The organism is Iningainema tapete BLCC-T55, assembly GCF_014698965.1.
In the GTDB taxonomy this organism is placed as follows: domain Bacteria; phylum Cyanobacteriota; class Cyanobacteriia; order Cyanobacteriales; family Nostocaceae; genus Iningainema; species Iningainema tapete.
On record NZ_JACXAE010000046.1, the window covers coordinates 1 to 57,671 of the forward strand.

55 protein-coding genes (1 of these 55 running past the window's edge) are annotated in these 57,671 nt (G+C 41.4%); 18 read left to right on the forward strand and 37 right to left on the reverse strand.

What is annotated here, in order from left to right:
- Positions 1-62 precede the first annotated feature (62 nt).
- The 3 genes from ICL16_RS12060 to ICL16_RS47675 form a co-directional block, all read right to left on the reverse strand.
- Positions 63-374: a DUF433 domain-containing protein gene (locus ICL16_RS12060; RefSeq protein WP_190827804.1), complete on the reverse strand. Its 312-nt coding sequence runs from the start codon at positions 372-374 to the stop codon at positions 63-65.
- A 64-nt stretch (positions 375-438) separates the two neighbouring features.
- Complete coding sequence (locus tag ICL16_RS12065; protein WP_190827806.1) at positions 439-612, reverse strand: DUF6887 family protein; 174 nt, start codon at positions 610-612, stop codon at positions 439-441.
- Positions 605-670, reverse strand: a complete 66-nt coding sequence (locus ICL16_RS47675) for a hypothetical protein (protein ID WP_475579342.1) — start codon at positions 668-670, stop codon at positions 605-607. The genes ICL16_RS12065 and ICL16_RS47675 overlap by 8 nt, the downstream gene beginning before the upstream one ends.
- 614 nt (positions 671-1,284) lie before the next feature.
- Here ICL16_RS47675 and ICL16_RS12070 point away from each other — a divergent pair.
- The 3 genes from ICL16_RS12070 to ICL16_RS12080 all read left to right on the forward strand — a co-directional run bounded on the left by ICL16_RS12070 (position 1,285) and on the right by ICL16_RS12080 (position 4,818).
- Positions 1,285-3,966: a two-partner secretion domain-containing protein gene (locus ICL16_RS12070; protein WP_190827807.1), complete on the forward strand. Its 2,682-nt coding sequence runs from the start codon at positions 1,285-1,287 to the stop codon at positions 3,964-3,966.
- Between the two features lie 61 nt (positions 3,967-4,027).
- On the forward strand, positions 4,028-4,384 hold the full coding sequence (locus ICL16_RS12075) for a hypothetical protein (protein WP_190827809.1): 357 nt from the start codon (positions 4,028-4,030) through the stop codon (positions 4,382-4,384).
- Between the two features lie 11 nt (positions 4,385-4,395).
- Entirely contained in the window at positions 4,396-4,818 is a 423-nt protein-coding gene (locus tag ICL16_RS12080; RefSeq protein WP_190827811.1) for a type II toxin-antitoxin system VapC family toxin, read from the forward strand.
- A 63-nt stretch (positions 4,819-4,881) separates the two neighbouring features.
- Here the strand turns inward: ICL16_RS12080 and ICL16_RS12085 are convergent, their stop codons facing one another.
- Positions 4,882-9,555 (reverse strand): two-partner secretion domain-containing protein, encoded by a 4,674-nt coding sequence (locus ICL16_RS12085; RefSeq protein ID WP_190827813.1) that lies wholly within the window; start codon positions 9,553-9,555, stop codon positions 4,882-4,884.
- Between the two features lie 265 nt (positions 9,556-9,820).
- Here ICL16_RS12085 and ICL16_RS12090 point away from each other — a divergent pair, with 265 nt between their 5' ends.
- The 3 genes from ICL16_RS12090 to ICL16_RS12100 all read left to right on the forward strand — a co-directional run bounded on the left by ICL16_RS12090 (position 9,821) and on the right by ICL16_RS12100 (position 12,505).
- Positions 9,821-10,582: a DUF928 domain-containing protein gene (locus ICL16_RS12090; protein ID WP_190827815.1), complete on the forward strand. Its 762-nt coding sequence runs from the start codon at positions 9,821-9,823 to the stop codon at positions 10,580-10,582.
- A 261-nt stretch (positions 10,583-10,843) separates the two neighbouring features.
- The gene (locus ICL16_RS12095; RefSeq protein WP_190827817.1) at positions 10,844-11,497 is read left to right on the forward strand and encodes a tetratricopeptide repeat protein; all 654 of its coding nucleotides are present in this window, start codon (positions 10,844-10,846) and stop codon (positions 11,495-11,497) included.
- Between the two features lie 96 nt (positions 11,498-11,593).
- Complete coding sequence (locus ICL16_RS12100) at positions 11,594-12,505, forward strand: Tll0287-like domain-containing protein (RefSeq protein ID WP_190827819.1); 912 nt, start codon at positions 11,594-11,596, stop codon at positions 12,503-12,505.
- Between the two features lie 68 nt (positions 12,506-12,573).
- On the opposite strand, the gene ICL16_RS12105 is transcribed toward ICL16_RS12100, so the two are convergent.
- Positions 12,574-13,818, reverse strand: a complete 1,245-nt coding sequence (locus ICL16_RS12105; protein ID WP_190827821.1) for a serine/threonine-protein kinase — start codon at positions 13,816-13,818, stop codon at positions 12,574-12,576.
- 166 nt (positions 13,819-13,984) lie between these two features.
- Positions 13,985-14,857: a phosphate/phosphite/phosphonate ABC transporter substrate-binding protein gene (locus tag ICL16_RS12110; protein ID WP_190827823.1), complete on the reverse strand. Its 873-nt coding sequence runs from the start codon at positions 14,855-14,857 to the stop codon at positions 13,985-13,987.
- Positions 14,858-14,954: 97 nt separating this feature from the next.
- Here ICL16_RS12110 and ICL16_RS12115 point away from each other — a divergent pair, with 97 nt between their 5' ends.
- Positions 14,955-17,366, forward strand: coding sequence for an ATP-binding cassette domain-containing protein (locus ICL16_RS12115; RefSeq protein WP_190827829.1), 2,412 nt, complete (start codon positions 14,955-14,957; stop codon positions 17,364-17,366).
- Positions 17,367-17,385: 19 nt separating this feature from the next.
- Here the strand turns inward: ICL16_RS12115 and ICL16_RS12120 are convergent, their stop codons facing one another.
- The 3 genes from ICL16_RS12120 to radA form a co-directional block, all read right to left on the reverse strand.
- On the reverse strand, positions 17,386-17,592 hold the full coding sequence (locus ICL16_RS12120) for a hypothetical protein (protein WP_190827832.1): 207 nt from the start codon (positions 17,590-17,592) through the stop codon (positions 17,386-17,388).
- Positions 17,593-17,769: 177 nt separating this feature from the next.
- A complete protein-coding gene (locus ICL16_RS12125) occupies positions 17,770-18,405 on the reverse strand; it encodes a Uma2 family endonuclease (RefSeq protein ID WP_190827834.1) in 636 nt (211 codons plus the stop codon).
- Positions 18,406-18,820: 415 nt separating this feature from the next.
- A complete protein-coding gene (radA, locus tag ICL16_RS12130) occupies positions 18,821-20,350 on the reverse strand; it encodes a DNA repair protein RadA (protein WP_190827836.1) in 1,530 nt (509 codons plus the stop codon).
- Between the two features lie 172 nt (positions 20,351-20,522).
- Here radA and rpaB point away from each other — a divergent pair, with 172 nt between their 5' ends.
- The 3 genes from rpaB (at position 20,523) to ICL16_RS12145 (ending at position 22,578) form a co-directional block, all read left to right on the forward strand.
- Complete coding sequence (gene rpaB, locus ICL16_RS12135; RefSeq protein WP_190827838.1) at positions 20,523-21,251, forward strand: response regulator transcription factor RpaB; 729 nt, start codon at positions 20,523-20,525, stop codon at positions 21,249-21,251.
- A 124-nt stretch (positions 21,252-21,375) separates the two neighbouring features.
- A complete protein-coding gene (locus ICL16_RS12140) occupies positions 21,376-22,035 on the forward strand; it encodes a cofactor assembly of complex C subunit B (RefSeq protein ID WP_190827840.1) in 660 nt (219 codons plus the stop codon).
- A 9-nt stretch (positions 22,036-22,044) separates the two neighbouring features.
- On the forward strand, positions 22,045-22,578 hold the full coding sequence (locus ICL16_RS12145) for a DUF456 domain-containing protein (RefSeq protein ID WP_190827842.1): 534 nt from the start codon (positions 22,045-22,047) through the stop codon (positions 22,576-22,578).
- A 71-nt stretch (positions 22,579-22,649) separates the two neighbouring features.
- Here ICL16_RS12145 and ICL16_RS12150 read toward each other — a convergent pair whose 3' ends face one another.
- From ICL16_RS12150 to ICL16_RS12190, 9 genes are all read right to left on the reverse strand, one after another.
- Positions 22,650-23,435, reverse strand: coding sequence for an LEVG family PEP-CTERM protein (locus tag ICL16_RS12150; protein WP_190827844.1), 786 nt, complete (start codon positions 23,433-23,435; stop codon positions 22,650-22,652).
- Positions 23,436-23,779: 344 nt separating this feature from the next.
- Positions 23,780-24,433 carry a phycobilisome degradation protein NblB gene (gene nblB / locus ICL16_RS12155; protein ID WP_190827846.1) on the reverse strand — a complete coding sequence of 218 codons (654 nt, stop codon included), beginning with the start codon at positions 24,431-24,433 and terminating at the stop codon, positions 23,780-23,782.
- Between the two features lie 62 nt (positions 24,434-24,495).
- Positions 24,496-24,960 carry a CBS domain-containing protein gene (locus ICL16_RS12160; protein ID WP_190827847.1) on the reverse strand — a complete coding sequence of 155 codons (465 nt, stop codon included), beginning with the start codon at positions 24,958-24,960 and terminating at the stop codon, positions 24,496-24,498.
- 143 nt (positions 24,961-25,103) lie between these two features.
- Positions 25,104-26,141 carry a M42 family metallopeptidase gene (locus ICL16_RS12165; RefSeq protein WP_190827850.1) on the reverse strand — a complete coding sequence of 346 codons (1,038 nt, stop codon included), beginning with the start codon at positions 26,139-26,141 and terminating at the stop codon, positions 25,104-25,106.
- 8 nt (positions 26,142-26,149) lie between these two features.
- Positions 26,150-26,482 carry an acyl carrier protein gene (locus ICL16_RS12170; RefSeq protein WP_190827852.1) on the reverse strand — a complete coding sequence of 111 codons (333 nt, stop codon included), beginning with the start codon at positions 26,480-26,482 and terminating at the stop codon, positions 26,150-26,152.
- Entirely contained in the window at positions 26,472-26,681 is a 210-nt protein-coding gene (locus ICL16_RS12175) for a hypothetical protein (RefSeq protein ID WP_190827853.1), read from the reverse strand. Before ICL16_RS12175 ends, ICL16_RS12170 begins: the two co-directional genes overlap by 11 nt.
- Positions 26,682-26,690: 9 nt before the next feature.
- Entirely contained in the window at positions 26,691-27,770 is a 1,080-nt protein-coding gene (locus ICL16_RS12180) for an SGNH/GDSL hydrolase family protein (RefSeq protein WP_190827855.1), read from the reverse strand.
- 482 nt (positions 27,771-28,252) lie between these two features.
- Positions 28,253-29,596, reverse strand: coding sequence for an S-layer homology domain-containing protein (locus ICL16_RS12185; RefSeq protein WP_190827857.1), 1,344 nt, complete (start codon positions 29,594-29,596; stop codon positions 28,253-28,255).
- A gap of 45 nt (positions 29,597-29,641) precedes the next feature.
- A complete protein-coding gene (locus ICL16_RS12190) occupies positions 29,642-30,505 on the reverse strand; it encodes an LPS biosynthesis glycosyltransferase (protein WP_190827859.1) in 864 nt (287 codons plus the stop codon).
- Between the two features lie 995 nt (positions 30,506-31,500).
- Here ICL16_RS12190 and ICL16_RS12195 point away from each other — a divergent pair.
- On the forward strand, positions 31,501-32,691 hold the full coding sequence (locus tag ICL16_RS12195; protein WP_190827861.1) for a histidine kinase: 1,191 nt from the start codon (positions 31,501-31,503) through the stop codon (positions 32,689-32,691).
- A gap of 45 nt (positions 32,692-32,736) precedes the next feature.
- Here the strand turns inward: ICL16_RS12195 and ICL16_RS12200 are convergent, their stop codons facing one another.
- The 7 genes from ICL16_RS12200 to dpsA form a co-directional block, all read right to left on the reverse strand.
- A complete protein-coding gene (locus tag ICL16_RS12200) occupies positions 32,737-33,063 on the reverse strand; it encodes a Txe/YoeB family addiction module toxin (RefSeq protein ID WP_190827863.1) in 327 nt (108 codons plus the stop codon).
- A 7-nt stretch (positions 33,064-33,070) separates the two neighbouring features.
- Positions 33,071-33,358 carry a type II toxin-antitoxin system Phd/YefM family antitoxin gene (locus ICL16_RS12205; protein ID WP_190827865.1) on the reverse strand — a complete coding sequence of 96 codons (288 nt, stop codon included), beginning with the start codon at positions 33,356-33,358 and terminating at the stop codon, positions 33,071-33,073.
- Between the two features lie 67 nt (positions 33,359-33,425).
- Positions 33,426-33,833, reverse strand: coding sequence for an 8-oxo-dGTP diphosphatase MutT (gene mutT / locus ICL16_RS12210; protein WP_190827867.1), 408 nt, complete (start codon positions 33,831-33,833; stop codon positions 33,426-33,428).
- A 93-nt stretch (positions 33,834-33,926) separates the two neighbouring features.
- A complete protein-coding gene (locus tag ICL16_RS12215; protein ID WP_190827869.1) occupies positions 33,927-34,274 on the reverse strand; it encodes a DUF760 domain-containing protein in 348 nt (115 codons plus the stop codon).
- Between the two features lie 127 nt (positions 34,275-34,401).
- Positions 34,402-35,358 carry an RNA polymerase sigma factor, RpoD/SigA family gene (locus ICL16_RS12220; RefSeq protein WP_190827872.1) on the reverse strand — a complete coding sequence of 319 codons (957 nt, stop codon included), beginning with the start codon at positions 35,356-35,358 and terminating at the stop codon, positions 34,402-34,404.
- 371 nt (positions 35,359-35,729) lie between these two features.
- Positions 35,730-39,014 (reverse strand): carbamoyl-phosphate synthase large subunit, encoded by a 3,285-nt coding sequence (gene carB / locus ICL16_RS12225; RefSeq protein ID WP_190827878.1) that lies wholly within the window; start codon positions 39,012-39,014, stop codon positions 35,730-35,732.
- Positions 39,015-39,526: 512 nt separating this feature from the next.
- A complete protein-coding gene (dpsA, locus tag ICL16_RS12230) occupies positions 39,527-40,081 on the reverse strand; it encodes a DNA starvation/stress protection protein DpsA (RefSeq protein WP_190827880.1) in 555 nt (184 codons plus the stop codon).
- Positions 40,082-40,467: 386 nt separating this feature from the next.
- Here dpsA and ICL16_RS12235 point away from each other — a divergent pair, with 386 nt between their 5' ends.
- The 3 genes from ICL16_RS12235 (at position 40,468) to ICL16_RS12245 (ending at position 41,875) form a co-directional block, all read left to right on the forward strand.
- Entirely contained in the window at positions 40,468-40,725 is a 258-nt protein-coding gene (locus ICL16_RS12235; RefSeq protein WP_190827881.1) for an Asr1405/Asl0597 family protein, read from the forward strand.
- Positions 40,726-40,771: 46 nt separating this feature from the next.
- Positions 40,772-41,383, forward strand: a complete 612-nt coding sequence (locus tag ICL16_RS12240; protein WP_190827883.1) for a (2Fe-2S) ferredoxin domain-containing protein — start codon at positions 40,772-40,774, stop codon at positions 41,381-41,383.
- Positions 41,384-41,647: 264 nt separating this feature from the next.
- Complete coding sequence (locus tag ICL16_RS12245) at positions 41,648-41,875, forward strand: PEP-CTERM sorting domain-containing protein (protein ID WP_190827884.1); 228 nt, start codon at positions 41,648-41,650, stop codon at positions 41,873-41,875.
- Positions 41,876-42,079: 204 nt separating this feature from the next.
- Here the strand turns inward: ICL16_RS12245 and phnE are convergent, their stop codons facing one another.
- The 5 genes from phnE to ICL16_RS12270 form a co-directional block, all read right to left on the reverse strand.
- Positions 42,080-42,868, reverse strand: a complete 789-nt coding sequence (gene phnE / locus ICL16_RS12250; protein WP_190828036.1) for a phosphonate ABC transporter, permease protein PhnE — start codon at positions 42,866-42,868, stop codon at positions 42,080-42,082.
- Positions 42,869-42,873: 5 nt separating this feature from the next.
- Entirely contained in the window at positions 42,874-43,608 is a 735-nt protein-coding gene (locus tag ICL16_RS12255; protein WP_190827886.1) for a phosphonate ABC transporter ATP-binding protein, read from the reverse strand.
- Entirely contained in the window at positions 43,608-44,570 is a 963-nt protein-coding gene (locus ICL16_RS12260) for a phosphate/phosphite/phosphonate ABC transporter substrate-binding protein (RefSeq protein WP_190827888.1), read from the reverse strand. Before ICL16_RS12260 ends, ICL16_RS12255 begins: the two co-directional genes overlap by 1 nt.
- Positions 44,571-44,765: 195 nt before the next feature.
- Positions 44,766-45,185, reverse strand: a complete 420-nt coding sequence (locus tag ICL16_RS12265; protein WP_420485272.1) for a RidA family protein — start codon at positions 45,183-45,185, stop codon at positions 44,766-44,768.
- A 3-nt stretch (positions 45,186-45,188) separates the two neighbouring features.
- A complete protein-coding gene (locus ICL16_RS12270) occupies positions 45,189-45,620 on the reverse strand; it encodes an NUDIX domain-containing protein (RefSeq protein WP_190827890.1) in 432 nt (143 codons plus the stop codon).
- A 60-nt stretch (positions 45,621-45,680) separates the two neighbouring features.
- Between ICL16_RS12270 and malQ the strand changes: the two genes are divergently transcribed.
- Positions 45,681-47,189: a 4-alpha-glucanotransferase gene (malQ, locus tag ICL16_RS12275; protein WP_190827892.1), complete on the forward strand. Its 1,509-nt coding sequence runs from the start codon at positions 45,681-45,683 to the stop codon at positions 47,187-47,189.
- Between the two features lie 37 nt (positions 47,190-47,226).
- On the opposite strand, the gene ICL16_RS12280 is transcribed toward malQ, so the two are convergent.
- Positions 47,227-48,021: a helix-turn-helix domain-containing protein gene (locus ICL16_RS12280; protein ID WP_190827894.1), complete on the reverse strand. Its 795-nt coding sequence runs from the start codon at positions 48,019-48,021 to the stop codon at positions 47,227-47,229.
- Between the two features lie 8 nt (positions 48,022-48,029).
- Positions 48,030-48,809, reverse strand: coding sequence for a pseudouridine synthase (locus tag ICL16_RS12285; RefSeq protein ID WP_190827896.1), 780 nt, complete (start codon positions 48,807-48,809; stop codon positions 48,030-48,032).
- Positions 48,810-48,955: 146 nt separating this feature from the next.
- Between ICL16_RS12285 and ICL16_RS12290 the strand changes: the two genes are divergently transcribed.
- Positions 48,956-49,654, forward strand: a complete 699-nt coding sequence (locus tag ICL16_RS12290) for an LmeA family phospholipid-binding protein (RefSeq protein ID WP_190827898.1) — start codon at positions 48,956-48,958, stop codon at positions 49,652-49,654.
- 110 nt (positions 49,655-49,764) lie between these two features.
- Here ICL16_RS12290 and dps read toward each other — a convergent pair whose 3' ends face one another.
- The 4 genes from dps to cbiT all read right to left on the reverse strand — a co-directional run bounded on the left by dps (position 49,765) and on the right by cbiT (position 53,513).
- A complete protein-coding gene (gene dps / locus ICL16_RS12295) occupies positions 49,765-50,313 on the reverse strand; it encodes a DNA starvation/stationary phase protection protein Dps (protein WP_190827900.1) in 549 nt (182 codons plus the stop codon).
- Positions 50,314-50,675: 362 nt separating this feature from the next.
- Positions 50,676-51,572: a helix-turn-helix transcriptional regulator gene (locus ICL16_RS12300; RefSeq protein ID WP_238360741.1), complete on the reverse strand. Its 897-nt coding sequence runs from the start codon at positions 51,570-51,572 to the stop codon at positions 50,676-50,678.
- Between the two features lie 352 nt (positions 51,573-51,924).
- A complete protein-coding gene (locus ICL16_RS12305; RefSeq protein ID WP_190827902.1) occupies positions 51,925-52,818 on the reverse strand; it encodes a phosphatidate cytidylyltransferase in 894 nt (297 codons plus the stop codon).
- 92 nt (positions 52,819-52,910) lie between these two features.
- Positions 52,911-53,513 carry a precorrin-6Y C5,15-methyltransferase subunit CbiT gene (gene cbiT, locus ICL16_RS12310; protein WP_190827904.1) on the reverse strand — a complete coding sequence of 201 codons (603 nt, stop codon included), beginning with the start codon at positions 53,511-53,513 and terminating at the stop codon, positions 52,911-52,913.
- A gap of 94 nt (positions 53,514-53,607) precedes the next feature.
- On the opposite strand from cbiT, the gene ICL16_RS12315 reads away from it, so the two are divergent.
- Entirely contained in the window at positions 53,608-55,002 is a 1,395-nt protein-coding gene (locus tag ICL16_RS12315) for a serine/threonine protein kinase (protein ID WP_190827906.1), read from the forward strand.
- Between the two features lie 71 nt (positions 55,003-55,073).
- The gene (gene tatA, locus ICL16_RS12320) at positions 55,074-55,241 is read left to right on the forward strand and encodes a twin-arginine translocase TatA/TatE family subunit (protein WP_190827909.1); all 168 of its coding nucleotides are present in this window, start codon (positions 55,074-55,076) and stop codon (positions 55,239-55,241) included.
- Positions 55,242-55,281: 40 nt separating this feature from the next.
- Here tatA and cphA read toward each other — a convergent pair whose 3' ends face one another.
- Positions 55,282-57,671: the 3' portion of a cyanophycin synthetase gene (gene cphA / locus ICL16_RS12325; RefSeq protein WP_190827911.1), read on the reverse strand. The gene runs 313 nt beyond the window's last position; 2,390 of the gene's 2,703 nt are visible here — the last part of the coding sequence; its start codon lies beyond the right edge, outside the window; its stop codon occupies positions 55,282-55,284.

Genomic DNA, 57,671 nt, shown 5'->3' on the forward strand with positions numbered 1-57,671 from the left:
AAGCAATCTGGCTTAAAGTCACGGAAAAATTTCTTTTATATATTAGATAAACTTATCACCAATTAATCTGAAGACCCGATCTCTCGATCAAAGATCTCGCGATTTTGCTCATAATAATCCCAAGCCGCACCAAGATCAGCCATAGTTAAGCCAGGATAGTTTGCCAATAATTCCTCGTCCGGCGCACCAAGTTTCCGATATGCCACCAAAGTCGATACCGGAATCCGCGTATTCCGAATCCGCGCCTGCCCTCCGCAAACTCCCGGTGTCATCTGAATTGGATTTTGTAACATCTGCACATAGGTTAAGGCTTGGTCAACTAGCTCCTCCGGCAGAGGCTCAATTACTTCGAGTAGTTGAGTCCTCTTACTCATGACAACAAAACTTTTTTCCTTTATTTTATCCTAGCAATTGAATGTTTACAAATAAGTGGGATTGCTATTGTTGAGATTTACGCCTAATCAAATCAGGCAAATCCTCAACATTTATGGGCTTGGCAGTTGCTCTAATCCTATCTGATAGTTCGTAAAATGCTTCCTTATCTTCTGGATTTTGCAACACGTAAGCCCGTAATTGCGCTCTACTCATCGCTTTGAAATCCTGTTCACTCATAACTTACCTTTCCTTCTTTGTCAACTACTATATCAATTTCAACACAAGCCAAAATCACCAAGAAGCCATTCCGATCATCTATTGTGACTAAACTAATTGGTCTATTGCATTTTGGTTAGCTGGTAGCTCAATCGATACAACTGTTTAAGCTGTTGTGGTGTCGGTTCGTCCACTTGATCGCTGCCAAAATTATTCACCAAATCTCTCTACCAGTTTTTTACGTAATTGTAGCAATTTTTTAGACAAATTGAGTCAGGGTATAATTTAAGTATAACAGCTTAATTTATGACCATATTAATAAATTTTTCTAAATAAATTTCAAATTTTGCGTAAATCTTCTGTAAGTAAGTAGGTAAAATTAAATATAAAATAAACTCTACGTTTGTAGCGCTTAAGCGCTCAGGGCGTAGCTGATAAGGGCTTCAGCCCTTACTACAAACTTTCATTTATTTACGCCTACCTACTTACTGTAAAAAAACTAAAAAGTAGGCTCAACTCAGAGCTTGCACCATATTTTCCACCGTTCAAGAAATAAATTCTGGGGGCTACGATCTCAAGTATGCGATATAGCTGACTACGTAACTCTTTCAGTCCGTTTTAACGGACTTGAGCTGTTAGCCTTAAACTTCAGTTTAAGGCATACTGTGAATAAATGAATACAGGAGGAGTAAAATGTCTATTTTGAGAAGAACTCGTTGGATATGGGTATTAGGTATTCTTATAAGTAGTTTCAGTGTGTATGCCAATTTTGCTCATGCGCAAATAAGGGAAGATGGCACTTTACCAAATAATTCGAGCGTCACATTAGAAGGTAATATCTTCAACATCACAGGTGGAACCACTGCGGGAAGTAATTTATTTCACTCTTTCTCTGAGTTTTCTGTCCCTAATAACAGCATAGCTTGGTTTCAAAATGCTACAAATATTCAAAATATTATTAGTCGAGTAACAGGTGGATCAATATCTAATATTGATGGCACAATTCTTACTAATGGTACAGCCAACCTGTTTCTAATTAATCCTAGAGGGATTGTTTTTGGACAGAATGCCAGTTTGAATGTAGATGGTTCGTTTATTGCCAGTACGGCGAGTAGTCTCCAATTTGCTGATGGCTCCCAATTCAGTACTAATACTGCTCAATCGACACCCCTACTCACTATTAGTGCGCCAATAGGTCTACAATTTGGAGAAAATCCGGGAAGCATACAAAATCAATCGCAAACAAAGGTGCGTATAGATAACCGAGATTTTACAATAGGTCTACTAGGAACGCCAGGTAAAACTTTGGCACTTGTAGGCGGTGATATTACACTTACAGGTGGAAACCTAACTGCACCGGGAGGAAGGATTGAACTAGGAAGCGTCGGTAGCAATAGTTTAGTCAACCTAAGTCCAATCACTCAAGGCTGGAGTTTAGGATATGAAGGAGTACAAAACTTTCAAGATATTACACTTTCCCAGGCTCAAGTAACAACAAGTAGTCCAGATGGTAGTGGCGATATCCAAGTGCAGGGTAGGAATCTAACGCTTACAGATGGTTCAAGGATTATAACTAGTGCCTTAGGCTCTAAGCCAGTAGGAAATTTGACTGTGAATGCTTCAGATTCGGTGAGTTTAACACAAAGAGAAAATTTCTCTCTCTCCGGCTTAATAACTGAAGCATTAGGTAGTGGTAATGGCGGTAATTTGACGATTAAAACAGGAAATTTAATTGTTCAAGATGGGGCATTTGTGAGAACGGGTAATGAACAAAACAGCACTGGTGCTGCGGGTAATTTAACTGTAGAAGCCCCCTTCATACAACTTACTGGAACGTCACCTCTACTAACTCTTCCTAACCAGATTACCCAATTGCCCAGCCAATTATCTACGGTTGCCTTCGGTTTAGGATCTGCAGGAGACTTAACGATTAAGACTAACCAATTAATTGTTCAAGATGGGGGAGCAATTTCAACAGCTGTTGTACCACCACTAAGAACGAGTGTAAATCGACCAAATCCAACGACGGGAGGGACTTTAACTGTAGAAGCCCCAAATGGTTCTGTAGAATTAAGTGGAACATCAAAAGATGGTGGTATTCCTAGTATTTTGATTTCTGGTAATTCAGCAGGGGGAAATGGAGGAGACTTGACAATTAACACGGGAAGGTTAAGTGTTACAGATGGAGCAGTAATCCTAACTAGTGCTTTCCCTCAAGGGCAGGCAGGAAATTTAACTGTAAATGCTTCTGAATCAGTAACTCTAAGTGGAGTTGCCTCTTTACCTTTAAATGTGGATATTTTAGAGGCATTGATAAGAGTACCTAGAAATTTTTTGCCAGAAATTTTCACAGTAATACAAGATCGATCTGTGAGCAGCTTAGTTTCTGGGACTCGCAGTACTCAACCATCTGCAAACATCAAGATTACAACTCCTAGTTTAATTGTCAAAGATCAAGCTCAAGTATTTGCGAACAATATAGGGCAAGGAGATGCAGGTAACATTGACGTTACTGCTGGTTTAATTCAGCTAGATAATCAAGCACTGTTTAGAGCTGAAACGAGATTTGGTGGTCAAGGTGGTAATATTACGCTGTCAAACTTGAATTTGTTAGCGTTGCTTAATGGTAGTCGGATATCTACTACCGCAGGGCTTGAAGGAGCAGGAGGAAATGGTGGTAACATCACAATTAATGCACCTAATGGCTCTGTCGTTGCCGTTCCCAATCAAAATAGCGACATCACCGCTAATGCTTTCTCCGGAGCTGGTGGTAGAATCGAAATCAACTCTCTAGGTGTTTTTGGCATAGAAGAACGTAGTCAAGAAGACTTGAGGGGTTTGTTGAGAACCACTGACCTAAACCTATTACCTGAACGATCACCAACTAATGATATTACAGCATTTTCTGCTACAAATCCGGTTTTAAATGGTCAAGTAACAATAAATACCCCAGATGTAGACCCTAGTCGGGGATTAGTGCAACTACCGGAAGTTGTGGTAAATACCCCAGAGCTAGTTGCCTCTGGCTGTGCCGCCTTTGCAGACGTTGGGGGTAGTAGCTTCACCGTGACTGGGCGCGGTGGTTTACCTCTGAGTCCGGATCAACCTCTCAGTAATGATGTAGTTTGGACTGATACTCGTTTGCCCATCGGCAATGGTGAGAATCAAAGAGTGTCAAATACTACTACACACCAAAAACCACAAAAGAACGATTCTCCTGCACAGAGGTTTCGCCAACACACAGCTACAGGCGATCGCATTACCATGACACCTGCTACAGGTTGGGTATTTAATGGTAAAGGAGAAGTAACGCTAATTTCTTCTGCATCTAACGCTACTATAGGAACTACTCCTACTAGTTGCGCCAAACAGTAAAAGCAACGGTTTCTAGGCAATAGTATAATCGGAACAGCACTCTTGGGGTCTTATTTCAAAAATGGTGACACTAAATGTACCGCAATCCCAGCCATCTGCAAATTTTCAAGTAACAATTTTACTGGAAAGTCTTGCCTCCGGAAATGTTGCTGCTTCTATATTCGAGTTGCCCGACTGTCGAGTAGAAGCCCAAACACGAGCAGAAGCTATTACCCAAATTAAAGCTGCATTTTTAGAACGACTTAAGCATATTGAAACAATCTCGTGGGATGTGCCAGTTCAGGCTTCAGAACCTGCCTGGATGAAATTTGCGGGTGTTTTCAAATCCGATTCAGATTTTCAGGAAATTATGCAGAAAATTCGCGCCGAGCGAAATAGTAATGATGAATCTGAAGTTGACCCTTCTTATTATTTGTAAAGGGATTTTTAGTGTCTCTATATATTTTGGATACTGACCATGTCTCATTGATTCTGTACAATCATCCCTTAGTTATTGCAAACGCTGCCCAACATCAAATTGCAGTTACAGTAATTACGGTTCAAGAACTTTTCAATGGGTGGGTCGGCAGAATCAATGATCCCTCACTAGTAAATAATTTGCCAGCCCTCTACACAAAACTTTGGACAACCGTGAAATATCTTCAAACGGTTGAGATGCTAGATTTCACTCCACAAGCTGACACTTGTCTCAAGCAATTGCTAAAAGATCACCCACCCCTGCGAAAAAATCGCCTGCAAAAAGATATGCGAATTGCAGCAATTGTGTTATCGCTCAATGCCACACTTGTCACACGTAACCAACGAGATTTTGAGCAAGTACCCAATCTTGCAATTATAGATTGGACACTTTAAATATTATTGAGCATCCGTATTGAGCAATCGCGCAAAGGGGTGCGTTGCGACTTCATCATCTCTCTATTTCTGAGAGCGATTAGGGCAGGTAGAAGAAGTGGAAGTAAAAGGAATAGTATTATTTGACACAGATGAAATCAGTGTTACTTCTCCTTTGCCGTTAAATACCCAACCTGTAGCGGGTACAATTGCCACAGTTTGAGATTGAGACGATGGTTTTACAGTGGGTGTCTTGGCTCCTTGCTGCTGCGTGGTAGCTGGAATACGAGTATCCGACCAAACTACATCATTACTGAGGGGTTGATCGGGGCTAAGAGGTAAACCTCCACGCCCTGTGACAGTGAAGCTACTACCTCCTTCGCTTGCAAAGGCAGCACAACCAGAGGCAATTAACCCTGGGGTATTTACCACAGCTTCCGGTAGTTGCACCAATCCCCGACTGGGGTCTACATCAGGGGTGTTTATTGTTACTTGACCATCTAAAATCGGACTTGTGGCAGAAATTGCTGTGATGTCGTTAGTTAGAGAATTTTCAGGTTTTAATAGATTTGGGTCACTGGTTCCAAGTAAACGAGCTAAGTCTTGTTGACTACGTTCTTCTATACCAAAAACACCGAGAGAGTTAATTTTGATTATGCCTCCAGAACCCGAAACAGCATTAGCAGTGATGTCGCTATTTTCTTGTGGAACCGCAATGATGAAGCCAGACGGGGTATTAATGGTGATATTCCCGCCATTGCCACCAGCGTTAGTTGAAATTCTACTTTGATTTCGCAGCAGCAGTAAGTCTTGGATCTGCAAATCAATATTGCCACCATCTGCGACTCCGGCTTCTCCTTTAATTGTACTTTGATTCAAAAAAACATCTCCTGCTCGCAGTTGAATATCACCTGCTTTACCTGGTTTCGTACTATTGTCGCTCCTGCCAGTTGAAGAAACGGAGATGCTGGAGCGATCGCGCAGTATCAACCCTCGTTCAAGTTGTAGAATTAAATTTCCCCCTTGACCAATGCTAAAAGAATCGCTAATAATGTTACTGTTGTCCAGTTCTAAAGAGTTAGCACTTAGGGTTAGTTGACCAGCATTACCGACACTTTCTGTACCGATGCCAATTCGCCCTCTGTTTCTTAACACAATGCCATCATCAGCTGTGAGAATTATTTCTCCTGCTTTGCCAGAGCCTCGTGTAACGCTGCTTAAACCACTAAACCGATCGCTATCGTAGTCTAGATCGTTACTAAAAACCACTGACTTAGCTTTGATTTCAGTACGTCCGGCATTACCTGTACTGTTACCCAATGTACTATTTACAATATTGCTGTTATTATTCAGTACGAGGGAATTGGTGACTGTGAGCTTGATATCTCCTGCATTTCCACTGCCACCCGTTTCGCTAGTGATGTTGCCGTTTTGGAAGTTAATTGCATCGGCAGTAATGTTCCAAGAGCCGGCATTGCCTGTATTGTTGATGATAGTGTTATTATTGATTCTGTCGATTCCGGTATCGTTACCCAATCCGCTATTTTGAATTGTTAATGAGCCAGTCTTAATGGTAATCGATCCCGCGTTGCCTGCTCCCAATGTGCTGCTATTTAAACCACTTCTGTCAATAAGAATATTGGGGGCATCAATGGTAACGTCTCCGGCATTACCCTTGATGTTTGTGTCTATTTGATTACTGGTGTCACGTCTCCTAGCAGTAGTAGTGATTCCGCCACCATCTACTAGTGAAACTGATTTGGCAGTCACAATGACCTTTCCGGCATTACCATCACTCTTAGTGATGCTTTGAAGATCGCCTTTTTTTAGGTTGATGTTTGAACGAGAGTTAATTGTGACATTTCCAGCATTACCTTTACCTGAGGTGTTACTGCTGATAATACCATTATCAACATCAAGAGAACCAACCTTAATGTTAATGCCTCTAGTATTACCATTACCAGTAGTCTCAGTATTAATACCCGCTCCAGGAAGAAGGTTGAGAGAGTTAGCATTGATTGAGATTAACCCTGCATCCCCATTGTTAGAAGTTTTGCTGTTGATACTACCACTTCTAATTGATACAGAGTCAGCAGTGATATTAATGGGTGCGGTGATCGCACTGTTGTTATTGCTACTAATTCCAAAGCCTTCGAGTGAAACAGAACCCCCTGCCGTTGCCGTGAATGCTCCTCCCCCAGTCTCAACTGAACCGTCGCTGAAGCTCATCTTCCCCGTACCAGAACCTTCTTTACCTGCTTGCAGTGCTACGTCGAAGCGATTGTTGTTCTGTGTGAGATTTCCTTTGATGGTAATATCTTTACCAGAAGAGATAGTGATTGAATTTGCTGTGTTCAGACTGGAGTTAGTGTTGTTGCTACTAATTCCAAACCCTTGTATTGACACAGAATCCCCAGCCTTTGCTGTGAATGCTCCTCCTCTAGTCGTAACTGAACCACCGCTCAAGTTTACATTCCCCGTACCAGAACCTTCTTTACCTGCTTGCAGTACTACGTCGAGAATATTGTTTGATGTGATACCAAAACCTCTGATAGTAATATCTTTACCAGAAGAGATATTGAGAGGATTTGACCTATTTTCACTGTCAGTGTTACTACTAATTCCCAGGCTATCTAGTAACACATTGCCTGTAGCCGTTACCGTGAATGCTCCTCCCTTGGTTTCGGTACCACCACCACTGAAGCTCACATTTCCACTACCAGAACCGTCTTGACCTGCTTTTAGCAATAAGTCAAGGCGATTATTATTAGATCTGATGTTAGAATTTATCAGGTTAATCTCATTGCCAGCGATCGCAATAGGAATTGAGTTGCTCACACTGGCACTGTTGCTGAAAATTCCAAAGCTTTCTAACGAAACAGAACCTCCAGCCGTTGCTGTAAATCCTCCTCCCCCAGTTTCAACTGAAGTATCGCCCAGGCTCACATGACCTGCTGCTGTTACTGTGAATGTTCCTCCCCTAGTTTCAATTCTTTCTCCACCGTTAAGGCGCACATTACCACTACCAGAACCTTGTTTACCTGCTTGCAAAGCTACATTGAGGGAATTGTTATTTGATTTAATACTAGAATTGTTGAGGGTAATATCATTACCTGTGATGGTAATTGGAACTGGGTTGCTCACACTAGTACTGTTACTCTCGATTCTAAAGCTTTCTAATGAAACAGAACCTCCAGCAGTTGCGGTGAATGCTCCACCCTTAGTCTCAATGCTACCACTGCGGAGATTCACATTCCCGTTGCCAGAACTGTCGTTACCTGCAAGCAACACTAAGTTGAGGGGAGCGTTGTTTGATGAGATTTCAAAATTTTGTAGGGTAATATCATTGGCAGCTTGCAAAGTTAAGGTTGCGGGGGTTGTATTTGTCTTAATAATTTCAAACCCAGTTGCGGTAATGTTTCCTGATTGACTTCCCGTACTGCCTGTGGTAATGGTAACGTTTGTCCCAGCATTAAGTTGCGCTTGAATATCTGGAATAAAAACGACTGCATTGTCACCACTGGGAGTGAAAATGTTCGGATTCCCATCACTAAACGAACCATTAGATGTACTTTGATAGCCAAGAGTAACATTGCGCGGATCTAGTAGCCAAGTGCCACCATTACCGTTGGTAGCAGTGGCATTGATGCGAATGCCTGCCACATCTAAGAAATTACCACCTGATGTTTCAATTAAGCCACCGTTACCTGCTTTGATTCCACCTGTTGCACTCAAGCTACCATAGGCACGGGTTGATTCAGTTCCCCAAACAATGATTTGTCCGCCATTTCCTGTAGTTAAGGCATCTGCATTAATAGTGGCAGAAGGACTAATGTAAGTGGCACTTGCAAGCGGGATTGTTCCTCTACCTTGGTAGTCGCCTCCTAAGAACACCTTGCCGCCGCCTGCATCTCCCGATACATTCACCAAAGCGTTATCTAACAATCCTACGCGATCGCCTAATATAAATACTGTGCCACCAGTTTGTCCACTATTATGATTAGAGGCATCAATTTTCCCTGAAATGATGGTAGTGCTGATATCTTTTGGTTGATATTCCCAACTGAGAATTTCTCCTGTTTGCCCCAAAAAAGCTTGAGCTTGGGAGACACTTGCTACTGTCACTTGCCCCCCAGTTGCCGACAGTTGCCCATTATTGGTGACGTTACTACCAATTAAACTTAGGTTTTGCCCATTTTTAACAGCTAGATTACCTGCATTGGCGATCGCACCTGTTTGATTGCTGTATAGTTGTAAACCAATGGGAGCACTAATTGTTAGTAGTGGAGTAGATTGCTGAGGGTTACTACTAAATTCGCTCCCATCAGCAAATTTTAAGTTATTTGCTGTTGTACCAATAAAAGAACCACCAACATTAAGTGATGCATTAGCACCAAAAATTATTCCCGACGGATTGAGCAGAAATAGGTTTGCTCTACCATTAGCGCTGATTAACCCATCAATGTTCGATATAGCTCCACCCGTCACTCGGCTAATAATATTTTGTATATTGACAGCATTGTTGAAGTGTGCTGTTCCCCCTGTCGGTACGGAAAACTCTTGAAAGCTGTGGAATAAGTTGCCACCTACAGCGGTTCCTCCTTCAATAATTCTGATATTTTCCTGTACTCTCACATGAGAATTATTGGGTAGAGTGCTATCGGGGGTGATTTGCGCAACGCTTGCATTGCAAACCAACACACCACCCATTGCTATCCCAAACAACCAGCCCCAACGAGTACCTTCTGTAATGAACATTGCACCCCTAGCTTTTGAAGGCGATTAATAATGATTACTTTGGTCTAATATTGAGTAAACCATATTTTCTGTTCCTCTAGGTACTGCGCGATCGCCTTCTATTCTGCACTTACCACAAATGTTTATATTTGAGAAGCGCAACACAACCAGAGCAATTGTAGTATATAATATTTATGTGAATACATGTACAATTGTGTCAACTTAGATAGGAGGCGATAGTTTCTTATTCACTGTTGAATATGGTTGTATCCACACCATGAATTTTATGAATAATCTTGTAAAAAAAAGACTTTGGATAAAAATTTTATCCACAGCGTTCGGGTTTTCGTTGCTCTTTCCTTATGCCAGCGCCGAGGCTAGAAGAATAGCATTTAACGCTCCCACAGGTCTAAAAGTACCAGGCAGACGTGTAGTAGGTGGATCACGTTCAACACTGAGGTGTATATCAGAGAACAACACAAAACTAACTGCTCTAATACCAGAGTCTAACATAGGATTAACAACATCAGCAAATCCCGTCCTCTTTTTCTATGTTCCACAAACTTCTGGCTCAACACTAGAACTAGTGGTGCAGGATGAAAAACAAAAATTCGTCAAGCAGTACTACAAGGCAAGTGGTAACGCTGGAATTGTCCCTATTACCTTGAATAAGATGAATCTAGAGGTAGGCAAGCAGTATCGTTGGTTCTTCACAATAGTTTGCAATAATAGAGAACGTTCTAAAGATTTGGTTGTAGACGGTGCGATTAAACGCATTCCACCTCAACAGCAGCTAATCGCTCAGTTAAAGGGCGCAACTCTTCAAGAGCGTGCAAATATTTATGCCCAAAATGGTATTTGGCAAGATGCCCTTGCCAGTTTGGCTCAATTGCATTCCTCTCGTCCTAACGATCCACAGTTTAAAGCTGATTGGAAATCATTATTAACGGCTGAGGGTGTAAACTTGGAGCAAGATTCTACTCAATTGGTGACAGAGCCGTTGCTTTCAGGGAATCAAGCACCGCAACCCATATCGCAACCTCTTTAGAGTAGTTAAAAAAGTCGATTTGCTGTGTGGGGCGGGCTATGTTGTCCGCCATTTACTTAACAGCAAATATATACCTAAGGCTTATTTCTTTACATACACGTTATGTAGGACGTATTGTGGCACAATAAACTACTGTAACAATCTTTTAGCTCCAAAGCTGAGGATAAATTGAAATAAACAACTCTTATTGTCATAATCAGGTTTAATTATATTCTTTTTTATCAACAATGGCTGTGCAAAGTAGAGGAGTAAATTAGATTTATGAGACAAATCTCCACACTGCTAAAGAACGCAAAACTAGCAGGTACAAGTATTGAGCAGCCAGCCCCAGCTACTTATGTTGGAGAATATTCCCTGAAAAAAGAGCAAAGAAACCTTCCTAACTTTAGTAACAGTGGTAATGATAATTCTGATGTAATAGTATTGGTAGTAGCAGTTGGAGTTATTTTAACAGGTAAGACAGTAAGTGTAATCTGGAATGCGCTGCATCGAGACAAGCAACAAGGTGGGGAAGAAGGAAAAAATAAGGCGAAAATAGCGGAAAATAGACAAATTGCTACTGCTGCCAAGCTTCAACAAGGTTATACTACTCAACATTTTAGAACTGAAGATGGGCAAACGGCGATCGCACAATTAAATGATGAAATTAGCGTTAATCCCCATGATGCTTATTTATATAGTAAACGGGCTGACTTGCGTCGCAAAATATTAGGAGATAAGCTTGGAGCAATTGAAGACTACACCAAAGCTATTCATATTTATCCTTACAATGCCCTCTTCTACCTTTGGCGCAGTCAGCTTTATCATGAAATAGGGGATGTACTTAAAGCAATGGCTGACTATAACACAGCTATTCGCCTTGCACCTGACGATACTATGTATCACTTTTTACCAAGGAAGGTAAACATCAAGTAAAACTGAAAAGTGTTTTCAGCAATTTAGTATTATATTAAAATTATTATTTATATTTTTACATTTATTAGAACTTTTTCTTTCTTGACAGTGAGAATTATGTTAAAGAATCTTAATTTGAGACAAAAGTTTACAATTTTATTAGTGGGAATTCTTGTCGTTGGACTAAGTTTGAGTGGATTGATATTATCTTCTTTACTAAGACAGAATGCGACTAATGAAATTACCTCAAAAGCACTTGCGCTCATAGATACAATGAGTTCTGTGCGTCAGTATACCAACGATCAAATCACTCCAGAGCTAACTGATGAATTGGAGACTAAGTTTTTGCCCCAAACGGTGGCTGGTTACTCAGCACGAGAGGTTTTTGATAATTTGAGAAAAAAAACTGAATACCGTGAATACTTTTATAAAGAAGCAACACTAAATCCTACCAATCTTCGAGATAAAGCGGATAGTTTTGAAACGAAGATGGTGCAAAGTTTTAGAAAAGACAAAAATTTAAAAGAGTTGAGTGGATTTCGCTCTATGCCAGGAGGGGACATCTATTATATTTCTCGTCCACTATCAATTTCTCAAGAAAGCTGTTTAAGATGTCATAGCACTCCTGAAGCTGCACCTAAAACTATGATTGATCGTTATGGTACAGCTAATGGCTTTGGATGGAAGTTGAATGAAATTGTTGCGGCGCAAATTATTTCTATCCCAGCATCGAAGGTTATTGCTCAAGCCAATCAATCGTCTTTTCTAATTGTATCACTTGTATCTGCTGTTTTTGGCGCTGTTATTCTTTTAGTTAATGTTTTCTTGAATCAACAAGTTGTTCGCCCGCTGAAACGGATAACTAGGATAGCAGAGGAAGTTAGTACTGGGCATATGGATGTGGATTTTGATGAACTAAGTAATGATGAAATTGGTAATCTGGCGAAAGCTTTCAAACGGATGAAATTAAGTTTGGATATGGCAATGAAAAGAATCAAACGTTCTCATGGTAGTACGGGAGGGGTTTAAGATTCACACATCCTCGTTTAACCCGTCTACCGTGTAGAGACGTTACATGTAACGTCTCTACATTTGGATTATGAAAACACGCGCCTTCTAAATTCAAAAGCGGCTTGGGCGTCAGGAATTTCTCTGGCTAATAATTCCACGAATTGATAAGGTGATGTGTGAGGATTTTGTTCTAAGATCTCTTCTACCACCAAACTAGCAATTGGTCCAATGTGGTAAGCTAATTCTTGCTGACAACGCTCCAGCAAAGCTGGATTGAGTGAAGAAAGTGCAGGTTGTTTTTGAGTATATTGAGGCTGCTGCTTCCAAGGTGAGTTATTGGTGGTTTGTACAGATGGAAAATTTAACTGCGCTTTTGTTGGCGTAGAATTAGAGTGAGGATCTAATGCGGTGGGATTCCAATCAAACATTGTTGAGTGTACTCCCACGCTAAATTTGGGTAGACGCTCAATATCTGCAAGCACTTCTTTTGGTGTTTGATAGCGATACTTTGGCGTATCTGCAAGCATTTTGTCTAATACCTGAGCAAAAGCATCGCTAACATTGGCATAAAGACGCCATTGCCAATCTAAGGTGTATTGATCCATCAGTAAGGATGGATCTCTACCTGTTAACAATACAATAGCAGTGACACCTAAAGCATAAATGTCGCTACTGGGAGAGCAGACGCCTAAGCTGATTTGTTCCCGTGGCGCGTACCCTACTTTTCCTACTAATGACATTTTGCCTACAAATGTCAAATTGTTTAAATTGCTAGCTTCACTAAAATCAGCTATCTGCTTTCCGACACCAAAATCGATTAACACTGGTAAATGAGTACCTGTCGGTAGCATTATGTTATCAGGAGAAATATCTCGGTGTATGATGTTGTGCTGATGGACATATTCCAACACAGGTAAAAGTTTTTTTAGCCACTCAACAACTTCTTGTTCTAAAAAAGTTTGTCCTTGAGTTTGACGTTCTCGTAGTAAAGTTGAGTATGTTTTTCCATTCACATACTCTTGTACTAAGAATAGTCTCCCATCTCCTTCAAAACAAGCTAAAAATTTGGGAATCTGCGGATGTTGGAATTGATAAAGGATTTTTGCTTCTCTTTTGAACAAGTTACGACATTTTTCTAACCCATTCTCTCCTGTACCATTCGGAGCAAATTCTTTGAGAACACACGGTTCGTTAAAACGACGACTATCAAATGCTAGGTAAGTGCGCCCCAATCCCCCTTGCCCTAACAGTTTTTGAATGATATAACGGTTATCAATTAAAGTTCCAGATGGGATCTCTGGTCTAACCATTGGGGATGATGATTGAGACATATAATCGCACTCCTACTCTGTTTTATTATAAAAATTTATTTTTAAGGGCGCTGCTACGTTTGCGCTCTGATCAGAGTCTAATTATTTATCAGTAGAATTAGAAGCAAAATACGCAGCGGGGTGATTAAGTTTTATAAATTTTGGCGCAGGCAGAAGGCAGAACGAATTACTTATTAACAGGAAGCAAAACTACAGGTGTTTGCCTCACTCGCTTTTCTAAAGGTTTGACCTTTTGTACTAATTTAACAAATTGCTCGTATTTAGGTATACTCGCAGTAGGAACATAACCAGCATCGGCAATAATATCTCCTGGTGCTTCATTCATGGCAATTTGAATTTGCTGTTGTCGATTTCGTTCTATATTAGGTCCTAGTAGTACTAGCCCAGCTGGAATCCATCGACTAGTTTGTAAAATTCTAAATTTTGTGGTATTGAACTCTCGGTAGTAGCGCTCGAAGTCTAGTTCCGATAAAGCGCCTGCGTCAACACTACCTTCACTCACTAACTGTAGTACTGCTTTTGGTGTGGGCGCAAACCGGATTTGCGCTAAGGTTAAACCATAAAGATCGTATAAAGGAACATAGTAGCCGGCGGCAGAACCCATTTCTCCTAACGCAACTTTTTTATTAGCTAAGTCGTTCATTTTTTTAATTGGTTGTTCGTCCCGTACTATTATTAAGGAGCGTTGTCTACTACTGATTGATTCCATTGCATATAAAGGAACGTACAGTGAGTCAGCGATCGCAATTGCTGCTAAACCAGGAGGCGCAAATACAATATCCCACCTTTGGCGCTGAATTTGTTCAATTGCCTGCAATTCGTTATAAGCTGGTTCCAGTTCTACAATTGATTGAGTTCGCGCTGCTATGTAATCTTTGAAGCGCTCGTACTTTTGCAACGAAATTGTTTCTTCTCCGTAGGATACTACACCTATAGTCAGTTTTTCTCTCTCCTGGATTTCTTTTGCATCACATCCGCTCAAAAAAAACACAGCTAGCAGCACGAGAAACAGTTTGAGTAGAAAACGTGGTAAGATCATTGTCCAAGATTTTTTTTGTTGCTATGTGAAAAGATTTGTTGACAAGTGTACAGGAGTTTTGCTCAATATTAGAGGCGACAACTAATCAACCAATCTCATGTCTGGTAGATTTGAACAAATCACCCAAGTGAATACTCCTGTTGTGGAGTTGAATAACCAAGGTCAAATTATAAGGCTTGAACTGGAAAAAGATGAACATCGATTAGGACGCGATCGCAACTGGGCAGATTTAGAAGTACCAGATACAGGCTGGGAAGTCTTGTCGAGAAAACAGGCAATTTTCCACCTCGAGGGTAAAAACTACCGAATTTATGATGGAGACGGTTTAAAACCCAGCAGCAATGGCATATTTATTAATCACACTCGGATCGATTTCTCTCTCGGCTACCTGTTGCAAAATGGTGTGCAACTGGAAATTGGACATGGAAATAACCGAATTTTATTAACATATATATATTCTGCCATAGCGGAACACTTGGTGATCCCCAGTAAGCGCCGTCTGGATTTGAAAAGTTTAAAGGAATGGCCTGTACAATTAGGACGTGCGCCGTTTGCAAATAAATATTCTTCAATGCAGTTGGATGCACCTACGGTTTCTCGCTTGCACGCTACCATATATCCTGATAGTAAGGGTCATATTCTCCAAGACTTAAGTACAAATGGTACTTTTGTCAATGGCAAACGCATTTCCCATCGCGTGCATCTTTTGGATGGTGATACAATACAACTTGGTCCATTTAGTCTATTGTATCGTCAGGATTATTTAGAATTATTTGATACTGGTAGTCGCATTCGTCTTGATGTCGATCAATTGGTACGAAAGGTAAAAGACAATTCGGGACGGGAAAAAGTTATCCTGAATGATGTGTCTTTAGTAATTGAACCTGGACAATTCGTGGCTTTAGTGGGTGGTAGCGGTGCAGGTAAGTCTACTTTGATGAAGTCTTTGTTAGGAATTGAACCAGTAACTTCTGGCATGGTGTACCTGAATGGAGATAATTTGCGGCAAAACTGGGCAATGTATCGATCGCAAATTGGTTATGTTCCTCAAGATGATATTGTACATCCAGATTTGACTGTGGAGGAAGTTTTGGCTTATGCTTGCAAACTGCGACTGCCACCAGATACCAATGTCAAGCAGGTAGTGGAAACTACTCTCGATTTAATTAAGCTAAGTCATGTCAGAAATAACTTTATTCGTAATCTTAGTGGTGGACAACGCAAACGTGTCAGTATTGGTGTAGAGTTACTAGCAGACCCTAAGCTGTTCTTTTTGGATGAGCCTACTTCTGGACTCGATCCTGGTTTGGATAAAGAGATGATGCGGTTGCTTAAAGAGTTAGCCGCTCAAGGACGAACAGTGGTGTTAGTTACCCATGCTACAGCAAATATAGAGGTGTGCGATCGCATTACTTTTATGGGTAGAGGTGGTAAACTTTGTTACTATGGCCCACCCTTGCAAGCGTTACAATTTTTTGAAATGCCTGCTGCTGACTTAAAGTACTTCTCAGATATATATATTAAATTAGATGGTGCCACACCAGAAGTGGTGCGAGAGACAATTGACCATTGGTCGCAGAAATATTTACAATCAGCAGAGTGTGAGAAGTATGTAAAATCACTATTACAAACTGGTAAAAATAAAAACACAAAAATTGATGCTCGTGTTCATACAGGAATATCTCCGCTCAAACAACTGTGGTTGCTAAGTCAAAGATATCTTCAGTTAGTGCTACGCGATCGCGCTAGTTTGATATTCTTATTATTATCGGGACCAATTGCGATCGTACTCACAGCCGGAATTTTACGCAACAAAACTCCCTTTCTTAGACTTAACCCGCCAGAATTAAGCCAAGCACCTTTAGCGCTCAAAGTTCTATTTATTTTTACTTGTATCGCAATTTGGATTGGACTTTCTAGTTCGGTTCGTGAAATTGTCAAAGAATCAGCTATTTATGCTAGAGAAAGATTGATTAATTTGGGTTTATTTCCTTATTTAGGATCTAAAGTTCTGATTCGCTCTGGCTTAGCTGTTATTCAAACTCTATTAATTATTGTCACTATATTAATAGGTTTCAAATCTCCCAATTACAATCTTCTACCTTGGTTCTTAGGCTTAGGAATTACTAACTTTTTAACACTTTTAGCTAGTATTAGCTTAAGTTTAATGATTTCTAGCTTTGTTAAGAATGAGAATGAAGCAAATAGTCTTTTACCCTTAATCATGATTCCTCAAATCATTTTATCAGGGGTACTATTTGAATTGAAAGGATTAGCTGCTAAAATTGGGTGGTTAACAATTAGTCGTTGGTCGATGGGAGCTTATGGCAGCTTAGTTAATGTTAATAAAATGATTCCTGCTAATACTCCAGAGGAGATTATTAAAGCTTCTTCTGTATATGATGCAACTTGGAAAAATCTGGGTTTAAATTGGGGAATTCTCGGTTTGCACACCTTAATTTGCTTAGCTGTGGCGTTGTGGATGCAAAAGCGTAAGGATGTGGTATAGAGATGTACTATGGTACGTCCTAGATAGCATCGGCATCGCTGTAATCGGCAAAAAATTGCTCAGCAGCAAGGTGACGCCAAGCGGCTTCCTCTTCAGTATCTGTAGGCTCATTCACCAAAATGATCACTCTTGCTTGTTGATTACCGAGCAAGTGTTTCAAAAGCGATTCAGGTAATTCGAGTCTTCCTTCCTGTGTGACTTTAGCTGGAAATTCATATGCTTTCATAATGAATGCCGTTTACCTAACAGTTACCATTTCTTAATCATTATAGCAACAGAGGCATCTACGGGAAATTTAGTCATTACACAGTCAACCCGAATTGTACTGTTGTGTTAAACGACGCGACACTCAAATTGGCATCACTCAGGTCAAGCAAGTGCGATCGCGTCACTTACTCTTAATCTAATGCAATCGCTGCTTAAATTCCCTCTTTGCTTGAACATGATCTGAAATTAAGGTGCATTCTTCCAATAAAGATATGTTTAGTTCTGGTAAGAACTCACTTGAGGTAATTTCTTCATATCCATGAGTTTCTAAAAATTCTGATGGTGTTTCCTCTCGCAAATGATAAAGTCTAAGTCGATTGGTTTCCCAAAACCAAACTTCAGTAACACCTAAGCGTCGGTAAATAGCAAGTTTGTCAATGCTGCCACTAGTAATAATTACTTCTATAGCCAAGTCCGGGATATCTTTTTCCGCTCCGATGCTATAGCATTCGTCAGGTTCAGCACCAGCTAATTTAAGTTGTTTTTTTACAGTAGGGCTACCCATAGGAGTGTATTGAAATCCTTTCTCATCAAGATAGGTTTCTACTAGGGCTGCCAAACGTTTTTTAAGTTTTTCATGCCTGAAAGATGGCGACACAATTTCTAATACTCCATCTAAATAGTTAATACGGTAATGAGAATTATCCTCTAGTTTGGCTAACAAAGCTTCATAATGCAGCCAGCTTACTCCAGTTTTTGTATGTATTTCTTCCGGATCGTCTGCATCAGCCAGTTCTGGTTGATCGATCAGTTCCTTAAAACTACTAACCATTGTTTTGTGTTCCTCGCTGTTGTAGGTGTTGCCATGCGCTCAATTTGTGTTCGCCATTCAATGCGATCAGCGTTTACCTCGGTTGTTAATCGCTCAAAGTTTTGCTAATGAATTGTCAATACCATAATAACTAGTGATCGCCCCTTAGTTAGTCATACAGGTGGAACGGGTACAAGGATATTTCACTGACATTGGCGCAGATTGGCTTCGGGAGAGATGTTCTACCTGTGGGTACACGGTGAAGATCCCCCCAACCCCCCTTAAAAAGGGGGGTATCCTTTTTAAGGTGGTTCCATCGTTAAAGCTAGGTATTGCTCAAATGTTTACTAAATACACAAAAAGTCCTCTTTAGAGGACTTAAGCTATTAGCTATAGGTTTCTAACCTATGGCGATTAGTGATGGCGTTTGTCGAATCTACTCCTCCTCCTCGTCTGGTTCTAAGTCGGCATCGGATAGACTTTGTGGTGGAATGGCGGCAATAATTGCATCGATTACCTTGGCAACCTGTACTATTTCGATATCCAGACTGGGGAATTTTTGCCCTTTAGGTACGATCGCACGTTTAAATCCTAGTTTTGCTGCTTCTTTCAACCGTAGTTCCATTTGCGACACTGAACGCACTTGTCCCCCTAACCCAACTTCCCCAATTAACACTGTACCAGGATCGACAATGCGATCGCGGAAACTCGCCACTACTGCAATTGCTACTCCTAAATCTACCGCTGGTTCCTCTACATTCAACCCTCCGGCAGATGCAACGTAGGAATCTAACTTCGACATGGGAATTCCTACTCGTTTTTCTAATACTGCCAGAATTTGCACTAATCTGTTATAATCTATACCAGTTGTCGAACGACGCGGTGAGGAGTAGCTGGTGGGACTTACTAAAGCCTGCAATTCAACAACAATTGGGCGTGTACCTTCACAAGCTACGACAATCGCAGTACCAGGAGCCGGCTCATCACGATTGCCAAGAAATAGCTCTGAGGGGTTGGGGACTTCTCGCAGTCCGTTATCCACCATTTCAAAGATACCAATTTCGTGAGTTGCGCCAAAACGGTTTTTCACTGTCCGTAATAACCGATGAGAGGCAAAGCGATCGCCTTCAAAATATAACACTGTATCAACTAAGTGTTCTAAAACTTTTGGTCCAGCGATCGCACCTTCTTTAGTCACATGTCCCACAATCAACATTGTGATGTCCTCGTGCTTTGCCACCTTCATCAAAGCCGCCGTACATTCACGTACCTGTGCCACTGAACCTGGAGCTGAAGTTAGTGCCGGAAAGAACACAGTCTGAATACTGTCAATTACTGCTACATTCGGCTTCAGCGAGTCCACTTCTCGCAAAATTTCTTCTAAATCTGTCTCTGGCAACACATACAAATCTGCACCTGCACCACTTAATACTTCTGTTACTACTGGTTTAGGAGTATTCTCTGTACCATTGTCTTCGCCCACAACACTGAGATCTTTTCCCACCCCCAAGCGCAAAGCTCTTAATTTCACCTGTTGTCCAGATTCTTCCCCAGAAACATAGAGGATGCGGTATCTTTGTGCTAATCGATTTGATACTTGCAGCAGTAGCGTAGATTTACCAATGCCGGGATCGCCACCAATTAGTACCATTGAACCAGGAACAACTCCACCGCCCAGAACTCGATCTAGTTCTCCATAACCAGACTCCCACCGAGTTACTTGGCGATCGCTTATTTGTTCAAAAGTCAAGGAAGCGCGTGGTTTGGCTGGTTTGTTGGCAGGCTTGTTATTCCCCTGCTGCTGCCAACCACTTACTCCTCCTCTACTCGGTACATCTGTTGATGAGGTGATAGAAATCTGCTCTTCCAGAGAATTGTATGTGCCGCAAGCCGGACATTTACCAAACCATTGGGGAGATTCAGATCCACATTCGTTACAAACGTAATAGGTTTTTGGCTTTGCCATTCTTAAATCTTATTAAATAATCTTAATTTTTTCTTAATTCAAACAGCGAACAGTGAAATCCAACAATGCTTGTAGATGCAGGCTTTTCCCAATCGAAATGTGGGATGATATCTTAATAATATGGTATGAAAAATTAATCATGTAAATTTTTAGTTAAGGAGCGTTGAGAAACTTGGAGAGTCATAAAGAAAAAATTCTGGTAGTGGATGATGAAGCCAGCATTCGACGGATATTAGAAACGCGCCTTTCCATGATTGGCTATGATGTAGTAACAGCTGGTGATGGCGAGGAAGCTTTGGACACTTTTCGCAAAGCCGATCCTGATTTAGTAGTTTTGGATGTAATGATGCCAAAGCTAGATGGCTACGGTGTGTGCCAAGAATTACGCAAGGAATCAGATGTCCCTATTATTATGCTAACAGCTTTGGGAGATGTCGCTGACCGCATCACCGGGTTGGAATTGGGTGCTGATGACTACGTAGTTAAACCATTTTCGCCTAAAGAGCTAGAAGCCCGCATTCGCTCAGTGCTGCGAAGGGTAGACAAAACAGGTGCTTCTGGGATTCCTAGTTCTGGAGTAATCCATGTTGGTAATATTAGAATCGATACCAACAAGCGACAAGTTTACAAAGGCGATGAGCGTATCCGGTTGACAGGCATGGAGTTTAGCTTGTTAGAGTTGTTAGTCAGCCGCTCTGGAGAAGCTTTTTCTCGTTCAGAAATTTTACAAGAAGTATGGGGATATACACCAGAACGTCATGTAGACACCCGTGTGGTAGACGTGCATATCTCTCGTTTGCGAGCTAAGTTAGAAGATGATCCCAGTAACCCTGAGTTAATTCTCACTGCACGCGGTACGGGTTATCTATTCCAACGGATTATTGAACCAGGGGAAGAGTGAGGAGAAGTAAAAAGTAAAAAGTAAAAAGAAAGACAATTATTTTGTTACCTTTTAACTTGTGATGATGCTGCCTCCTGTACAGACGCTCCGCCGGAGCGTCTGTACGACTGACTAAATTTATCATATGGCTAAACCCGATCCGAATCGAATTTTGCGGCGTCTACCTATTGTCGTGGGTGGGTTAGGCGCTGTACTTTTGCTGGTTAATCGTATTCTCACACCAGAACTGACTTCTTCTCAAGCGCGTGCTGATGCTCTGGGTGTAATTTTAAGTGCAATCTTGATTTTGACCGGGTTAATCTGGCAACAAGTACAACCGCGATCGCCTGATGCTGTAGAGTTAATTGGAGAAGAAGGTTTTGTACTTGCTCCTGATTTAAGCCAAGCCGTCAAAATCGAACTAGCTTGGGCATCTCATTTATTATTAACCAATACAGTCACACGCTCAGTTGTAGTTTTTGCTCAAGGTAAAGTTTTGTTACGGCGCGGCATTTTGGGAACTAAATCAGAAGTTTTACCAGGACCAATTTTAAACCGAGTGTTGGAAAAACAAAAGCCAGTGTATCTGGTTGATTTGAAAGTTTATCCAGGCAGGATTGAATTTGATTATTTGCCAGAAAATACTCAAGGTGTAATTTGTCAACCGATTGGCAACCAAGGCGTCCTAATTTTGGGCGCTAATGCTCCACGCAGTTATACTAAACAAGATGAAAATTGGATTGCAGGCATTGCAGATAAATTAGCTGTTACTTTAAATGAGGGGATAATTAACAAAGATAAATAACAAAATTCTATGCAAAATACTTATTGGCAAATTATTTACTGGTTACTAGTCGTCGTGATGGCTGTCGGTGTAGTCGGCGCGATGGTTCCCGTACTTCCAGGATCTAGTTTAATTTTAGCTGCAGTTATAATATGGGGAGTTATTAGTGGTTCCTTTACGGCAGTAAAAATACCACTAATTGTAACAGTTGTAGTTTTGCTTCTTAGTCTTGGTGTTGATTTCTTAGCTGGCTACTTGGGAGCAAAAAAAGCAGGTGCTAGCCAGTGGGGACAAATTGGCGCAATTGTGGGATTGATTGTAGGGTTTTTGGGATTATTGCCAACTTTACCATTTGGTGGTCCTTTATTGGGAATATTGTTAGGACCACTTCTTGGGGCAATTATTGGTGAGTACCTTTTTCGACGAGATTGGCAGCAAGCTGTTAAGGCTGGTTTAGGAATTATCTTCGGTACGTTGGTAGGCAATTTGATTCAAGGGTTGTTAGCACTCGGTGCAGTTGTGGTTTTTCTTGTCACAACTTGGACTCAAGTTTATGGTGGTTAATTTACCAACAAAGAACGTAGGGGCACGGCATTGCCGTGTCCCTATATATGTGTCTAGTTAAAGCAATTTCCTTAACCTGCGCTGATAAATTTTTTACCTCGGCGCAAGCCAAACACTCCTACCACAGCTAAAGCACCTAAGCTCATAACAGTTCCCGGTTCAGGTACAGTTGCGCCTACTGTTAGCCCTGACAACCTGACACCATCTCCAGTTTGTTTAAATATACTATCAGGACCGGGCTTACCCATTTGAACTACGAAAGAACTGACGTTTTTCAATGTTAACGATTGAATGTTACTGTCAGGTCCTGCAGCAAGTAGCTGTTGAACTGGAGTTCCATTCACTTCTAAAATACCAGTACCACCATCTTCCACATCAAAGAAGTCTATTTTCACTTCGGAAAATATGTTACCTAATTCAAACTTAAACCGACCAATTTCCAACTGACTACCTTCTGCTGGAGTACTATTTCCTGTTGGAGCAGAATTAGCTGTTGCCGCTTGATAAGCTACAGGGCGATACCAGAATTGATTAGAAGCTGTGTTAGTTCCTGCATCCTGTTGACCAAATTTAATTCCAAAACCCCAATCATTTGCCGTAGCACTTTTATCAACAAATAAACGCGAGAGTCCATACTGTGGTCCTTTACTATCAAAGTCGTAGCCCAGACTTGTCACTTTGAAACCCATATCTTTCTCTACATCTATACAAGTGCTGGCGACACATGACACGTTGGTGAGTTTAACTTCACCTTCTTGTTGAGGAATCAGAGAAGCAGCATGAGCAGCAGGCATAACCGCTAAACCTAAACCCATTGTGCTGAAAATTGTTGCCACTACAACTTTAATATTTCGCATAAGATCTCGCTTTCTAACAATTTTTTATTTTTTAGGAGGCAGTATTCACAAGTTGTTGCGTGCTTTTTGCCTCTGAAACTAATTTATTTCGATTTTTTCTATTCTGGTAGTTAGAAAGTCCAAATTAATACAATCTTTACTGTGAAATAAAGTTTTTTATTTTACTTAAGTAGATAACTAATAAATAAGTAAGTTTACAACTTGAGATTTATTGAATAAGTTTAAAATTAAAAACTAAATTAAGTAAAAACCGCAAGCTCCCCGACAACTTTTACGAAATCGGGGAGCTATCTTGAGGATCTATGAAAAATTAACCAGTAATTTCTCCTGTTTCCTGTCTCCTTCTATATAGCTTTTTTCGCTTCTGTAGCTACAGCTTCTACTTCATCATTAGCGAGAGACGCTAAAATATCTTTAGCATCTGTACTGCCTAAATTATTCAAAGCTTGCGCGACTCTGTAACGGATTTGCCAATCAGGGTTGTCAGCAAAAGGAGCAAGTAAGGGAACTGCTTGTGTATCTCCCAACTCACCAAGAGAACTAATGGCAGCAGTTTGGATTAACCCATTGTCTGATGAGAGTGCTTCCTTGAGTAATTCAAAGGAACGCGGTTCGCTTAACTCTCCTAATGCAGCGATAATGCTAAATTTTACAATCCACTCATTGCTAGTTTGGTAAAGCTGTTGTAAGTCGTCAAAAGCTGCTTTTAATTTAAGTGCGCCTAAACTGTCTGCCGCTGCTGCTTGTACATCCGGCTCTGGATCTTTGAGCAACCGACGTAATATATTTAAGGACAAATCTAAATTTTGTCCGCCCAGTGTATCCAACTGACTCACGGCTGAGTATCGCACACGGGCATTGCTATCTTCAATAGGGGTTTGAAGTAATTCAAAACCAATTGTTGGTTCTAATTCGCGAATTTGATTGACTGCACGCAAGCGATCGCCCAAATCTTCTGAACTGAGCAATTGCTTAACCGATTCAGGGGTAATGCTCATTTAACTATCCTAATTTGTAAAAGAATTTTGTTCTCAGTTAACAGTTAACAGTTAACAGTTAACTAATCTTCACTTGCTGCCATTGCCTGAATAATGTTACTAAGAGTGAGCATACCAACTACTTGACCCGCGCTGTCAAGTACTGGCAATTGGTGAACCTTATGTTCTTGAATTATTTTTGCTGCTTCTGTAATAGTTTTGTCTGGGGAGGTAGTCACAGGGTTTACACTCATTAGTTCCCCAACTGTTTGCGCTAGTGCTTTATGCAAGTCGCGATCGTAAGTTACAGGATTTTGTAAATAGATAACGCTATCGAGGAACATGATGTACGCCGGAGGAGTAACGCCAGTCTCTTGCCACATCAAGTCTGTTTCTGAGATAATGCCGATTAACTGAAGAGCGTCATCTACTACAGATAGTCCACTAATATGTTGTTGTGCCAGAATCTGAATAGCTTCTTTTAGAGGAGTTTCCCGCTTAACTACAGTTGGATTACGGGTCATTACATCGGCTACAGTTTTAGACATTGGGATAGTGTTCTCAGTAAAAAACAGACTCGTTTAAGAGTCTACTAGATCATTGTCGGAAATTTTGCTTTTGTAATTAATTTGATAAAAAACTGTACAGACGTTCCGGCGGCTTACTGTACAGACGTTCCGGCGGAACGTCTCTACGGGGTATTGCAAAATATTTCTAATAAATTGATGCAGTTGGCGATCGCTCCGAGATGGGCAATTTCATAACCATGAGTGTTTTGCGTGGGAAATGCTAAGCAAGCGGCGCGGGCAACATGCCCAAATTTCATTGCAATAGAAGCATCGCTACCAAACTTACTTAAAATTGCTAACTGTACTGGCAGATTTAGTTGCTTTGCGCAGTCACGCAGTTGCCCATTGAGTGTTTCATCGTAAATGCCATAGCTATCTTGAGATAGTATCACCGGACTTTCCCCATCTTCAATTGGGTATTCTAGTGCGAGGGGACAAATTTCCAGTGCAATCAACGCATCTAAACGCTGGTGTTGAGTAAAGAAAAGCGCTCCAATTGCCCCTACTTCTTCTTTTGCTGATGCGACTAAATAAACATCTACTGCTGGCTGTTTGAGTTTTTCTGCTAAAGCCAAGAGAATGGCAACAGAGGCTTTATTATCTAAAGTATAACTTGCTACATAATTTTTGAGACGAACGGGACGCTTGCGATGTTTGCCCACAACCATTCTGGTTCCGGCTCGAACACCTGCCGCTTCTAATTCAGCAGATGTGCATTTTGTCTCCACCCAAACGTTTTCCCACTTTACGGAAGTCTTTTCCTGCTGAACTTGTTGAGGTGATTCATGGGAGACATGACGGGAACCAAAGCTGAGAATACCACTAATAGTTTCATTATCCCCTAGTAAATCTACTACACCTTCACCGTAAACCCACGGATATGCCCCACCCAGTTTGCGGACTTCAATTCTACCTTTATCGCCTACAGTTTTCACAATCGCGCCAATTTCATCTTTATGGGCGGTGATGGCGATCGCTCCAGATAAATTTTTACCTGGTATTTTGGCTATGATATTATCGGCGCGATCGTGCCAAACTTCTACACCCAGTGCCGCAAAGCGCTGCATCAAATACTGATTAATTTCTGCTTCAGCACCACTTGGAGAATGGTGCATTACCAATTCTTCAATATTTTTGAATAGATGTTCGTAGTTCCACATACCTTATACTAACGCCTTGCGGGTACTGGCGTCAAAGCTGACATAATCCCGCGCGGTGACGTAATGGCATCTGCTGGCTGAATTACTTCAGCAAGTGCGTCTAATTCTTCTCCAAGGTAATCAGAGTTTTGCAATATTTCTGGGTTAACATGCTCGTGTACTAGGAGAGCATAAACGGAGACTGTTCCATCAAGCGATTGTCGATACCGCAGGGTGGGGTTATAACCCATATTCTCAAGCACTTTTAATGTTTCTGCAAGAGTCATATTTCTCACAGCAGTTAAATCCACTGCCAAAAAAACTTCTCCTAGCTTAGGAATAACTGGAAGCTCAAGTGTCATAATTTTCACCTTCAAAAGTACATTCGTAACGTTTACCCTTGCCAACTTTCTTTGGTATACCAATTAATTTGACATAAGTCTTTCCTTCAATGGTTGCTTTTTCTGCCTTTAGCTGACATTTCTTAATCGCTTGAGCTTCATCCTCCGCCCAAACATAATCAGTCCAAACTTCTTTCGGTTTATCCGGGTCTTCTAGCATTATCTTAGCTTAAACCTCCTGAACCCGACTCGCAGGTGCGTTCGGCTTTGCCGCTGCGCTCCGCGCAATCGCTGACTGTTTTTGTTTACGTTTTAGCACTCCTGCTGCACCGATACCAAGTGCTAATATACCCAACGTAGCCGTTGGTTCGGGAACTGAGGTAGCATTAGTTGCCGAAAATACTGTGTCTGCTACTAACCTATGAGCGTTTGTTGAGGGATGCACGGCATCAAAGAACAAAAAGTCATTGGGATTGTTACATACACTTGTGATGTTCTGTAAGTCACCTATTACACAAGATGCGGTAACATTGTTGAAACCAAATTCTCCTGGATTGGCGATGATTCGATTAATTAGGGAATAAACATCAACAGGAATGATATTGACACCAGGGTTTGATGAGCTAAGTTGACTCAAAGCTGATGCCAGTGCAGCATTATGAATGGTTGTTAAAGTAGTTAAATTGCTGGAGTTTCCCGCCGCCAAGGCTGCTGGAGTTTTGCCCAAATCTGGCAAGTTAAATACCAAAATATTTTTTGCGCCAACAGAGGCAAGTGTCGCTACCGAATTTGATAAATTTTGAACTGTTTGATTAGGATCGGTAACGTTACCAAACAAGTAATCATTTCCGCCTCCCCACACAGCAAAGAGGGCATTGGGATCTGCGGTTTGATTACTGGTAAGTAAGGGTTGCGCAAACAAGCCGACTTGCTCTTGGACTCCTGGTAGGGGTATATTAGGAACGATCGCGTTACCCGTGCCGGAATTAGCACCCCCTATGGCGAAATTAATGCCTTGGGTAGGAATAGTGGTAGTAAGGGCAGTGAATAAAGTGGGGGTTAATCCTAGTTGCTCTCCAACATAGTCCACCCAAACCAAATCATTAGAAAAACGTCCTTGAAAGTAGGGCGGATTTGGGGGAATGGCTGTTGTGGGATTGATTAATCCTCCGCTGATATTAAACGTATTGCCAGTATCAGAAAGACTGTCACCGAAGACAACTAACTGACTAAAATCAGCAGCCGTTGCCTTCTGGGCGGAAATTAAGGAGAAGAAAACAAAGCCTGCTGCGATAAATTGTTTTCTCATTTCTTTCTAGAAATAAAATTTTATGTTATATTTTACCTGATAATATCAAATATAATTATAGTAAAAGTTTATCTTTACCTAATTTTTATATTGAGCAGCCATACAAGTAGGGGCACAATATTATTGTACCCCTACTATTCAGCGGTTCGTTTCCGAGCATTCAAATAGGATTACTATATAGCAATCCTATTTGAGTTACAAACTTTTCGTTTGGGCTGTTAACAGTTGACAGTTGACAGTTGACTGTCAACTGTTAGCAGTCATCAGTCAAAACAGTCATATTTGAAAATCATTTAGGAGCGCTATAGTAATTTAAAGTAAATAACTATGTTAGTTATTTGTTTATTTACATCACCAAATTTGTAATGCTTACTATAGAAGTACAATCAATTTTAGATTCAATAAGCAATCATTAGTCAGTACATCCTAAAGTAAAATAGATACCCGACTTCTTGAAGAAGTCGGGTATCTTTAGGGGATATTTATGACTTCAACTTCAAAGCATCAACAGCCGACACACCCTCACTCTGAGTACCGAAGTACCACAAAGCAGCAGCAGCCTCAGCCCTAGAAACTGGCTTCTTAGGTTGGAACAGCGTTGTATAACCAAATACCCTACGGATATTAGATTTTTCCGCGTTTTGGAAATCAGCCAATACTGCGCGTAACGCTAGAGGATCAATTTTTGCCGCATCTTGAAAACCCCAAGTTTGCCTAACTGTATCTATATTTGCTGTAGGCAAAGAAGAACGGATATCGAGAGGTATTTTCCATAAAATCAATTGTTCTCGTGTCAGTGGTGCATCGGGACGAAACAAAACTGCTGTAGAATCTCCTGATAAAGAACTCGGAATTAACCCTGCTTCTGCAAGTCCCTGAATTGCGGGAAAATCAGGATGTGTTTTCGGCACATCACGAAAAGCAGGTTGAGCGCTTTGTGATGCCAAGCGAATCTGCTTCGCCGGATTGTTGGCATGCATCGCATTGTTAGCAGCAACCAACCAACGAGCATATTCTCTACGGGTGATAGTTTTACCCGGTTCAAATTGGTTGGTAGTAGCGCTATTACTCTTAGCTGTATTTGCTTGTACAGGTATAACACCCAAAGCTACTAAGTCCTTTACGTATTGCTGTAACTCAGATGGTGTACCTTTCAAATCAGCAATTTCTTGTGCTGGTGTAGTAGTATTTTGATTAGCTGCTACACTCAATGGTGTTGCTGGTGCAGAAGGACCAATAAATTGCGGACTGCCTGGTGAAATAGTTTCATTAGGAGAAGCTTCAGGAGTTGGGGTACTTTGTGCTGTTGCTTCGCCGCGTCTGTACTCAATTAGCAATTCAGTGGCTGTTTGTGGTTGATTAGGTGCAGCGTTGGTAACTGATTTTGGCTGAATCGAAACTTTTACCTGTACATCATTACGTTTTGCCTCTAGCAACCCATTTTGATCGTTAGAATTTGACAAAATTTGCCAGTTATTTGCCTGAAACTGTTGCTGATAATAGCTAGCAATTATATTACTAGGGTCGGAACTTGTCCAGCGTGCAGAATTACTAGAAGGTGTAACTTCAAGTAGGTTGGCATTAGGATATACGGGAATTTCTTTGGGAAAATCGGCAGGTAATTGAACTGTTGGTTGAGTAGTTGGCGTAGGTTGGCTATTACTTACCTGGTTAGCGCCAAAGGAAACAGGGTTATCTTTCAACCTGGAATCTGCCGCCAAAGATTGCTCCAGGTTTTTGGCAACTGGAGTGTTAGCACAGGCTGTTAAAGAGGTGAGTAAAACAGCCAAACTCAGAAATATCGTTGGACGTTTACAGCGCACCACAGGAAATCACAAATTGAGTGTCATTTCCTACCGTAGCGCATGGAGTCAAGGAATTAAGGAAAAATGTCGAAAAACTGCAAACCTAAGTATTTTAGCTGGTGTACTGGAACCTTGAAGAACTCGAAGACGTAAAAAGCGTCCTGTTACCAGACGCGCTATTCCTTTCAGACGAGCCTGAAGCCTAATCATGAGAAACTGCTGTCTGCTACCGTTAACTGCATACATGGGCATAAATGCTAGCTTACCATAGAGAACATCAGCGCGATGAGTTTTACTCAAATTATTTTGATGATGTTCTGGATTGGGTAAACCCCCATGTTCACCATAATTCCGCCAAGGAATATAGTTCTTCAGCTTTCGCTGACGAAGAAATGGATCGATGGTGGAATCCCAACTTGAGTAAGTAGTGGCTCCTTTTTTTTCTGTCACTTCCTTCAATAAGTCAAGCAAGCACCTCGCTCCTTGGGGTGTAACAATGTAGGCAACTGTGGAAACGGAAAATCCTTCAGCATAACCATCAGGTGAAATGCTATACACCTGCGGCGCACAAGTATATAGCCAACTAATTCCCACATCACTTTGATGCGGATTAAATGGTAGAGGAAGTTTGCCCAACCCAAGCACTGGCACAAAATCTGCTTCCATAATTAGAGTTGGTTTTGATAAGAGTGCGGCTTTTTCCCAAGCTCTTTGATGATTGAGCAGGCACAAGTAACTCCGCGAAAAGTTTTGATATTCTGGTTTGGTTTCTTGTCTTTGCACAACGCAGGCTAAGCCTTCTCTATTTAAGGTTTCTTCTAGCTGCTCGGTTGATTCTTTGTAGGCAATAATTAAGACTTTATCTATACTGTTAACAAGATCTGAAGGCAAGATTTGGTTAGTATTTGTGTTTAAAGAATCAAGTTTCATTTAGTAAAAATTTTAGGATAATTAATTATGTCAAATTAATCAGAGCGTTACGGCATACGCTGCTATTTTACTCTCTGGGCGATCGCCATCTCCTCAAGTGTTCCTACTGATAGCCGCACTCCGTTTTCACGGAATAAATTGAAATAACTCTGTTATAGTCAATTCTTTTGTTATACGGCAAGATGTTGTCTCAATTATTTTCCTCAGAAAATCTCAGTATTAATACTTAATAAATGGCGCTAAATTCTCTCATGATGGAGCTTGGCAGCAATTTAAAACACGTCAAATAACAGTATAAGTAATAGGCAGATTTTTTAAATCCACCATAAAGCCACAATCTAATTTGCCATACAATAGCATAAAGCGATCGTTCACCATCGCAAGTGCTAAGCTGGAAGTAAACTCCCACCCACACCCAAGGATGGAAATAAATAACGTTCAAGCTACACTCTTGCTCAACTAAATATAATTGAGTATTGAGTAGACAATGGTAGACTGGGTGTGGTAGCACTATCAAAATGCCAGTATCAGGCATTGGCAAAAACCTGGTATAAAGAAGCGCCTCAAGAGCATCTAATTTGTAGGCAGGATCTATTGCGGCTTCAGTAACTCTTGGATTGTGAGACTGAGCTCCTAGAGAAAATGCTTTTTCAGCTTGTACCAAATGAGCTTAAGCAGATGGAAGTTTTGTGAGCGCTGTTTGTGATGGTACTATGAAAAGCTCTCAGTTGGGCTTGACGAAAGAATTTGACTGAGAGAAAATGACGGCGCAGCAACATTTTTCAGGTTCTCAAGAAAAAAAGCTAGGGCTAGAGGGAGGGAAAAATCGAGAAATATGTGTCGTATTCAAAAACCTATGTGGATGTGTAGTAAGAAAAATCTAAAATAGATATTAAATTGAAAAAAATAGAATGACCATTCCATCAACAGCCACCAGTAATTTTTAAGAACTGTAGAGCGTCGTTGGTATATTACCCGTGCTGAAACGAGATTACATGCAAGTTTCCCAGGATCAGCCTATTTATTCAGAGGCTCCTCTCCAACTGTTACTTTTTGTCGATGAGCGTCCAAAGTCTCGACAACAAGTGCAGCGAATTCGCTCTTACCTCAGACAATTGGAGGCTGATTACAAATTTGAGCTCCAAATTATTGATGTCGGGCAACAACCCTATCTAGCAGAACACTTTAAACTGGTAGCAACACCAGCTTTAATCAAAATCCATCCCGAACCACGACAAATCTTGGCAGGTAGTAATATAGTCGCTCAGCTGAAGAACTGGTGGCCTCGTTGGCAAGTAGCTATAGATACCTACTTAACATTACAGAATGGTTTACAAGAAAGTTTAGAGGAAAATGGTCGTGTTAGTACGCCTGTTGCCTCAATCCGCTCAGTTGCTGTTTCTGCTGAATTACTCAAACTATCAGATGAAATTTTTCGTTTGAAACAGGAGAAAGACAAGCTGCAGGAGCAGATACAGTTTAAAGATAGAGTAATTGCTATGTTAGCACACGATCTGCGCAATCCTCTCACAGCTTGTGCGATCGCCTTAGATACTTTACAATCTAACTACAATTTAGACAAAGGTGAATTCGAGCGTTTGTCACCTGCAATGACGGCGCATCTATTTAAACAAGCCCGCAGCCAAACTAAAATCATTGACCGGATGATTACTGACCTTTTGCAGGTAGGTCGTGGTCAAGATAGTGAGATTCCTATTCAACCACAAAAGATGGAGCTTGGCAATCTTTGTTTTGAAGTACTCGAAGAATTGCGCCATCGCTACACAGCCAAATCCCTCAAAATCAAGAAAGACATCCCCGAAGATTTACCGTGTGTATATGCAGATCCAGAACGTATACGTCAAGTGCTCATCAATCTTTTAGACAATGCTATAAAATATACACCTGCTGATGGCACTATCAGTATTTCTGGGCTACACCGTACTACACAAAAAGTTCAATTTAGTATAGGCGATACTGGTCCTGGGATTCCTGAAGAAAATCGCTTAGCAATTTTTGAACAGCACTATCGCTTAGAACGGGATGAAGGTACAGAAGGCTATGGCATTGGACTATGCTTATGCCAACGTATCATCAAAGCGCACTACGGTCAAATTTGGGTTGACCCTGCACCACCTAGTAACGGTGCTTTATTTCACTTTATATTACCAGTTTATCCTAGTTAAGTAGAGACGCGATCAGACGAAGTCTCTACTGAGTCTCGTTCCTTGTCAGCGATCGCTATAATGATAGCGAGCTTGAATAAACTCAATGCGGTTATGACTTACTACATAAACAATGCGATCTACTTGAGTGAGTCGCCGTGACCATATGTTAACGTCATAGTATTTTAATCTTTCTGGTTTACCTGTTCCTTCAAAAGGATTACGTCTGATTTCTTCAACTAGAGATAAAACTCGAAGTGCAACCTTTCTATTTGTCTCTACCCAATAGGTGAGATCTTCTAAAAACCGCCTGTCAAAAACGAGGTCTTGTTCTGAGATATCTTGAGAAATTTCAAATTGAGAGAGTTCTTCTGGTTCTAGATTTTCTGGCATTGACTTGTTAGTCTTCTTCGTATAAATTAAACTCTTTACGAAGCTCCTCTATAGTCTGAGGTTCATTAGTCTTTGCTTTAACACGTTGTAAAGCATCTAAAAGACGAGCTGCATTTTCAGGTGACTGAAATAGGTAGGCTGTTTCTATAATATTGTTAAGCTCTGATGTAGGAATTACGGATACGCTTTCACCACCTTCGCGAGAGACAACTACAGGTTCTCGGCTTTTAATTGCCTCATTGTAAATTTTATCAAAGTCGTTACAAGCTTCGACATAGGTTTTTTGACTAGTCATTTTCAGTTCCTGTATCTATTTATTTTTCCATAATAAATGTATCGTTACACAAAATTACAAAAATTACTTAAACACTCTGACGTAAAACCTGAATAATCTGAAAATTTGCTTGCGGAAATTCAAATTGTTCTAACTCATCCAAGTTTACCCAGCGAATTTCAGCACATTCAATTGGTTGAGGAATACCAGTTAGATGGCGACAGTGATGCACAGTGAGGGTAACGCGCAAGTGGGTATAAGTGTGATCGATTGTGGTTAGATGTTCACCCACTTCAATCTCTATTCCTATTTCCTCGTGAATTTCTCGTTTAATACAATCTTCGACAGTTTCACCCGGTTCGATTTTACCGCCGGGAAATTCCCACAAACCACCCATAACTCCTTCAGGAAGACGGCGGTCGATTAGAATTTGCCCTAAGTCGTTCCAGATTACAGCGACACCAATGATTTTATGTGGGGGAGAGGTTTTTGTCATGGGTAGTTATAACTAAAAAACTCGGCAGACTTGATCACTACCGAGCTTGTATTTTATTACTATATTTGATTTTCATTCTTTAAGCTGAACTTACTATTCAACTTCTTCAGAGTTGTTGGCTTCAGTTCCGCGTAACGCCATTTCAAAGTTCATTCTCTGTTCAGCATTACGTAAGAAATAACCACTCATCATAGCCGAAGCGAGTAAACGACCAAGATTTTCTCTATTAGTAGTAACTGTAACATTAAAGTGTTCTGAAGGCATGTTTCCTAACAATCCAATAATGTTATGCTCCATTACCTGAAATACATCATTAGATGTAGGTTTAGATAGCTGTGTAATTGTCTCTGGAGTTAGAGATTTAACGTATTGCATGAGCATGTTGCCTGTTTCAGACTCACTGTCAAAAAATTCAGAGACGCGATTAGATGAGTTATTCACGTTATCTCTCCTTGTTTACCACAACTGGGTCTTTAGCTAAATTTCTTATGTTCTTGAAAACTAATGTAACAAGCTATTTGGGATCTGGTAGTCGGTGTAACCGTACCAAATTTAGCGGGTTTTACGATTAGCTTGCCAAATATTCATCAATATTGGCTTTAGACTTACGCAGTTTAGATAAGGCTTCCCGTTCTATTTGCCGCACTCGTTCACGACTAATATTTAGTAGTTCGCCAATTCTTGCTAAAGTTAGTGCTTGTCCATCAGCTAAACCAAAGCGTAGGGAGATTACTTCTCTTTGTTGTGGCGTAAGTTGTGTCATGAGGCGATCTAAATCGTAAGATAGAGAAGATTGCGTCACAAAGTCTTCTGGAGAAGCGCCTGGATCTTCTAACATTTCTCCAAGTTCAGTGTCGTAATTATCTCCTAAACGTAAATCTAATGATAATGGTAAGCGAGCCTTTTCTAGGTACTCTCGTACTTGTCTAGGAGTCAACTCCAATTCTTGAGCTAACTCAGAAATACTGGGGGCACGTCCTAATTGTTGGGATAATTGACGCTGCGCCTTTTTAATTTTATTTAATTTTTCGGTAATATGGATAGGTAAGCGAACTGTACGACCTTTTTCGGCGATCGCCCTGGTAATTGCTTGGCGAATCCACCAATAAGCATAAGTAGAGAATCTGTAACCTTTGGTGGGGTCAAACTTTTCTACACCCCGTTGCATTCCTATGCTACCTTCTTGAATCAAGTCGAGTAAATCAACGTTCCGCTTAATATACTTTTTCGCTACCGATACCACCAATCGCAAATTGGCTTCTACCATCTTGCGTTTAGCGATTTCTCCATCTGCGATCGCTTCATTCAACTCTGGTGGTTCTAATGCCGTTGCTGTCGCCCACTCTGGTATAGTTGGTTGACGACCTAATTGGAGCGCCAAAGTTTCTCTCACCATATGCAAGCTAGTTGCACGCTGAACTTGTTTGCCATAAAAAATCTCCTCCTCGTGGGTTAAGAGCGGTACACGTCCAATCTCTCGTAAATAAGTCCGCACAAGGTCTGTTGCTGTCTGAGCAGTCTTCATGGCGTCGTACTCTATAGTAATGATGGGTTTAACGACTTCGTAGCTAACTGATATCTGTCTTGACTTGGGTGTTCCAGTGTTCCTGGGAAATGCAAATTAAGCGCAATTAGTGCGCTTGATGAAACTGATGCCTAATTTTTATTATCTCTGACTATTTACTGCCAGAGTTTACTGTTTTCTCCTTTTGCTTACATTTATCCAAAGTTAGATAATAGGTAGCTAGTTAAAAATTATTTTAGCTTATTTTTCTTTATTGTTGACTATTGTAACATTTATGAGAAGAAATTTACACAGCCATTTTAGGGAGAGAGGGAGCTAACAATTAGTTTTTCTCCCCTGCCCCCCTACTCCCTACCCAGAACTGCCCTACTTCAAGACTTAGGTACTGTGCTATATTCCTGAATGCTCCTCACATCTAAAGTTGTTTGTTGCAGGGAACGAATGGCGGCAACGGTTGCTTTTGCGCCTGCAATAGTAGTGATGATCGGGATTTTGTAAGTCAAAGCAGTACGGCGGATGAGTCTAGCATCTGCTCGTGCTTCCTCTCCTGAAGGTGTATTGACAATCAGTTGAATTTTGTGATTTTTAATTGCATCCAACACATGAGGACGCCCTTCATGAAGTTTTAGTACTAACTCCACATCTAACCCATGTTCGCGCAGAACGCGGCGTGTTCCATCTGTCGCCAGCACAGAAAAACCCAATTCAATAAATTCCTTCACCACAGGAACAGAAGCAGTTTTATCGCGGTTGTTCATCGACACAAACACCGTGCCAGTCAAAGGTAAACGCTCCCCAGCGCCCATGGACGCCTTAGCAAAAGCGCGTCCAAAGTCGCTATCAATTCCCATCACCTCACCAGTAGAGCGCATCTCCGGTCCCAAAATTACATCAGTACCAGGGAATTTATTAAACGGTAACACCGCTTCCTTAACAGCAATATGTTCCGGGATGACTTCTTGAGTAAAACCTAGCTCAGCCAAAGTTTTACCAGACATAATCAAAGAGGCAATTTTCGCCAGTGGTACACCAATCGCCTTAGAAACAAAAGGTACAGTACGAGAAGCGCGGGGATTAGCTTCCAAAATATAAACTTGGGGAGAATAACTTTGACAACCAACCACAGCAAACTGAATATTCATCAACCCCACAACCTTCAGAGCCTTCGCCAACTGCACCGTCCAGGAGCGAATTTGATCTAATACTAATGGTGGAAGCGAAATAGAAGGTATTGTGCAAGCAGAATCACCAGAATGAATACCAGCCTGCTCAATGTGTTCCATAATACCACCAACAACTACCTGCCCAGTACTGTCAGCGATCGCATCCACATCCACTTCAATCGCATTTTCCAAAAACTTATCAATCAAAATCGGATGTTCTGGCTCCACCTGCACAGCAAAAGTCATGTAGCGTTCCAAATCAGTATCAGAGTAGACAATTTCCATCGCCCTTCCCCCCAAAACATAACTAGGACGTACCACCACCGGATAACCAACACGTTGAGCAACAACCAAAGCATCCTCATAAGTCCGAGCAATCCCATTTTGTGGCTGAGCAATCTTCAACTGTGCCAAAATCTGCTCAAACCGCTCCCGATCCTCAGCAATATCAATCGAATCCGGAGAAGTACCCCAAATCTTAGTAACAATTCCCTCTTTCTGTGCGTCCTTGGCGTCTTTGCGGTTCAAAAACTCCTGCAACGACACCGCCAACTTCAAAGGCGTTTGTCCCCCAAACTGAACAATCACCCCAACCGGATTTTCCGCCTCAATAATATTTAGCACATCTTCCTTAGTCAAAGGCTCAAAGTAGAGGCGATCGCTAGTATCATAATCTGTAGACACCGTTTCCGGATTAGAATTAACCATAATCGTTTCATACCCAGCCTCCTTAAGAGCATAAGCGGCGTGACAACAACAATAGTCAAACTCAATACCCTGCCCAATTCGGTTAGGTCCTCCACCCAAAATCATCACTTTAGGTTTTGTGGTTGGTAGTATCTCGTTTTCTTCTTCATAGCTAGAGTAGTAATAGGGAGTAAAAGCCTCAAATTCAGCAGCGCAAGTATCCACTGTTTTGTAAACCGGAATCACACCTAAGTTTTGGCGGAAGGCACGAACCTCATCTTCAGTAGTTTTCGTCGCATAAGCAATTTGGCGATCACTAAAACCTTGGCGCTTCACATCATACATTTGCTCTAGTGTCAACTCCTGTAAAGGAGTCCGCTTCAGGAATTTTTCCACCTCCAGCAGTTGCTGCATCTTATCGAGAAACCAAGGATCAATACCTGTTAACTCGTAAATTTCCTCAATACTCATTCCCAACTGCATAGCGTGACGTACAGCGAAAATACGCTCTGGATTTGGCGTCCGCAATTGAGCGCGAATTTGTTCACCACTGGGTAACTTTTCTTTACCATCACAACCCCAACCAGCACGCCCAGTTTCCAAAGAACGCAAAGCTTTTTGGAAAGACTCGTTGAAAGTCCGTCCGATAGCCATAGCTTCCCCAACAGACTTCATTTGCGTTGTCAGTACTGGCTCAGAACCGGGGAACTTTTCAAAAGCGAAGCGAGGAACCTTTGTTACCACATAATCAATCGTTGGTTCAAAGGAAGCTGGAGTTTTTTTGGTGATGTCATTTTTAATTTCATCCAATCTGTAGCCGACAGCTAGCTTTGCTGCTATCTTCGCAATGGGGAAACCAGTAGCTTTAGAAGCCAAAGCAGAAGAACGGGAAACGCGGGGATTCATTTCAATTACAACCACTTCCCCATTAACCGGATTGATAGCAAACTGGATATTAGAACCACCAGTTTCTACGCCAATTTCGCGGATAATTTTAATTGCCATATCCCGCAGCCGCTGGTATTCTTTATCGGTAAGGGTTTGAGCGGGGGCGACAGTAATTGAGTCTCCTGTGTGGATACCCATTGGATCAAGGTTTTCAATGGAGCAGATAATCACAACGTTATCTGCCAAGTCTCGCATTACTTCTAATTCGTATTCTTTCCAACCTAGTAGGGATTGGTCGATGAGAATTTGCGATACTGGACTAGCGTCTATACCTACTTGTGCCATTTCGGCAAATTCTTCTTCGTTGTAGGCGATCCCTCCTCCTGTACCTCCCATTGTAAAGGCAGGACGAATAATCAAGGGATAAGTGCCAATTTGTTTGGCGATCGCCTTAGCTTCGTCTAAAGATGAAGCTGTTCCACTGGGACACACATTTACCCCAATCCGCGCCATTGCTTCGTTAAAAAGTTTTCTGTCTTCAGCTTTCTCAATGGCTGGTAGCTTAGCGCCAATTAACTCAACGTTGTATTTTTCCAACACGCCATTTTTTGCTAAAGCCACAGCTAGGTTGAGTGCTGTTTGCCCTCCCATTGTTGGAAGTATGGCGTCGGGGCGTTCTTTGGCAACAACGAGTTCCACTATTTCTGGTGTGAGTGGCTCAATGTAGGTGCTAGAGGCTGTTTCCGGATCGGTCATGATGGTAGCGGGATTGGAATTAATTAGCACCACTTCATAACCTTCTTCTCGCAACGCCTTACAAGCCTGGGTTCCAGAATAGTCAAACTCACTTGCTTGTCCGATTACTATCGGACCAGAACCTAGTAGCAGAATCTTCCTGATGTCTTCGCGGCGGGGCATAGTCTTTGTGGAGTTATAGAATACAAATCCAGATTATTTTAAAGTTCTTTCCCCCTCACTCACGCTTTTATTATCAACTTTTCCAGGTTTCATGACAATTGGGGGGAGTTTGTGAGTGGGGGCTAGGGGTTCCCTCTGGGGTTGGGGGCTGTAGGGGGGAAAAACTAATTGTTGGAAAGATACCCGACTTCGTAAAAGTTGTCGGGTATCTGGGAATTTATTTGCAATTTTCTTCTATTTAAGCTGACAAATTTTTTCCCTAATAAGCTACTTATTTAGACAGATGTCTGGTTGATGATTTCGTAGTAAGAATAAAATTAAATAAAAATGTTTGCTAATTAGCAGAATTATAAAAAATTTTCCGAAAAAATATTGAGTTTTATATTTACTCCAAGTAAAAATGGCAGAGAGGTTGGTAAAAATGTACCTCTCTGCCATTTTCTTTTATTAAAAGTCTAGTCTTTCCTGCTTTTGTGCGAGTTTGTGGTAAGCTAAACTAGATTATGAGTTTCTTAGTTACGAGCAGGTTGAACAAATCCCAAGGTTAAGCTGTCATGAGCAAGGAAGTGAGACAAGTGGTAAGCTCTTTCCTCAGTTTTTAAGAGAATTTGTTCGTACAAATACCGGGTAGCGCGATCGCCTAAACTCTCTGCCTGTGCTGCTTGGCGACGAATTAGGTTAATCATTGCTTGCTCGGCTTTCAGGTCATTTTCTACCATTTGACGGTTAGAAAACACGCCATCTGGTTCTTGTTCAATGGCGCATAATTCTGCTAATTTGCTGAAGGTAGCTACAGGTACTCCGCCCAGTCCATCCAAGCGTTCTCCAATTTCATGGATATGTTCTTGAACTTGTTCGTAGCTATCGCTGAAGAATTCATGTAGCTGATAAAATTCTGCTCCTTCCACAACAAAATGATGCTTTTGGTACTGGATATACAGCGCCTGGAAACTTGCTAAGGCGATGTTAAATCCTTCACATACTGGCTCGGTTACAGTTTTGTCCAGCAAGATGGGATTGTCATAAACTTGACCAAAATTCCGTAACAAAGTTTGCGTTTCAGACATTGTTCTCCTCGCTTTTGAGCAGTTATAGATGCAGACTGCTTAGTCTCTACATATTAACATTTTAAAAATTATAGTAAGCACCACAAATTTCCAACTTTTTTAACCTTATTGCAAAAAAAAAGCATTATATCTTAATTTTTCACCACTTTTTTCATACTAATTAACTGTGTGGAGCGTTTTATTTGACACCAAGTTTAAATTATGATATGTAAATTTCTTTTTTTTCGCGAATATAGAATTTTTTAATTTTTTATTCTAAAATTAATGAGAAAAGTTTGCACCTAAGGTATGCTTATTTAAGAGGCTGAACTTTCGACCATGAGAAAGCTCAGCCACCAAACCCGCAGGAATTACTGCGATATTGTTGCACTTTGAGGTAAACTGTCTTGAAATCAATACTTTCACAACCACAGGCACAAGCATACACTGTAGATGTAGATTGGGCAGACCGTTGGCAAGTTTATCAACGCTTAAAGGAATTGGGCATTCCTTGCTCGTGTGGGACTAATCAGCCATTAACAGTAGAAATTGGTAACACCATAGCGGCAGTTCAACTTTGGAGCGTCGTGCGGCAATTCACAATTGCCCGCGCAGAACTAATTAGGTCTCTTGAGTTATGCTGGTACAAACGCTACAAACAATAATCAAGCTACCACTACCCTATTGCTTGTATTAATAAAGGAGGTCGAAATGAGCAAATCCTACTGTAACGAAGTATCACAATTTCATCTTGAAGGACAATTTCTAAACTTTGTCATTAAAGATGGCTATAAACTTAAGGGTTTGATACTAGCCACTCCTGAAGGTGAATGCTACGTTAAACTAGCTAAACATTTAAGGGCTGCTTTTGACTTACGGTTAGCACCAGGTACATGGCTGCAAGTTGTCGGTGAAAAAAAGCACGATATCGAGACTGGTGAAATCAAACTGAAAGCCGAAAGAGTAATGGCGGCTAGAGTTGAGGCGCAGACATTTTCGACAATATCTGCTTCAAGATTGGAACTCGTCCCCGCTTCCTCAACCGATGCTAAGAAAAAAACAGCGAAAGCTACTATATTAATATGTCAAAAGTCTGATTGTATGAAACGCGGTGGTAAAGAAGTTTGTCAGGCGATGGAAGCAGCTTTGAGTGAAAACGGCTTAGAAGAGCAGGTGACAATCAAAGGCACTGGCTGTATGAAAAATTGTAAAGCAGGACCAAACTTGGTAATGCCCGACAAAACTCGCTATAGCCGTATTAGTGCTGCACAAGTTCCCACACTTATGAATAAACATTTTGCATCGACAAACCCGGTATCCTAAGCCGGGTTTTTATATAACTGAGATAATCACCACGTATATTTTGGGCAAGATATGTGCCAAATTCTTGAAAAACCCGGTTTCTTCACAGAAACTGGGTTTTTAGTTTTTAATACCAAAAAGTTTTTATACTATAATATGTATAAATACACAGTCTCAAAGTTATAGATTAAACAAATAACGTAGAGACGCGGAATTTCGCGTCTCTAAAGAAATATATAGGTGTATCTACCAATACCACACCTATACAAAAAAGGAATTGTGACAATGGAATATGCTATAGCCGGAGCAGTCGCATTAGTAATATCCCTCTTTGGAGGAGGCGGCGACAGTAATCAAAAACCACCACAAAACAATAACAACTCTACCCAACAACAAGCAGTGGCGAGAAACACAACAGATGTACCAGAGCCATCAACAATAGTAGTTTCTCTAGCATTGGGTGGCACATTGCTAGCTTATAAGCTGAAAAAGGGTGCAGTGCAAAAATCATAATTGCTAATTATCGATTCCAAACCCGGTTTTTACAACCTTCTTGAAAAACCACATTTAATGTAGAGACGTTACATGTAACGTCTCTACAAGATATAGGTTTTAACGGCGGATTTGGTATGAGAGCTACTAAAAATAGCAAATGAGGTATTCTAATATAGTTCAATCCCTATAGAATCAAAAGCACTAATGAAAAGCACTGGGGATCTATAATGAATCCAATCGATGACGTAATTCACTGCTGAGGGCATCAATTACAGTGACTACTACCAGTAGCACCAACATCATAGTAGTTGCCTTGGTGTACTCGAAGCCATCTATATAACTTTTTAACTGGAAACCAATCCCGCCTGCTCCAACTACACCTAGTACAGAAGCGGCACGAATGTTATACTCAAACATCCATAAAGTATATCCTAAACCCAAAGGCATTACTTGGGGTAAAATTCCGTATTGAGCGATTTGGATTCTAGATGCACCAATCACTCGTAAAGATTCTATAGTGTGGGGATCGACTGCTTCAATTGCTTCTTGATAAAACTTACCTAAGTAACCAATTGTATAGATACTTAAAGCTAAAGTGCCAGCAGGTGCGCCTAATCCGGTAGCTGCGACAAAGAGTAGTCCTAATACAATCGAAGGGACAGAACGTACAGCATTTTGTAGTAAATTAGCTAAGACTTGCAACCCAGGGGGGGCGATGTTGCGGGCGCTAGCAATGGCAATTGGCAGTGAAAGAATTGCGCCGATGGTTGTTCCCCATAAAGACATCTGTACAGTTTCAATTAGTGCTTTAATTGCTATGTCAAGAACTTGTAGATTGGGAGGAAACAACCGAGAGACAAAATCTTGGATGTAAGGCAAGCTGTTTTTGAGTAGTGCGAAATCGACGCGAAGACCTTGCAATGCCCAACTATAAATTACTATAACAAAGCATAGGATGAGTAGACTACTTACCCAAGAGTATTGTTTTCTAAAACGTTCAATATTTTTCATCACCATCAATAATTCCCTTGGGCAAAATAGACTTCAACCTTGTTACAAGAACCGTCATAAACGACACATCCAGCATCAAGAACGATCGCACGCTGGGCATATTGATCTGCTATTTCCAAATCATGCAAAACTGTAACAATTGTCATCCCTTGCTCGGAGTTTAGCCTAGATAAAGTTTCCATCACCTGTTTAGACGCCATCACATCCAAACCTGTAATCGGCTCATCAGCCAGAAGAATTTGTGGTGACTGAATTAAAGCGCGAGCAATCGCCACCCGTTGTTGCTGCCCACCGCTGAGTTTACTAGTTTTCTGCCCTGCAAGATCCTTCAAACCCAACTGTTCTAGCAAACTCAAAGCTTGACGATAATCACTAGTAGGAAACCCAAACAGTGATTGCCAAGTACTTAACCCACCCAGACGCCCACACAGCACATTTTCCATTGCTGATAACTGACGAATCAAGCCACCGCCCTGAAATAACATCGCCATATCACGGCGAATTAACGGTAGCGTGCGAGGAGACAATTTCACACCATTAATATGAATGTCTCCCCGTTGCAGCGGTACTAAACCAACAAGTGAGCGCAACAGGGTAGACTTACCTGCACCATTCAGCCCCAGCAAAACGACAAATTCACCCCGCTGCACTTGAAAACTAATCCGATTGAGAATCGGACGATTCAGCGATGAGGAATATGCAGTCTCTAAATTCTGGCACTCAATGACAGGTTGATTCATTATGGGTCAATTCCGGCTAATTTCAAAGCATCACGCACTGGTGCTAAATGACGATTGTGATCGACTTTCACCAATTCCGTAGAGTTGTACAAATCGCGTAGCAATTGGTTGTTTTCTTTCTGATTCAATTTGAGTAAAGCATTGACAATTTTTTCCCGCATTGGCGCTGGAACATCATCATCTATAGCAACACCGTGTGCTGGAACACCAGAAATCTTGTGCAAAACTCGTAACTGACTTTTTTCTGCTTCCGTAATATACGGGGTACTCAGAGCATATTCTGATACAGCAGCTACCTCCGCTTGATTGCGCAGCACCGCTTGCAAAGCTTTAGCGTAATTACCACCATAGCTAACTTGACCAAAGAAACCCTCTAGGCGATCGCGAGAAGGCACTAATCCCTGCCTTACCAACTCACCCACTGGGAAAATAAAACCACTACCAGAAGTAGGCGAAGTAAAAGCCATCTTTTTACCGCGCAACTGTTCCAAAGTAGCTTTAGCCGAATTTCTAGTTTGCAGAGGACTATTCTTAGGAACAACAAACACCGAATTATAAGTATATTTTCCCGAATAATTAGAACGTACCTCAGCCAGATACAAACGAGCATTTGCCAACTGCTCAGCCTTCAAAGCAGGGCGACTACTCAAAAAAGCCACATCAGCACGATTTGCTCTCAAAGCTTCCACAGCAGCAGTATCATCACCGATTTGAGCTTGAACGGGCATTCCTATTTCCTTTGACAAAAAAGCTGCCACAGCATTTGCCTTAGTTTGCAAATCCGTAGAGTCAGATCTACTAGGAAAAACTACTGTTAAACTGTTTTGTTGTTGAGCAACTAATTGCGCCTGTTTATCAGGCTTCGCAACGGCTTGCATTTGGTCAAAAACGCCGACAGCCAAACTGCTAAGTGCTATACACGCAGCGCCAGCACTTAGCAAAGTCATTTTCCTCACATGCATTTGTCAATCTCCCTTGAGATATTTTTTTAATTATTTTGCTAATTAATATCAACAAATATTTTTATATAAAATTGAGCTTTTTGCAAGAAAAAGTCAAGAAAAATTTTTGATACAATACATTAAGTACGTAGTAGCGCTGTCTAGCTTAGGGCAACACCCAAGCGATCGCACTGAGCGCAACTACGTATCTAAAAATTAAATCACCGCAATACAATCAATCTCCACCAAAACATCCTTAGGCAAACGCGAAACCTGAACACAAGCACGCGCCGGAGCAATATCCTCATAAAAATACTTAGCATAAACCGCATTCATCGCCGCAAAATCATTCATATTCGTCAAAAACACAGTAGTCTTCACCACATTCTGAAAACTTGCCCCAGCCTCCTTCAGAATAGCCTCCAAATTCACCATCACCTGCTCAGTCTGCCTAGACACATCCCCCTCACCAACAATCACCCCCATACTAGGATCAAGAGGAATTTGCCCAGCCACAAAAATCATCTCACCAGAAGCCACCACAGCTTGATTATAAGGACCCACAGGTGCAGGCGCCCCCTTAGTACAAACAACCCTTCTACTCATATTTCCTTCTTCGCGTCCTTCGCGGTTCATTCCTTAACCCAACCTTGGACGTATCCCATAAAACCGATAACGCCAGTAATCACGCAAAATCTTATCATGGTCAAAACACAAATTACCAGGAACACACCAAGACTCAAAAATTCCCACACCCTTAGCGTCATCTCCCGCCAACGGCTCACCCGTAGCAGTAGCCAAAAACACAACACTCATGGTATGCTGACGCGGGTCGCGACTGGGATCAGAATACACCAAAAACTGCTCAACCAACTCCACCGCCAAACCAATCTCCTCCATAGCCTCGCGCCGTGCCGCAATCTCCACCGATTCGCCGTAATCTACAAAACCACCAGGAATTGCCCAACCTAAAGGTGGATTATGTCGCTCAATTAACACTATAGGTCGATGAGGACGATCGACCAATTCGATGATGATATCAACTGTCGGAGCAGGATTTCGGTAACTCATAACTGTGCTGTTCCGCGATCGGTTTGTTGCAATTGCATTCTTTTATATTCCAGATTCTCTATGCCTTTTCCAAGATCCAGTGGTATTCTGCTACATCCCACCTCATTCCCCAGCCGTTTTGGAATTGGGGATTTAGGTTTAGAAGCTTATCGCTTCATTGATTTTTTAAGAGAAACCTACCAGCAATACTGGCAAGTGTTGCCTTTAGGACCTACAGGGTATGGTAACTCTCCTTATGCTTCATATTCAGCAATGGCGGGAAATCCCCTACTAATTAGCCCGGAAAAACTGCGGGATCAGGGAATGCTAAGCGACGAAGACTTTGCTAATTTACCAGAATTTCCCATCGAAAAGGTAGATTACGAGTGGGTAGTGCAAACTAAATTGCCTCTGTTGAAAAAAGCCAGCGAGAATTTTCAAGCTAACGCTACACCCTTACAGCAACAGCAATTTGCTGGTTTTTGTGACAGCAAAGCCTACTGGCTAGATGATTTTGCCTTATATATGGCACTCAAAGATGCCTATGGGGGAACAAGCTGGTACACTTGGGATCAAGCAGTCGCCAAGCGTCAACCGGAAGCAATTGAACAGGTACGGCGACAGTTAAATGCGGAAATTTTTTATCATAAGTTTATCCAATTTGAATTCTTTCGCCAATGGTCTGAAGTGAAGACTTATGCCAACATGAGCGGTGTGCAAATTATTGGCGATATTCCCATTTATGTTGCTCACGATAGCGCTGATGTCTGGGCAAATCCCGACATTTTTTGTTTGGATGAACAAACTGGAGAGGCAGCGTTAATGGCTGGAGTGCCACCAGATTACTTTAGCGCTACAGGTCAATTGTGGGGCAATCCAGTTTATAACTGGGAGGAATTGCAAAAACAAGACTTTAAGTGGTGGTTGGGGCGTTTTGAGGCGATTTTAGATTATGTAGATGTGATCCGCATCGATCACTTCCGTGGGTTTGAAGCTTACTGGGCTGTGAAAAAAGGGGAACAAACAGCCATAAACGGTGAGTGGATTAAAGCACCTGGAGAAAGGTTGTTTGAAGTGATTAAAGAAAAGTTGGGTAAGCTACCGATTATGGCGGAGGATTTAGGGGAAATTACTCCCGAGGTAGAAGCGCTGCGAGACAAGTTTGAATTTCCGGGGATGAAAATTTTACAGTTCGCTTTTAGTGCTGACGCTGGTAATCCGTTTTTGCCCTTTAATTTCGAGCGTAATTTCATAGTTTACACTGGCACTCATGACAATGACACTTCCTTGGGTTGGTTCAATCAAGCCACCGATTATGAAAAGCAGAACTTGATGCTTTATTTAGGTTGTATTAGTTCTGACGGTGTTGCCTGGGATTTGATTCGACTTGCTTTGACTTCTGTGGCAAATCAAGCAATTATCCCGTTGCAAGATATTCTTAACTTAGATACCCAATCAAGGATGAACTTTCCCAGTAAGGCTGAGGGGAACTGGGAGTGGCGCTATCAAGATCAAGCTTTGACTCAAGAAATACGCCATCGCCTCAAGGTTCTGACTCAACTTTGTGGACGTGCGCCCCAACAGAAATAATCATGTAGAGACGTTCCGACGGAACGTCTCTACGTTTTTACGATCTGGTATTTGCTGCTATAGTCATTTCTTTGACTGTTCCTGGTTGTCCCATTTGCTTGGCTTGCTGCCCTTTAACACTTACTAATACACCGCCTGCATTCCCAGCTCTAATCGTTAGTTGTTCATGGGCTTTCCATATGCGGTGAGTTCCTTCTGGTAATTCACCTTCATACTGAATTTTGCCATCAGCTACTACTCGAATCCAAGACCTTTCTTTCAAAGTTAGACCGATTTGTACTGGTTGAGCATCAAGTGGTGAAGACGAATTTGGTTTAGGCGTGTTAATTTTTATTTGTGTCTTTTGCTTACCCTGGTTATTTGTTTGTAATTGCTTGCTTGGACTGCTGTTTGCTTGCCATGATGTTGTGTTTAACAACTGTGACAAGCTACTCACAGAACAGAAAATCAAAAATACGTAAAGTAAGTAAAGATGATAGGGCCTTAACTGACCAAATGGTCCTTTTTTCCAAGCCGGGGTTAGTGTCACCCGATTTAACCCGATGGGAAAGGAGCGGGAAAATTCTGCGCCATTATATCCTAATGCGTCGGCAAATTGCCGAATTAGACCTTGAGTATATACTGGTTCTGGTAACGCTTCTAAATCTCCTTCTTCTATAGCTTGCAACAGTCGGCGCGGAATCCTGGTTAATATTACCATTTCATCCAAAGACAGACCCTGTTCCAAACGTGATGTCCAAAGTTGAGCACCCATTTCAGCTAACTTTTCGGTTTGCTGGTTTGCAACTGAAGGTATCGGCAGATGCTTACCCTTCGTTTCTGGCCATATCATGTTCCTTTTCACTCCTCAACAAGAGCTGAATCATCAATGGGAATCTGCTTTAATTGCCTTTGTAAATAGTGAATTTCGTTCTCTTCTAAGAGACGATATTTTCCCTCTGCTAAATTACCACCTTGTGGTAGTTGTAATTTAATCAGACCGATCGCGCTACGATGCAGCTTCATCACTGGGTATCCCAACTGTTCTGCTACACGGCGAATTTGACGGTTTCTGCCCTCTAGTAAGACAACTTCTAGACAAGTAGAAGTAGCAAATTTACGGAGGACTTTCACTTGGGCTGGTCGTGTTTTTTTGTTGTCTAACATCACGCCCTGACGCCACATTTTTAATATTGCTTCTGGTGGATGTCCGAGGACTAAAACAATGTATGTCTTAGGTATACTATGACGCGGATGAGTCAGCCCAAATGTTAAATCTCCATCGTTGGTTAGTATTATTGCTCCTGTTGTGTCCACATCTAAACGACCTACTGGATGAATTCCTTGACCATCACCTAATTCTTTAGGTAATAACTCTAGGACTGTTGGTCTTTTTTGGGGGTCTTCACAAGTTGAAACTACACCAGCTGGTTTATGCAATAACAGATATATCAGATTTGGACGCTGTCGCGCTATAGCCTTGCCATCAATAGTAATTTCATCTACATCTGGATCAATTTTTTGACCTAAATGTGCTACGACTCCATTGATACGTACACGCTTTAGTTTGATCAATTCTTCTGCTTGACGACGGGATGCTATACCCAATTTTGCTAGAATTTTTTGTAACCTTGCCTCCATGTGGGATTTACTTATGAGTAGAACAAAAACATTTAAATAATATATATATTGACATTTTGTGGTTATTTGCCACTAATGTCTAGGTTAAAACTTCACAATAGAACCTCCGATATGATTGAGCTTATATCCATAGATAGATTAATTAAATGGTACATCCTGATAAAAGTTTACTCAAGATTCGTGTAGTTACAAACTTACTCACGCAAGCACTCAAGCTGTGGCTCAAAACGCAAGTAGAAAGTGTATCCCATTTAGAAGTGGAAATTAGGGCAAGCGATCGCCAAATTTTGTCTGGTTGCGTTCCCTGGGTATGTATTTTTGCCCAAAATGCTGTTTATCAAGGTATCCATTTAACCAAAATTCAACTAGTTGCAGAAAATATTCGCATCAATATGGGTTCAGTACTTAAAGGTCAACCACTACGATTGTTAGAAAAAGTACCAGTGCTTGCGGAACTGAACCAAACAGAGGAAGACTTAAATGCCTCCCTAGCATCGGAAATCTTAGCAACTGGGTTGAATGATGCACTTGTTAAATTTTTACCAGAACTTAGTTCAAAATCCAAGTCAATTATTTGGCAAAAAGTGAATTTAGCTCAAAATCAAGCTGTACTTACAGCTACCACCACCAGTAAACACGATACTGAAGTAGAAATAGGTGTAAGTTTAGACTTACTGAGTGGGTGTGAGTTGCAACTCAACCTCATTCAAGCATCAAGCGGTACAATAAGTTTGAACCAAAACCATCAACATTACATCAACCTGGGATCAGACGTTGATATCGAATACTTAACTCTGTTACCAAAAAGGTTGGAGTGCCGTGGCAAAATAAACATAAATCCTTGAGGGGATCAAATAGCGATCGCCAATTACAGTACACCCCTCCCTACCCTCCCCTTAAAAAGGGGAGGGTGCGCGGTAGCGCGGGTGGGGTATTTTGTACTTCATTAAATCGATCAGTTATAACAAGCTATTTGATGATTCACGTCAACTTGTGAACTCAAAAGTAGTGCGTCTAATAACCACATGCGCTTATCAATCACAACAGATACTTCAGCGTAAAGATAAGCCGTATCCGCATCTCCCAATATAGAAGCGCGATCGATATTTTCCCAAAGCAAAGAGCCAAAAATGGCTAAACGCTCTGCCAGGGAAGCTATGTGATCTTTACTTTCTGTATTATGTAAGGGATACTCAGGTAAAACAGATTGTTTGGTAGCAGTACGAGCAGTTCCCATCGCTAAACCACCAAGAGACACGATTCGCTCAGCCAGTAAATCGATAAAAACGCTAAGCTCTCCGGCAATTTCATCAAAAAGTTCGTATAATTGATATGATTGACTACCTTTAACATTCCATTGTGCTTGCTTGATTTGAGTCTTCAAATCCACCGATGTTGCTAGGGTTTGGTTCAGGATATCAATAAGTTGCACTCTAACTTGGGGAGGTATACTAGTTAGAGTAGTATCGGGGCGAGTGGTGAAAGGCTCGCTACTACTAGTCATAAAACTTCTCCATTACTACGAAAACCTCCAGCTAAAAGCTAGAGGTGAACCTATTCTGTGAAAATCCCTATGGATTAAAAAGAACATAAGGTAGGAAAAGGATCTAGTGGTAGAACGCCCAAACCAGAGCATAGAACGCATTCACTTGCCCATTAAAGAGCTTTCTGGAAAATAAACATCTCCGCCTAACTTAGGCGGAGGGGGAGGACGAATGAGTATTCTCCAGAAAGATTAACGGGGGGTATCTGAAACGGGCAAAATACCACTAGCCGAGAAAAATAGGGATTTTAAATCTCTATCTTAAGATAGAAGACACTGATTGTTGCTGTATAGAGGATTCTTGCTGTTTTAGATTATTCTTGCTATTTTTTCCGAACTTCTTTAGGCGTTACCCCTGTCAGACGCTTAAAGTGTCGTGTGAATTGGCTTTGATCGGGGAAACCCACCACAGACGCTACTTCGGAAATGCTAAGTTTACTGGAAAGAAGCAATATTTTAGCACGTTCAATCCGACAGTGAATCACATACTGATAGGGAGAAAGTCCGGTTGATTGTTTGAATAAACGAGAGAAATGATATTGGCTCATGCCTACCTCACTAGCCATTTTCTGCAACAACACTTGATCGGATAAATGATCAATAATGTACTCAATCACTCGCTGTAACTTATGTTTGGGCAAACCGCCACAATATTCTTTCCAAAAGTGTGTTGGTGCCGAGTAATGTTGCAACAGATGAGCCGATAGCGCAGTAGCCATAGAATCAGCATATAAGCGGCTGCTTGGTCTACCTGATTGTAGTGCGCTCTTGAGAGCAAGACCAATTTGATAAATTAACGGATCTGGTTTAGAAAAATGTGGTATAATCTCAACTACATCTGGATTAACAGATTCATAAGCAATTTGAGAAACAAAATCAGCTTCTAAAGTCAAAGCAATAAACTCGGACTCTTGATTAGTAGCAGCTTTATGAATGACATGGGGAGGAATGACTGCTATATCACCTCTTATACAGTTTTCACTCCTATGACATTCACCTAGCCATCTTTCCAATCCCGACTGATTTCGCAACCGAATCACGAGAGTGTAATGATTGGCGTAGTGTTCAGGACTTTCGTAAGCGGGTTGAACGTGATATTCTAAGCCAAGATTCTCCCACCCCGCTTGATTGCTAGATAACAAAGGGGGTTTATGAAGAACTCTCTTGCGAACATCCACTCTAGTCACATCAATGGCTAGGGACTTTTTCAATGGCATCATCTTATCTCGCGCTAGGACCTATGTACTACCAATTGAGCTACAAACGCACTTTGTTTGTAGCCCAGAGCGGTTTTAATCATCGGTCAACCTAACTTTTGGGCAAATCAAGTCAAGAACAAGTGTTGCTCCTAACACAGAAGGAACACATGCTTTTGCGGACAATCTCTTAACTTGTTATGATATAAGGCTATATAATGCCGTACTCTTTGTAATGAGAGGACCTAGCCCAAGGTTAGATCCACCAAGCCAATTGCTGCTGTGAGCAATTGTCAACACATTATTACCATAAAACATATAGAGTTATAGAATTAATACTTATTGATAATTTTTCTGAAGAAAAATTAAGTTGTCATCAGTCAGCTAGCAGTGGCAATATGAGTGTGACAAAATAATAAACCAAAGGTGCAGTAAAAATATAACTATCAGTACGGTCTAAAATTCCCCCATGACCAGGAATTAACTGTCCTGAATCTTTTACTCCGGCATCACGCTTAAGCATTGACTCAGTCAAATCACCTAAAATACTAGCTATACCAATAAGCAAACCCAATGCCATACCAGTAAAAGGGGTTTTAGGCAAATTCAGGTAATAGGCTCCAGCGACAGCGACAACTAAACTAGCCGCAACGCCAAAGACTGCTCCTTCGACAGTTTTTTTGGGGCTAATTTCTGATAAAGGAGTTTTGCCGAAGTATTTGCCCACAAAGTATGCACCAATATCAGCCGCCCAAATGCACCCAAAAGTAAGGAGTGTTGCCGTCAAACCCTGAGGAAGAGAGGAAAAGTCACGCTTGTATAGTCCGAGTAAATAGTCTGTGGGCTTAGACAAATAATCTGCTAAGGGTAAATTCACCATAGTCGTACTATCTATTGCTCGCAACCTCACCCAGTAACTCGGTAAATAACCTGTATAAAATAGTCCCAAAATAGAGGCAGCAATATCCGCAATTGTTGCCATTTTTGGCTGAAAAAGTAAGTAAAAACAGATGTATGTACCGGCGAGTGGCATTACGGCATCGGCTAAATTACCATCTAAGGTACAAATAATTAGCAGAACTTGGCTGACAAATTCTGTGCTTTTGGCAGCAGGAGCCATACCTTTGGCTCTTACCAAATTAAAATATTCGTTCTGCCCCAGAAAGATAATCACTGCAAACAAGAGGGTAAAGTACCAACCCCCTAATAAAGTCGCCCCAAACGCTAGAGCGATCGCCACAATTCCACTAAAAATTCTAGACCAAGGCATATGATAATTTCGGATTTCGGATTTCGGATTTCGGATTTCGGATTTCGGATTCAATCTAAAATCTAAAATCTAAAACCTAAAATTTAACAGGTTTAATCTAGTTTCTCACCACTGAGGATAAAAATGGGGTTGACGGCGGTAAAGGTTTGAGAAAAACCGCGTGTTTCCAAACGGTTAACTGCTGACTGTACAACTTCAACATTTCTGGCTTGTAGTTGAGCAAAGCTTTGCGAAATAGCATAGAGACTTTCTAGATTAGTAGCCGTAGCCACAACTCGACCTGATGGTAGCAAATATTGCCATACTATTTGCAAAATTTCTTGGATTGGGCGTCCTCCTTCAATACAAACACAGTGGGGAGCAAGCTTGAGATCGTGCAAACACTCAGGAGCGCTACCAACAATAACTTGGACATTTTTGACTTCAAAGCGATCGCAGTTTCCCCGAATGAGGTTAGTTACTTCTTCATCTCTTTCTACCGCGATAATTTGTGCGCTCGGACATAACAACCCCACTTCTACCGGAATTGTACCTGTTCCTGCGCCAATGTCCCACAACACTGAATTAGGTTTGAGCCTAAGGTGGGAAATTAACAATAGTCTGATTTCTCGCTTTGTCAGCGGAATTCCTGGCAATTGCTCAAATAATTCATCTGGAATACCAGGACTAATATAAGGCCAAAGTTGGGAAGGCATAATCTTTATAACTATAGTAAAGATATCGGCTGTGGGTCGAACAAAATAGATTTGTTAAAACATTTTAAATTTTATTGACATTCTTTTGGTTCTAATGATTGGTCAAATATTTGGCGATCGCTACGAAGTTAAGCAACAGTTAGGTAAAAAAGCTGGGCGCAGAACTCTGCTTGCCCAAGATCAAAACACTAACGAATTAGTTGTAATTAAGTTACTGTCTTTTGGCAGTGACTTTGAGTGGGATGATCTCAAACTGTTCGAGCGTGAAGCAGAAACTTTGAAATCTTTGTCACATCCTTCTATTCCTGGTTACCTAGACTACTTTGAGGTGAATTCACTTTCAAGTAAAGGATTTGCTTTAGTACAAACGTACATAAATGCAAATACTCTAGAACATCATCTCAAAAATGGTCGTACTTTTACTGAAGCTGAAGTAAAACAAATAGCTTCATTACTTTTAGAAATTCTCATTTACTTACATGAACAAAAGCCTCCTGTCATTCACCGCGATATTAAGCCTAGCAATATTTTGTTGAGCAATCGCTCTGGTAATAGTGTAGGAGAACTTTACTTGATCGATTTTGGCTCAGTGCAGACAGTCGTAGCACAAGAAGGCGGAACAATGACAGTAGTAGGAACATATGGTTATATGCCACCAGAACAATTTGGTGGACGTACAGTTTGTGCAACGGATCTTTATAGCTTAGGCACAACATTAATTTATTTAGTCACGGGTATTCATCCAGCCGATTTACCGCAAAAAGACTTACGCATTCAATTTGAGCAAGCTACCAATCTCACCCCTGCCTTGACTAATTGGTTGAAGCGGATGTGTGAACCAAGTTTAGAACGCCGTTTTAGTTCAGCTCATCTTGCTATGACCCAGTTAGAAAAACTGCACTCCAAAAATGCTGATTCTTTATATATTAGTAAACCGACTGGGAGCAAAATTAAACTGACACAAGATGAGAATGTTTGGGAAATTATCATCCCACCGATTGGCTATCATCCATCAATGATATCCACAATTTTATTTGCTGTTGCCTGGAACTCATTTATCAGTTTCTGGACAATAAACGCTATAGCTATACCTTTTCCTGCGAACATTCCTTTTGCCTTGTTTTCACTTCCGTTTTGGGGTGCGGGCTTGCAAATGATATCTTCAGTTTTGTTTCCTTTGTTCAAACATTCTCGACTACGGCTAGATAAGCAGCAAATTACTTTTACTTGGGAAGTATTGGGATTTAAATTTCATCGTGCAGCAAGTGCATCAATACAGAATATCACAAAGTTAGTTTACCATCCCAGAACATTTACTACCGATAGTGATGGCAACAGAGTGGAGATTCCATCTCAACTGGTAATATGGGCAGGAGTGCATAAGTATCAGCTAGGCGGTACTGATGGTGTGATTTACTCTGAACCAGAACTTGAATGGCTGGCTCATGAATTGGGCAATTGGTTAGGTTTACCCATCACAAGAGAATGAGTGATTTGTGATTCGCGATCGCGCAGAGGCTTAATATGATTTAATTAAGGGTTTTTTTACAGGAGAAGCGTATGTTTGGACTAGGATGGCCAGAAGTAGGTGTAATTATGATCGTCGCCGTGCTAATTTTTGGACCAAAAAAAATTCCGGAACTAGGAAGCGCACTGGGTAAAACCCTCAAAGGTTTTAAGCAGGAATTGAAAAATCCCGATGACGATTCTATTCCGGAAGAAAAATAAACAACCAAAAATTTTAGTAGAGACGCGATTAATCGCGTCTCTACAGTAGGGTATTGACGACAGAAGAGGTAACTCCAGGTTGGACATCATTAATATTAGTTGGTGTATTTTGTTGGTGTACCTCCTCCTTGACAACGCCACGTGCCCTAATCAGAGAGATAGCGCGGCTAACGCTTTCGGGTAGAATCACTACTAAACTGTTATCGGGAGCTGTCTCCAAGGCTTTGTTAATTGCTTGTGTTTCATTCAGAATGACTTCGTAATTGCAATTACTGTTGACTTGTTTGATCCCTTGGGTAATTAAGTCGGCTGCTGAACCCCGGTTACGTCCCCGTGTGTCATCATCTTCTTTGATAATGATTTGGTCAAAAATCGACGCAGATAGTTTGCCCAACATGATAAAATCTTGGTCGCGGCGATCGCCAGGTCCCCCAACTACACCAATACGCTTACCTGCTGTCCAGTTACGGACAAATGCCCCTAGTGCTTCATAAGAAGCCGGGTTATGAGCATAATCTACCAAAGCATGGTAGTTACCCAAATTAAACAAATTCATCCGTCCTGGAGTTTGGCTTACCGAGGCGCGAAAGGTAGTTAAACCTGCACGAATTTGTTCAATTGTCACATTTTGGACAAATGCTGCTAGAGTTGCTGCTAAAGCGTTGGCGATCATAAACGGCGCACGTCCACCCATAGTCAGGGGTATATTTTCTGCCCGTTCAATTCTGTGTGTCCAATCACCCTTGAGAATTGACAGATAGTTATTTTCATAAACTGCTGCGACACCTCCCTTTTGGATATGATTTCGCACCAGTTCTGAATCTGGGTTCATTGTAAAGTAGGCAATATTAGCTTTAGTGTTTTCTGCCATTGCCGCAACGCGGTGATCGTCAGCATTGAGTACTGCATAGCCATCTGGGAACACAGCTTCTGCTACCACGCTCTTGAGATTACTTAATTGTTCGATGGTATCAATATCACCGATCCCCAAGTGGTCAGATGCAACATTTAATACTACACCTACATTCGCTGCTTCAAAAGCCAATCCAGATCTGAGTATCCCTCCACGAGCGCTTTCCAGCACAGCTACTTCTACAGTTGGGTCTTGGAGGATTAGCAGAGCGCTTTGAGGACCTGTGTTATCTCCTGGTTCTACTAAGTAATCACCGATATACGTTCCATCTGTTGTTGTATAACCTATCACCTTTCCTGTTTGCCGGAAAATGTGTGCTAGTAGTCGCGTAGTGGTGGTTTTGCCGTTTGTACCTGTGACAGCCAGGATCGGGATACGGCTAGCGGAGTCGTTGGTGAACAGCATATCCATCACAGCGCCTGCCACATTACGGGGGATGCCCTGACTAGGGGCGATGTGCATCCGGAATCCAGGTGCGGCGTTTACCTCGACAATTACGCCATCTACTTCTCGTAAGGGGCGGCTAATATCTGGGGTAACGACGTCAATTCCGGCAATATCCAAACCGATAATTTTGACTATTCGTTGTGCCAGCCAAATGTTTTCTGGATGGATTTCGTCGGTGCGATCTACGGCTATGCCCCCTGTACTCAAGTTTGCTGTTGCTCTGAGATAACAAATTTCTCCGTCCCGTAGTACAGTGTTGAGATTGTAGTTTTGTCTTTCCAGTAATTGATAGCTTGTACGGTCGAGTTCAATTTTGGTGAGGATGTTATCATGTCCTTCACCACGATTGGGATCAAGGTTAGTTTCCTCGATGAGTTCAAAGATGGTCGAAGTGCCATTACCAACTACGTGTGCTGGCACACGTTCGGCTACAGCTACTACTTTACCATCGATCACTAGTACCCGATGGTCGCGCCCAACGTAATATCGCTCGACAATGATGGAGCGGGAGATTTGTCTGGCGGCGTCATATGCGGCTTCAGCTTCTTCCCAGGTTTTGATGTCGATGGTGATTCCGCGTCCGTGATTACCATCTAGAGGTTTGATGACAATGGGGTAACCGCCTACATATTCAATCGCTTCCAGCAAATCGTCTAGGAAGTTAATGACTGTACCTTTGGGTACTGGTACTCCGGCACTAGCGAGAATACGTTTTGTGGCTTCTTTGTCACAAGCGAGTTCAACTCCTAGTATGCCTGTATTATCAGTCATAGTCGCTTGCATTCGCTTTTGATTCGCACCATAACCGAGCTGAATCAAAAAGCGTGCCGAAAGAGGCATCCAGGGAATACCTCTTTTTTCTGCTTCAGTGACAATTGCTTCTGTAGAAGGCCCTAAGGCGGCATCACGCCATAAATCTTTGAGGTCTTGAAGGTCTTGCTCTAATTCTGCCTTGGGATAACGACCCCGATCTACGATACTTTGGCACAAACGCACCGCTGCTCTGCCGGAGTAGCGTCCCGCTTCCTCATTTAGATACTCGAACACTACTTGGTACACGCCTGGTGTAG

Excerpts from the sequence above, each read along its gene's own strand:
- nblB (WP_190827846.1), bottom strand. The coding sequence starts at position 24,433 with ATGAGCATTACCCCTGAATCGGTTAAGCAATTGCTCAGTTCAGAAGAT.
- ICL16_RS12110 (WP_190827823.1), bottom strand. The coding sequence starts at position 14,857 with ATGATCTTACCACGTTTTCTACTCAAACTGTTTCTCGTGCTGCTAGCT.
- ICL16_RS12105 (WP_190827821.1), bottom strand. The coding sequence starts at position 13,818 with ATGTCTCAATCATCATCCCCAATGGTTAGACCAGAGATCCCATCTGGA.
- ICL16_RS12060 (WP_190827804.1), bottom strand. The coding sequence starts at position 374 with ATGAGTAAGAGGACTCAACTACTCGAAGTAATTGAGCCTCTGCCGGAG.
- ICL16_RS12280 (WP_190827894.1), bottom strand. The coding sequence starts at position 48,021 with ATGATATGGCCAGAAACGAAGGGTAAGCATCTGCCGATACCTTCAGTT.
- dpsA (WP_190827880.1), bottom strand. The coding sequence starts at position 40,081 with ATGTCTGAAACGCAAACTTTGTTACGGAATTTTGGTCAAGTTTATGAC.
- malQ (WP_190827892.1), top strand. The coding sequence starts at position 45,681 with ATGCCTTTTCCAAGATCCAGTGGTATTCTGCTACATCCCACCTCATTC.
- ICL16_RS12085 (WP_190827813.1), bottom strand. The coding sequence starts at position 9,555 with ATGTTCATTACAGAAGGTACTCGTTGGGGCTGGTTGTTTGGGATAGCA.
- ICL16_RS12095 (WP_190827817.1), top strand. The coding sequence starts at position 10,844 with ATGAGACAAATCTCCACACTGCTAAAGAACGCAAAACTAGCAGGTACA.
- ICL16_RS12260 (WP_190827888.1), bottom strand. The coding sequence starts at position 44,570 with ATGCATGTGAGGAAAATGACTTTGCTAAGTGCTGGCGCTGCGTGTATA.
- ICL16_RS12290 (WP_190827898.1), top strand. The coding sequence starts at position 48,956 with ATGGTACATCCTGATAAAAGTTTACTCAAGATTCGTGTAGTTACAAAC.
- ICL16_RS12200 (WP_190827863.1), bottom strand. The coding sequence starts at position 33,063 with ATGCCAGAAAATCTAGAACCAGAAGAACTCTCTCAATTTGAAATTTCT.
- ICL16_RS12285 (WP_190827896.1), bottom strand. The coding sequence starts at position 48,809 with ATGGAGGCAAGGTTACAAAAAATTCTAGCAAAATTGGGTATAGCATCC.
- ICL16_RS12305 (WP_190827902.1), bottom strand. The coding sequence starts at position 52,818 with ATGCCTTGGTCTAGAATTTTTAGTGGAATTGTGGCGATCGCTCTAGCG.
- mutT (WP_190827867.1), bottom strand. The coding sequence starts at position 33,833 with ATGACAAAAACCTCTCCCCCACATAAAATCATTGGTGTCGCTGTAATC.
- ICL16_RS12180 (WP_190827855.1), bottom strand. The coding sequence starts at position 27,770 with ATGAGAAAACAATTTATCGCAGCAGGCTTTGTTTTCTTCTCCTTAATT.
- dps (WP_190827900.1), bottom strand. The coding sequence starts at position 50,313 with ATGACTAGTAGTAGCGAGCCTTTCACCACTCGCCCCGATACTACTCTA.
- ICL16_RS12205 (WP_190827865.1), bottom strand. The coding sequence starts at position 33,358 with ATGACTAGTCAAAAAACCTATGTCGAAGCTTGTAACGACTTTGATAAA.
- ICL16_RS12255 (WP_190827886.1), bottom strand. The coding sequence starts at position 43,608 with ATGAATCAACCTGTCATTGAGTGCCAGAATTTAGAGACTGCATATTCC.
- ICL16_RS12170 (WP_190827852.1), bottom strand. The coding sequence starts at position 26,482 with ATGACACTTGAGCTTCCAGTTATTCCTAAGCTAGGAGAAGTTTTTTTG.
- ICL16_RS12120 (WP_190827832.1), bottom strand. The coding sequence starts at position 17,592 with ATGAAAGCATATGAATTTCCAGCTAAAGTCACACAGGAAGGAAGACTC.
- ICL16_RS12115 (WP_190827829.1), top strand. The coding sequence starts at position 14,955 with ATGTCTGGTAGATTTGAACAAATCACCCAAGTGAATACTCCTGTTGTG.
- phnE (WP_190828036.1), bottom strand. The coding sequence starts at position 42,868 with ATGAAAAATATTGAACGTTTTAGAAAACAATACTCTTGGGTAAGTAGT.
- ICL16_RS12070 (WP_190827807.1), top strand. The coding sequence starts at position 1,285 with ATGTCTATTTTGAGAAGAACTCGTTGGATATGGGTATTAGGTATTCTT.
- ICL16_RS12075 (WP_190827809.1), top strand. The coding sequence starts at position 4,028 with ATGGTGACACTAAATGTACCGCAATCCCAGCCATCTGCAAATTTTCAA.
- ICL16_RS12265 (WP_420485272.1), bottom strand. The coding sequence starts at position 45,185 with ATGAACCGCGAAGGACGCGAAGAAGGAAATATGAGTAGAAGGGTTGTT.
- ICL16_RS12165 (WP_190827850.1), bottom strand. The coding sequence starts at position 26,141 with ATGTGGAACTACGAACATCTATTCAAAAATATTGAAGAATTGGTAATG.
- ICL16_RS12175 (WP_190827853.1), bottom strand. The coding sequence starts at position 26,681 with ATGCTAGAAGACCCGGATAAACCGAAAGAAGTTTGGACTGATTATGTT.
- carB (WP_190827878.1), bottom strand. The coding sequence starts at position 39,014 with ATGCCCCGCCGCGAAGACATCAGGAAGATTCTGCTACTAGGTTCTGGT.
- ICL16_RS12090 (WP_190827815.1), top strand. The coding sequence starts at position 9,821 with ATGAATAATCTTGTAAAAAAAAGACTTTGGATAAAAATTTTATCCACA.
- ICL16_RS12160 (WP_190827847.1), bottom strand. The coding sequence starts at position 24,960 with ATGTCTAAAACTGTAGCCGATGTAATGACCCGTAATCCAACTGTAGTT.
- ICL16_RS12220 (WP_190827872.1), bottom strand. The coding sequence starts at position 35,358 with ATGAAGACTGCTCAGACAGCAACAGACCTTGTGCGGACTTATTTACGA.
- ICL16_RS12125 (WP_190827834.1), bottom strand. The coding sequence starts at position 18,405 with ATGGTTAGTAGTTTTAAGGAACTGATCGATCAACCAGAACTGGCTGAT.
- ICL16_RS12145 (WP_190827842.1), top strand. The coding sequence starts at position 22,045 with ATGCAAAATACTTATTGGCAAATTATTTACTGGTTACTAGTCGTCGTG.
- ICL16_RS12190 (WP_190827859.1), bottom strand. The coding sequence starts at position 30,505 with ATGAAACTTGATTCTTTAAACACAAATACTAACCAAATCTTGCCTTCA.
- ICL16_RS12100 (WP_190827819.1), top strand. The coding sequence starts at position 11,594 with ATGTTAAAGAATCTTAATTTGAGACAAAAGTTTACAATTTTATTAGTG.
- ICL16_RS12270 (WP_190827890.1), bottom strand. The coding sequence starts at position 45,620 with ATGAGTTACCGAAATCCTGCTCCGACAGTTGATATCATCATCGAATTG.
- cbiT (WP_190827904.1), bottom strand. The coding sequence starts at position 53,513 with ATGCCTTCCCAACTTTGGCCTTATATTAGTCCTGGTATTCCAGATGAA.
- ICL16_RS12245 (WP_190827884.1), top strand. The coding sequence starts at position 41,648 with ATGGAATATGCTATAGCCGGAGCAGTCGCATTAGTAATATCCCTCTTT.
- tatA (WP_190827909.1), top strand. The coding sequence starts at position 55,074 with ATGTTTGGACTAGGATGGCCAGAAGTAGGTGTAATTATGATCGTCGCC.
- ICL16_RS12140 (WP_190827840.1), top strand. The coding sequence starts at position 21,376 with ATGGCTAAACCCGATCCGAATCGAATTTTGCGGCGTCTACCTATTGTC.
- ICL16_RS12300 (WP_238360741.1), bottom strand. The coding sequence starts at position 51,572 with ATGATGCCATTGAAAAAGTCCCTAGCCATTGATGTGACTAGAGTGGAT.
- ICL16_RS12195 (WP_190827861.1), top strand. The coding sequence starts at position 31,501 with ATGCAAGTTTCCCAGGATCAGCCTATTTATTCAGAGGCTCCTCTCCAA.
- ICL16_RS12150 (WP_190827844.1), bottom strand. The coding sequence starts at position 23,435 with ATGCGAAATATTAAAGTTGTAGTGGCAACAATTTTCAGCACAATGGGT.
- ICL16_RS12240 (WP_190827883.1), top strand. The coding sequence starts at position 40,772 with ATGAGCAAATCCTACTGTAACGAAGTATCACAATTTCATCTTGAAGGA.
- ICL16_RS12315 (WP_190827906.1), top strand. The coding sequence starts at position 53,608 with ATGATTGGTCAAATATTTGGCGATCGCTACGAAGTTAAGCAACAGTTA.
- ICL16_RS12065 (WP_190827806.1), bottom strand. The coding sequence starts at position 612 with ATGAGTGAACAGGATTTCAAAGCGATGAGTAGAGCGCAATTACGGGCT.
- radA (WP_190827836.1), bottom strand. The coding sequence starts at position 20,350 with ATGGCAAAGCCAAAAACCTATTACGTTTGTAACGAATGTGGATCTGAA.